The following is a 57,671-nucleotide window of genomic DNA, read 5'->3' as shown; positions in this document are numbered from 1 at the left end:
AGTTTAGATGATTGTAATTAAAATATTCACTGGGTGATTAAGTATCAAATAGGATAATTAATCCTTTTTGTTTTATGTTGATTAGCTCCCGCGGACTGGATGGGTTGATAGTATTTTATTATTAGCCAATTGCACGTTTTTTACACTCGCAACTATTGTTTACTATAGAGCCAAAGATTCTAAAATGATGTTATTGCCCATCATGATATATATAATATTCATTGCTTATAAATGTTTTCAATAATAATAGAAATTGAAGCAATAAGCTCTTGAGTAGTTTCTCTATTCTGTCAAAGCGTTAATGTTTCTCCACTTAATTTATATTGACCTGTAAAAACCAAATAAAACTCATGGTACAACACTTAAAGATACTGACATTCGCCAAGTTTTGTTTGTGCGATTTTTGTTACTAAATTCAGACACTTAGAGATTTAATTTCGAAATTAATTATTAATAATTGGCATGAGAAATATCCAAAACATATTAAAAAAGACTGTTTTATCGTTATTTGTACTAAGTGTTATATCAATTATACTGTTTTTCTGGCTCAATGATAAACACCCAAAACAGGCTAGTTATATAAACATATTCGCATCTATAATCACCATTTCTTGCATTATAACTTCATACGTATGGTTATTAACTATAGATTATAACCAACATACAGTTTTTAGGTTTAAAATTATATTTTACTCTTCGGTCGCACTCTACATAGGATTTATAATATATGGGTTCATTGAGCCGGCCTATGGTAGTATCGGTAGTTATATTTTCTACACTTTATTTTTCCTAATTGTCCATACATTACTCATGTTTTTTTATAAAACAAAATATGCTCCAAACAAGAAAACTATTTATGAGAATATAATATTTGGACTTTGTATGATACCTTTAATTTTAACGGTAGCCATAAAAATTATTTAAAGAAATACAGCACCTGTATCTCTCACAATCAACCTACCATAGTAGCGCCATACCATCAATTTGACATAAAACCATTTTATTATTAGTTGCTGTGGGATAAATTTACTGGAATCAAACCTCCTTTTGGAATAGAGCTTATTCCTTTGATAAACTGACAGCCTAAGAGGAATATCTACTGTTGAAAAAATGGAGCATCAACACTTTATTGCTATGACCTGACCATTTTATTCTGATTAAACTTGAGCTTCAAATCGATAAAGACTTTAAATTCGACCAGAAACGGATAGAAAACTGGCGCTTATTTTTCCCAAATTCCATACTTCTACAAAACTGCTCAAAATATTTTGATCTGATTTTTTTGGCTTTTTTGTAAAGGTTGTTCCTATGAGGCTTTTGTACCTTTCAGTTTCAGAAATCTCTATGGCTTTATTTCAACGTGATCCCTGGATCATCGATGTATTCCGCACTTATAGCGGCGAGGATCATCTCTATGTACGCGGTCGAGCGCTGGAGGATCAACCCCTCAAACTGTATGAGCAACAGACTTTTTATCAAACGATAAGAAACACCTGGCGTGCATTTTCTACGGATGAAATACGCCATATTCCCGTACGATTGACGCTTCCCAATGGCGATCATTTTGAAAATGAAACAGATAGCGAAGGCTATTTCTTGTTTGACATCAACACAAAAGCCGACTTGCAAGACCTCGCAGATGAGAAAGGATATTTACAGTTGAGTGTTTCATTTGGTGAGGAGAATTCCGCTTTCGCGAAAGCGAAATCCCAACATAGAATATCGATCAATAAATTTACTGGAGAAACACTTGTACCTCCTAACACGTCTGGCTACGGTGTGATTAGTGATATTGATGATACTATTATGAAAACCGGTGTCACCAGTTTCCTCAAATTGCGGGTGGCGTTCAATACATTTTTCCGCAACTATGACCAGCGATCGCCCTTTAAAGATGCCGCCAGCTTTTACCAATTATTACATCGAGGTGCCAGCGGTAAGGATCAAAACCCGCTATTTTATTTGAGCAACAGCCCTTGGAATTTGTACCGCTATCTAGAAAAATTTGTAGACTTCCACGGTTTTCCCAAAGGACCTATTCTCTTGCGCGATTTTCCAACGCCATGGGATCGCACAGAAAGGCTGGAACGTCCCCATAAGGAGCACGAACTCATCAATATTCTGAGGCATTACCCAGACCGTAAATTTATTTTGATAGGAGATGCTGGCGAGCATGACACCGCCTATTACACCAGTGCCGCCAAAGAGTATCCAGAACGGATAAAAGCGATTTATATACGAGCTGTAAATCATTCAAAAAAAATGGCCGCCATAAAGGAGATGGCAGAAGCTTTTGAGGTTTGCCCAGTATTGATTGTAAAAGAATCCAGCGAGGCGATAAAGCATGCGCGGGAGATGGGATGGATTGTTTAGATTGCAACGGCACGAGCCAGAGGCTCGCACTAAATTTCGTAATAACTAAGTTGGATTTCTTGGAATCGATAAATAAGTTGGCGCAGGCCTCTGGGCTCGTGGCCAGAAGATTTAAGTACTTTCTAGCAACTCGACTTATCCAACTAATCCTCTCCATTACTTTTTACTATATAGTCGTAACATTCGAATTTAATATAGAATCTGTGATAACTTGTGGTTTCTACATTTGAGTTTACAGAGAACTCAGTGGTGGTGAAAGTGGCAATCACTCTGTCCTTATAAGTATCAGAAGATTTTATTACTAGGTTTAATGTGTCTGTGTCGTTAATAAAAACAAGAGAGCCAAGTTCATCCTCATAAAAATCATCAAGCTTTTCCTGATCCATTAAGTAACAATCATCATTACCGAATTGTGTACTAATATATTCAACCGCCTCTCCTGATAATTTTTTACTCTTGCCGCCTTTTGGCATAAGGACTATTTCGTTTATGCTGGCAAAGTCAAACTCTGGAAAGCGCTGAGAAGATTTTAAACCTAAATCAATACAAGAAATAAACAAACAGGCAACTAAAGTACATTTGAAGAATTTCATCAGTTTTTAAGTTTGATTTTTTTAGCACGAGCCAGAGGCTCGCATTTACGTTCGTAATAATTAGGAAAATTTACTTTGAATTTGACCGTTACAATCTAACACGCCCGTATCCGTACTTTTATTTACCAAAGAAAGAAATAGATTAATCCAACCCTAATTTACCACCAGCAAATTGCACCCGTTTACCCAACTCCTCCAGCCATTGTTCCCTACTATTAACCACAAAATCATATTCTATTTCATCAACAGTCCTAATGCGGATTCCATTATTTACGATAAAACCAGTTTTCCGTTCTTGAATTTCTTCAATATCAGTATAAAGAATATTAGTTTGACCCTTCTGGATATTCAATTTATGAGAGTTAAAAATCACCTTTTTATTCGTAAGAAATAATTTTCCTCCTACGCCTTCCATTCCTCTAAAAAGATTTGCCGGCCCTTCTATTTGTATTGCTTCATCTGGTTCCAGTTCTGGATTTGCAAAATCTTTTTTACCAAAACCCATCCATTTGCTCATGTGCTTATTGCTATAAACCATTGCTATTCCCATGAAAAAGCCGAAAAACACACCTTGAAATACATAACCATAGACACTTTGTAATTCATCTGAAAAGATCCAATCAAATGCAAGCATCAAGACAGCAAACATCACCCCAGAAAGTAGACCGTATAAAACCCTCACTTTCCAACTAAGTTTTGTCACCGTTCCTATTTCCATAATTTTTAATTCTAGGCAAAAAGTCCAGTCAACTCTGCATCAATTTTATTGATAACCTCTCCCATATCTTCTGGATTATTCACAAAGTCGATGTTGTCCACATCAATAATAAGAAGATTGCCTTTATCATAACCGTGCACCCAGGCTTCATAGCGCTCGTTTAGGCGGCTTAAATATTCAATGGATATTGTGTTCTCATAATCCCTACCACGTTTGTGGATCTGGTTGACAAGATTAGGAATAGAGCTGCGCAGGTAGATCAATAGGTCTGGTGCACCTACCAGTTTTTCCATAAGGTTGAAGAGTCTTGTGTAATTGTCAAAATCACGCTGGGACATCAATCCCATGGCATGAAGGTTAGGAGCAAAAATGCTGGCATCTTCATAGATTGTTCGATCCTGAATAATTTTTTTACCGCTCTCCCGTATTTCTAGAACCTGACTAAATCTGCTGTTCAAAAAAAACACCTGTAGGTTGAATGACCAGCGCTCCATATCCTGGTAGAAGTCTTCCAAGTAAGGATTCTCTAGAACATCCTCAAACTGTGGTGTCCATTTATAATGTTTGGCAAGCATCTGGGTTAATGTAGTTTTCCCTGCTCCTATATTTCCTGCTACGGCGATATGCATGTTAGTTCTTATTCTGGTTAATCTCTAAAACGCTCCCGCGAGCGCGGCGGTAAAGATAGAGTTTTCCGTTCTTTAGGTACATCGATTCTGGAGTCTCTTCTTCGTAAGCCCTCCACTTGATTTCCGCCTTTTCAAAACGGTATTCCTTATTAAATTTATAACCGTTCAACAATCCTCCCTGAAGCAAGACGAGCTCTTCAAAATCATAATCTGCTGCAGAGAAATCGGTAATTTTTAAAGTTGCGGTCTTACTTCCATAATTATTATAGCTTTCAATTCCCTCGTCTGTGATAAGATGGCAATAATTATAATCTGTAAGCATGCAATGGACATTATCCTGTATTGCCGGAGAACTAAAAATAAGCACTTCATTACTATAATCTAAAAGTTCTAATCTTTGCATATCCATATTATACAGCCATAACCTGCGTTCACCAGCGAGTGCGGCAAACTCAAAATAACGGTATGGTTTTATCTGGGACAGGACAATTCGCAAGCTTTCATTCAATCGATTATCCAGCAGGACAATGGTTTGAGTGTCGCGATAAAACAACAGGATCTTTAACGGGTTTATCAAGTCAACACTTGTCAGGTCTCCTAATTGAAGGTCGTAAAACTGTTGGTTTTGACGAGTCGTTTCATCTGCAGGCGTCGTTTTGTAGAACACATTGTTCTTAGCATGGTACAAATTATTAAAATCATCAACTCCGTAAAAGGTGTCTGCATTGATAATGGTTTGAGCTGTAGCAGGGGATTGAAGAGATTGCGCTTTCGCGAAAGCGGAAACGAAACAGCACCAAAACAAAAACAGAATCCATTTCATTATATGACTATATTTGCCGCGGATAAAGCAGCATGTTAAAAATACGACTTCCTTGAGGTCTATGCGATTCCTGGCAATGTAAATAAACTGTGTAAAAGTTTTTACTACTGCTTGTCAATCAAATTTTTAATATTACATTTGCAGCCCGATTTTAGTTAGTAAAATCGTACAAGAAATTAAAACTATTTCATAGTGAATACTTTAAGTTACAAAACCGTATCAGCGAATAGCGCTACAGTAAACAAGGAATGGGTACTGATAGATGCTGCTGGCCACCCGTTAGGCCGCATGGCTTCCATCGCTGCAAAATTCTTGAGAGGAAAATACAAGACAAACTACACGCCGCACGTCGACTGTGGTGATAACGTTGTTATCATCAATGCCTCAGGCATCGAATTGAGCGGTAATAAGTGGGATGATAAAAGTTACATACGCCACACAGGTTATCCTGGTGGTCAGCGCAGTCTTACTGCAAGAGAGTTGTATACTAAAGATCCTGCTCGTGTTGTAGAAAATGCCGTAAAGGGAATGTTGCCTAAGAATAAATTAGGTGCTGCTATTTACCGCAATCTAAAAGTATATGCTGGTGCTGAGCATGAGCATGGTGCTCAACAGCCTAAAACTATTAATCTTAACGAGGTAAAGTAACCTATGGAGACATTACACAAAATAGGTAGAAGAAAGACTGCCGTAGCCCGTATCTACATGACTGAAGGTAAAGGCGAAATCACGATCAACAACAAACCATTAGATAGCTATTTTACTACTGGTACGTTACAATATAAAGTAAAGCAACCTTTTATGCTTACTGACAACGTCGATGGATATGATGTTAAGGTAAACGTTTTCGGTGGTGGAATTACAGGACAGGCAGAAGCTATACGTCTTGCAATTTCAAGAGCTCTTGTTGAGATCGATGCAGAACACAGACTTGCTCTTAAACCAGAAGGTCTTATGACTCGTGATCCTAGAATGGTCGAGCGTAAGAAATTTGGTCAAAAGAAAGCGAGAAAGAAATTCCAATTCTCCAAGCGTTAATACACAATACACATTCCCGTTTGATATCTATCAAACGGGATTTGTTCTTTATTTATTTTTTAATTTGCTGTCAACTCGATTGCCCTCGAGTTCTAGTTTAGCATCTAAATGTTTAAGGCGACTTCCATCGTGGAACGACCACTTGATCATTGCTATCTGACAGAACGTAAACTATTTAACAATGGCAAATACAATTGAAGTCAAGGATTTACTTGACGCTGGTGTCCACTTTGGTCACCTTACCCGCAAATGGGATCCTAACATGGCACCGTATATCTATATGGAACGCAATGGAATCCACATTATCAACCTTTACAAGACTACTGCAAAGCTAGACGAAGCAAGAGACGCATTGCGTAGCATTGCTGCATCTGGACGTAAGATTCTTTTTGTTGCTACTAAGAAGCAAGCAAAAGATATCGTTGCACAACATGCTGGAGATGCAGACATGCCTTACATCACTGAAAGATGGCCTGGTGGAATGCTAACTAACTTTGTAACAATCCGTAAGGCAGTTAAAAAGATGGCTCTTGTAGACCGTATGAAAAAGGATGGTCGCTATGAAACTCTTTCTAAGAAAGAACGTCTTCAAGTAGATCGTATGCGTGCAAAATTAGAGAAGAATTTAGGTTCTATTTCTGAAATGACACGTATGCCAGCAGCTCTATTTATTGTTGATACTGTTCGTGAACACATCGCAGTTGCTGAAGCTTTGAAATTAGGTATTCCTATTTTTGCAATGGTAGATACAAATGCTAACCCACGTGATATCAATTATGTAATCCCATCTAACGATGATGCTTCTAAGTCCATTGAGATTATTGTGAAAGCTGCTACTGATGCAGTTAAAGAAGGCTTGGCAGACCGTAAGAGCGACGGTGGATCTGATAACGATCAACCTAAGGAGAAAAAAGAGAAGAAAGCTAAAAAAGCTGACGACTCTGCAGACAAAAAAGAGAAGAAAGAGAAAAAAGCTGTAGCCGCTTCATCTGAAGAGGAAGAATAACAACAACTCTTATAACCCTAAAATAAAACGTACAAAATGGCAAAAATAACCGCCGCTGAAGTAGGTAAACTAAGAAACACGACCGGTGCTGGTATGATGGACTGTAAAAACGCCCTTGTAGAAGCAGACGGAGATTTTGACAAAGCAATCGACATCCTTAGAAAAAAAGGACAAAAAGTTGCAGCAAAAAGAGCAGACCGCGATTCTTCTGAAGGTGTGGTAGTAGCAAAAATCAATGATGAAAATACCAGAGGTATACTTTTATCATTGAACTGTGAAACTGATTTTGTTGCAAAAAACGATTCTTATCTTGAGCTAGCTGAAAAGGTAGCAAATGCAGCTTTTAGCTGTAACACTGAAGAAGAAGTTCTTGCCGCTGATCTTGACGGGATGACCGTAGGAGAAAAGTTGATTGAGCAGACTGGTGTTATAGGTGAGAAACTAGAAATAGGAGGCTTTGAAGTATTTGAGGCCCCATTTGTAGGTGCTTATGTGCATGGTGGAAAAATCGGTGCTTTGACTGGTTTGACAACTGAAAGCGACAATAAAGAAGAGGTAGCAAAATCTGTAAGTATGCAGGTAGCTTCTATGGGAGCGACAACTTTATCTTACAAAGATTTTGATGCATCATTTGTTCAGTCTGAGACTGAAGCCCGTATCGCTGCGATTGAAAAGGATAACATCGAGAGAGGTCGTTTAGGCAAGCCGCTTAAAAACATTCCTCAATTTATCTCTAGATCACAAGTTACAGACGGTGCTCTTGCAGAAGCGAAAGCAAACTATGAAGCAGAATTGAAAGCAGAAGGAAAGCCGGAAGCGATCTGGGATAAGATTATTCCCGGAAAACTAGAACGTTTCATCTCTGACAACGTTTCTCTTGATAAAGAACTTGCTTTACTGGACCAGGATTTTATCATGGACGATAAGAAAACGGTAGCTCAATATGTGGATTCAAAAGGAGCTAATGTAGTAGGATTCAAAAGAGTTTCTATTGCATAAGTAAACCTTATCAAAAAGATTTTAAAAACCCTTTCTCTCACGAGAAAGGGTTTTTTGTTTAAGATAGGTTTTCCCTTTTATGAATCTGATTTATGGAATTGAATAGGAAATAACCACCTTATTTAAATGAAAACGGATTGTTGCTTTGAAGGTTTATTAACATGCATAAAACGTGTGTAAACTATCTTGCGGCATGACGTACCGTATTCTCCTTATAATATCTCTAGTCGCCAGTTGTGAGTCAAAGGATCCAGCGGAAATTGAGACAGACAGCGAGCCTGTTTTTGAAATTCAAAAGATTGCTGACTTGGACCCTCAATTAACAGAGTCCTCTGGAGCTTTATTTCTAAATGGAAAATTATATTCCCATAGCGATATGGGTGGCGTTGCAAATTTGTTACAACTCAATCTCGATGGCACCATCAATGAAACGATATCTTATCAAAACGCTCGTGTAAAAGACTGGGAGGATATCGCATCTGATGACAATTTTATTTACATCGCAGACATTGGAAATAATCTAGCTAACAGAAAGGATTTACAAATCTTCAAGATTGCAAAATCACAGATGAATAATCCTAAAGCGGCTATTGAAACGATCTCGTTTTCATTTAATGATCAAACTGATTTTGGGAATGGAGAATACAATAAAAACAGCTATGATGCAGAGGCCATTGCAGTGATAGAAGGTCAGATGTATGTTTTTACAAAAGACTGGGTTAAATTAGATACTAAGATCTACAGATTCAGCACTCAGGCTGGGAATTATCCATCAGATCCACTTACTACTCTAAACATAGGTGGTTTAGTCACAGGAGCTACAACTACTCCAGATGGCACCATTGTTATTTGTGGTTACAGCCCTACTCTTTCCCCATTTGTTGCTCAATTGAAAATTATAGATGGGTTGCCCACAATGCATCGCAAGGTTGACATTACTGGAATGTTGGGAACGGGATCTCAAATTGAGGGCATAACTTATGCTGGAAAAGTGGATGGCGCGTTCACCTATTATTTAACTAGTGAAAAATTTACGCGCATTATCGCTGGCCAGAACATTGAGTTTCCTGCTAACCTTTATGAATTGAAATGGAATGAATAAGGGGTGTGTTAATCCGCTTTCGCGAAAGCGAACTATTTAAAATAACCTGCTATGAAACCTAAAAGGCCATCTGTAACAACCTTTATTTGTGCATTAATCCTTGCACTTGCCATGACTAGTTGTGGCTCTACCCAGCAGGCGACTAAAGAAAAATCAGTTGAAATAGTTTCTTTTGAAGTGGTAACGGATCTAGCTTTTGAAATAACCGAAACTTCTGGTCTGGTGAAGTACAATGGTAAACTAATTGCTCATAATGATAGTGGTGCGTCTCCTACTATTTACTTTATTGACACCGCTGGAAATATAGAAGACAGCACTACTTTTTCAAATGCTGTAAACGTGGATTGGGAAGATATTACCTTAAGCTCTACGCATCTTTTTCTGGCCGATACAGGCAATAACGAAGGCAACAGAAAGGATCTTACCATTTATAAATTCCCATTAGAATCGATTAAAGACTCAGGAGTTGTTCCGGAAAAAATAAACATATCCTATAAGTGGCAACAAGATTTTACAAGCAAGTTGCAAAACAATTCCTATGATGGAGAAGCCTTAACCTATAAGGATGGAAAGCTATTGTTATTTTCTAAAAATTGGATAGATTTCACCACAGAGGTCTACAGCATTCCTGACGTTGTAGGTAGTTATGAATTGGATCATTCTCAGAGTATTATTATTAATGGTCTAGTAACAGGAGCAACAACTAATGGAAAAATCAACATAATATTATGCGGTTACAATAGTGGTCTGGAGCCATTTGTAGCGGTTTTGGGGAAAGTAATCAAAGGGTATCAATTGATTAAGCGTATAGAATTACCTATTGAAAATGGAGCACAAGTTGAGGGAATCACCTTCTTTGAAACGATAGGAGATAACGAAATCTATTACCTATCAAGTGAAGCCGTTAATCTCAAGCTAGGGGATGAAGAAGCCACTGCAAATAGTCAACTTTATAGATTAGTACTTAAAAATTGAGTGTTAAACGCCTTAAAGGAATCGCTGGCATTAAATTATATTTGCAACACACACGACTCAACACACTATGAAATACAACCGCATATTACTTAAACTTTCTGGAGAAGCCCTTATGGGAGATCGTCAATACGGTATTGATCCAGTCAGGCTTGCAGGTTATGCCAAAGAGATCAAAGATGTGGTCGATACGGGCGTTCAAGTAGCTATAGTAATAGGTGGCGGCAATATCTTTAGAGGTGTTGCAGGAGCTAGCAACGGTATGGATCGCGTTCAGGGTGATCACATGGGAATGCTTGCAACTGTCATTAATGGATTAGCATTGCAAAGCGCATGTGAGGATGCAGGAGTTCCCACTAGGTTGCAAAGTGCGATTCACATCAACGAGGTTGCAGAGCCTTTTATAAGAAGAAAGGCAATGCGACATTTAGAAAAAGGTCGTGTGGTCATATTCGGTGGTGGTACCGGGAATCCATATTTCACAACAGATAGTGCCGCAGTTTTGAGAGCTATCGAGATTGAAGCAGATGTTATTCTTAAAGGAACCCGTGTCGATGGAATTTATACAGCAGATCCTGAAAAGGATAAAAATGCGACCAAATTTGATTTTATCTCTTTTGAAGATGTATTGAGTAAAGGTCTTAAAGTTATGGACACTACCGCATTTACACTGAGTCAAGAAAATGAATTACCTATTATTGTTTTTGACATGAACACCTCTGGTAATCTATTGAAACTGATTAAAGGAGAAGCAATAGGAACTAAAGTACAATTATAAAACTGGCAAATTTTTGCCGTCTCTTAAAAAAGACAATACCATGAATGAAGAAGTAGATTTTGTTATAGACAGTGCTCAAGAAGATATGAGCAATGCCATCAAACACCTTGAGAAGTCCTTATTGAACATACGTGCTGGTAAGGCAAGTCCTGCAATGCTAGGTGGTGTAATGGTTGATTATTATGGAAGTCAGACACCCTTGACACGAGTGGCTAATGTAAATACCACAGATGCGCGCACGATTACTGTACAACCCTGGGAAAAAGGCCTGATTCCTGAAATTGAAAAAGGCATCATGATCGCTAATCTAGGCTTAAATCCCATGAATAATGGTGAAAGCGTTATTATAAACGTTCCTGTACTTACAGAAGAGCGACGTTTACAACTAGGAAAACAAGCACGTTCTGAAGGAGAAGATGCTAAAATAGGTATACGCAACGACCGTAAAAACGCCATGAATGAACTTAAGAAACTAGAGATTTCAGAAGATTTACTCAAAAATGCAGAAGGCGATGTTCAAACCCTAACCGATAAACATATTGTCAAAATTGATGAAATGATAGATGCTAAAGAAAGAGAGATCATGACAGTGTGATCTATTCTGTAGCCCATGATTATGAAGCCAGCTAACTGCTGGCTTTATTGTTTGACCCTCACAATATCTTCCTATCTATCAGGCTTGATTCCCAGTCTTTTATTAATTTTGAAAACCTTAATGTATCCTTTTTCTATGAAGCAATTCTTGACTCTGTTCTTTTTTTTGATCACTATAACTTCTTTAGCACAAAACAGGATTCCGTTTCCTGAAGATCTAATACTAATGAAAGAGATCCTGCTTAAATCTCCATCAAACGATATTGAGCAAGCACTGGATAAATTTCAATATAAGAGTTACGAGAATTTAAAAATTACGGGTGATCCAGAAGCCATCACTGGTCCTGGTTACAAAAAAACAGAGTTGCGCAAAACTCTAAAGCAGACTGATGTGTTTTTTGCAGAGAAAACCTCTACCTATTTATACACAGAAGAATACGGATTGAAGGAACAAATCACGGGTGCAGATATGCCTGGATTTGACGAACCTGTGTATCCTATTTACAACATCAATTTTCAGTCTGTTAATGCGTACCACTCCCCCTACATTATTTTTGATCGCGAGTTTATAAACCCCATCAGTGAAAAGGGAATTCGCAATTATTTTTATCAAAAGAAACAGGATTCCGTTATCGACGGAAGACCTGTAACCCGTATAGATTTTCAACCCATCAACGATCGCAATCCCTCCACATTGAATGGTAGTTTTTATGTAGATAAAGAAACTAAAGCGCTGGCAAGAGCCGTTTTTTCAAATACAGGAAAATTAGAAGTTCAAGCGATTCATAATTTTGTCTATGAGGAAGATCTGAAATTGTGGTTCCACACAGAACGTTTCCTATCCATTAAAAAAGAAAAGGATAAAAAAGAGTTAGAACTCTTCGGTGCTAGATTCCAAGTGGGAATTGAGAAAGGTAAAAAGAAAGAAAATGAGGATCTCTATGTGTTTTTGAAAGCTATCAATTACGATCTCGAGACTTCCTTAAAACAGGATTACGGCCGTCCAGGTTTGATAAAAGAGGTACTGGAAGAATCAATTACGAAGCCTGATAATTACTGGACAGAATTTAGAGTTCGTGCCGATAATACAAATGACGAATTTGCTTCCTATAAGACCATCGATAGCGTTGTAATCGCCACAAATGTTACCCAAAAACTAGAAACCTTAGACAAGTTCAAAGTGGGTTATTATCCCGTGGGCTTTTTTGATATCGACTTGAAATACCTAGTTAAATATAACAATTATGAAGCCTTCCGGTTAGGGATAGGTGGCACGACTAACGAGAAATTATTTGAAAACCTCAGGTTCGGAGGCTATGTAGCTTATGGTACCAAGGACAAAAAGCTCAAATTTAATGTCAATACAGGTTATCGTTTGAGCAAAGAGAATAATACATGGTTAAACGTTTTTTACACCGACGATATTAATGAGTTTGCAGCAGAAAGTTTCTTGACTGATGCTCGTGTTTATTCTCTATTTGAACCTAGGTTGGTAAATATTCCAACATTTTATAAGTATCGAGAAGTTGGAACCTCTTTACAACAGCGATTATTACCATCGGTTTTGAGTGAAGTTTCGCTTTCGCGAAAGCAAATTGATCAAACTACTACGTATGCATTTCAACCAGGATCAGATCCATTCGATCAGTACACTTTATCTGAGCTTAAAGTAGGTGCTCGCTGGAGTCCATATAGTGATTACATGCGCACACCGAAGGGTTATGAGGAGACCACGGCTGGATATCCTGTATTTAGCGCTCAATTAACTAAGGGATTCAAGGATGTACTCGATGCTGACTTTAATTATTTAAAAGTATCTGCTAAGGGAGCTTACACCATTGTACAGTCTGACAAATCACGGACAGAATTTTCTGTGGAAGGGCACTATGCAAGTGGCGAGGTTCCTTTAACCCATTTGTTTCATGCCTATCCTAATGCACCTAATAAAGAGACCATATTTAAACGTTTTTCAGTAGCTGGTCGTCGCAGTTTTGAGACGATGTTTTTTAATGAATTTTTCTCTGATAGAATTGCAATAGGTCAGATCAAACACGAGTTTGCACCCTTCAAAATAGCCTCGTTTTTACAGCCAGAATTAGTTTTAATTTCAAGATATGCGATTGGGAACCTAGATGACAAGCAACAGCATTTGAATGTTGATTTTCAAACTTTAGAACACGGTTATTTAGAAAGTGGTTTTGAGCTCAATAAGCTACTCTACGGTTTTGGAATTAGTGCTGCTTACCGCTATGGAGCTTACCATTTACCGACGTTTGAAGATAACATCTCCTTAAAATTTACATTTTATCTCGAGTTGTAATAGACTAATTCCAGTCCACTCATTTCAACCCGCATTTCTTTAAGCACTACATTTGTATTCTGGTCTAAAGTCAATGGGTAAATTATTCAGTTTTAATTTTTGGGATAGTGTAGCGGGATTGATACTGCGCAATAGAATCGTATTGTTGAGCGCTATTGTTTTGATCACTATTGGTTTTGCGACGCAATGGAAAAACCTCCAATTCACACATACAGAGGCAAACCTACTGCCAGATGACCATCCCGTAAATCTTGAATACAACGAGTTTCTATCAAGATTTGGTGAGGAAGGAAACTTGATTATTTTGGGTATTGAAGATAGTGAGTTACAATCTTATCAAAAATTTAATGCTTGGAACCAGCTAGCAGATAGCATCGCAACATTTGCGGAGGTTGATTTGGTGCTTTCTACCGCTAATCTTCCAGAGCTGATCAAATCAGAAGATGGAACTAAGTTTGAAACTAAAAAGCTGGTTCAAGAACCGCTCACTTCAAATCAGGAATTAAGAAACGTAAAAAAGGAGCTTTACAGCAATCTACCATTCTATAAAAATCTTATTTTTTCTGAAAAGGACAGTGTTCTACGTACAGCGATATATCTTAAAAAGGATATCGTAAATACGGAAGTCCGCCAGGTTTTTGTCCTTAATGATTTGCAGCCATTGATTGAGCGATTTAGTACCAATGCAGACATTGACATAAAGGTGTCCGGGATGCCATACATACGCACTCTTAATGCTAAAAATATCGTAGATGAAATAGGTCTGTTTTTACTTGCTGCCCTACTAATCACTTCTGGGATTTTCTTCTTTTTCTTCAGGTCATGGCGAGCCACTTTTATTTCAATCATTACCGTTGTGATAGGCGTCATGTGGGCTTTTGGAATTTTAGGATTACTGCGCTATGAGATCACTGTACTGACCGCCTTAATTCCCCCATTAATTATCGTTATAGGAATACCCAACTGTATCTTCTTAATTAATAAATACCAGCAGGAGATAAAAAAACACGGCAACCAGGCCAAATCTCTGCAACGCGTTATTACTAAAGTGGGAAATGCTACTTTAATGACTAACCTAACCACAGCAAGTGGTTTTGCGACTTTTATTTTTACAGAAAGTACGCTTTTAAAAGAATTTGGTGTCGTAGCGTCCATTTGTATCGTGTGTATTTTCTTGATCAGTTTGATGATCATTCCTATTACTTACAGCTATTTAAAGGTTCCTAAAAAACGCCATTTAGAACATCTCAGGAAACGATGGATAGGTGCGTTTGTAAGTTGGATGGAGCAAATGGTGCGAAATCGCAGAATCACCATTTATATTTCCAGTGTGATTATTTTGATCATAAGCATGATAGGAATAGCACAGATACGTGTTTCTGGAAGTCTTATTGAGGATATGCCTAAAGGCGAGCAATTTTATAAGGACATTAAATTCTTTGAAAATAGTTTTGATGGGATCATGCCGGTTGAAATTGTCATTGACACTAAGAAAAAGGAAGGCGTTACCTCTTCAAAAAACTTAAAGAAATTGGACCGACTGGAAGAACACATTCTTGAAACTCCAGAATTGTCCCGACCACTGTCTGTTGTCAGTCTCGTTAAATATTCAAAACAGGCCTTTTATGGCGGTGATGCCGAATTCTATGATTTACCTACAGGAAATGAGCGTCTTTTTATGGCGCCTTTAATGGAAGGTAGCGGCACAGACATAGGATTAATGTCCAGCTATGTAGATAGTACTGGTAGGTATGCGCGCATTACTACCTTTATGAAAGACATGGGAACAGATCGCATGGAACGTGTGGAGGAAAATCTCCTTACAGAAATCAACAACGTTTTTCCGCCAGAAAAATATAATACACTGCTAACAGGAAAGGCCTTAGTCTTTCAAAAAGGAACAAATTATTTGATCAATAATTTGATTATTTCCCTATCCCTTGCAATTCTATTGATCGCGTTATTTATGGCCTGGATGTTCAAATCATTTAAAATGATTTTAGTATCCTTAGTTCCCAATTTATTACCGCTAATCATTACCGCAGGACTCATGGGCTATCTAGGCGTGCCCATAAAGCCTTCCACCATTCTTGTCTTTTCTATTGCCTTTGGTATTTCTGTAGATGATACCATTCACTTTCTAGCCAAATACCGTCAAGAGCTTATTGCAAACAACTGGAAGATTAAGAAATCTGTTTTCGGTGCGCTGCGAGAGGCTGGCGTGAGTATGTTTTATACCTCCATTGTGTTATTTTTCGGTTTTAGTACGTTCACGATTTCTAGTTTTGGAGGAACCGTAGCTCTGGGAGCATTAGTTAGTGCCACGCTCCTATTTGCAATGCTTGCTAACTTATTACTACTTCCTAGTATGTTGCTTTCTTTAGAACGATTGATTGCAAACAAAGAAACCATCAAAAAACCTGCAATTCCGATTATCGCAAAAGATCTGGATGAAGATGAATAAAAGGAGGTAAATATCAAATATTGATCAGAGAATGTTGAAATAGGTCTTTCTCGTTGCTTGTTCGGCTTAAGTCGCTGGATGCTGGAGGCTGGAGGCTGGAGGCTGGAAAATAAATTTTTTAATCATAATTCTCCATTAAAATTCAGGTCACTATAAGTAGCAGTTTATGGAGTTTTTGAATCTCAAATCATTGTGAGACCGATAAGGGCTATTCATTTAAATATCAGATAAAACATCTTTCCTTGTATTTTGATTTCCTTTTTTGAAGGTTAATGATAGATTAATAGCTTGTGGTCGCTAATAGAAACTTTCAGTCCCTGATCAAAAAACGTTTATTTGACCATGTTAAATTGCATTTGCAGCCTGCTAGGTTGAATATACTAGTCATTAAAATTATATTTGCTCGATTAGAATATAACCACCATAATGAAAAGAATAGCAGCACTTCTTCAATCAGATCCATCACTCCATGAGATTACCGTAAAAGGATGGGTACGCAGTTTTAGAAACGACCGATTTATTGCCTTAAATGACGGCTCTTGTTTAGGAAACCTTCAATGCGTGATTGAACCAGAGAATTTTGACCGAGCTGTTCTGGATCAAATTAACATCGCTGCAGCAATATCTGTTACAGGAACACTGGTAGAGAGTTCTGGTAGCGGTCAGCGTGTAGAGTTGCAAGCTGTGAATGTAAAGTTACTAGCTACTGCAGACCCTGAAGATGTCAAGAAAACAGTACTGTCCCCTAAAAGACACAACCTGGAAACCTTGCGGGAGCAAGCGCACTTAAGAGTGCGTACGAATACCTTTGGTGCAGTGATGCGCGTTAGAGCAGCCTTATCGTTTGCGGTTCATAGGTACTTTCAAGAAAAAGGGTTCTATCAAGCACACACTCCTATTTTAACCGGTAGCGATGCGGAAGGCGCTGGAGAAATGTTTAGAGTTAGCACCCTTGACCCTAAAAACACGCCACTCACAGAAGATGGTGAGGTTGATTATAAAAAAGACTTTTTCGGCAAAGAATCTAACCTGACTGTTTCTGGACAGCTGGAAGCTGAAACTTATGCGATGGGACTGGGTCAAGTTTATACCTTCGGCCCTACATTCCGTGCAGAAAATTCAAACACTTCACGGCATCTAGCAGAGTTCTGGATGATTGAGCCAGAAGTTGCCTTCAACGATTTACAGGATAACATGGATCTTGCGGAAGATTTCATTAAAGATGTGATTGACTATGCCATGAAAAATTGTGCAGAAGATATCGACTTCCTTGAAAACCGATTGATCGAGGAAGAAAAATCAAAGCCAGAGGCAGATCGAAGCCCGATGCCTCTAAAGGAAAAGTTGGATTTCGTTTCTAAAAACAACTTCAAGCGTGTTTCCTATACAGAAGCGATTGATATTTTAAGATCTTCCAAGCCTAACAAAAAGAAAAAATTCAACTACATCATTGAAGAATGGGGTGCTGATTTACAGTCAGAGCACGAGCGTTTCCTAGTAGAAAAGCACTTTAAATGTCCTGTGATCCTATTTGATTATCCTGCAAAAATTAAGGCGTTCTATATGCGTTTGAATGAAAAGGATCAAGAAGGACGCGAGACCGTTCGCGCCATGGATATTCTATTCCCAGGAATTGGTGAGATTGTAGGTGGATCGCAGCGGGAAGAACGTTATGACGTATTGAAGCAAAAAATGGAAACCATGGGAATTCCAGAAGAAGAACTTTGGTGGTATTTAGAGATGCGCAAATTTGGCAGTGTTACTCATAGTGGATTCGGTCTTGGTTTTGAAAGATTAGTCCTGTTTGTTACTGGTATGACTAACATTAGAGATGTCATACCATTCCCACGAACGCCTGGAAATGCTGCTTTTTAAGATATATAATAACTAAAAAGTCCCGTTTTAAACGGGACTTTTTTATGATCCATTACTTTGATTGCTGTTGCATTTGCGTTAGGGATGGAAGTGTAAATCCTTTTACCACCAGAGGCTTTTTGCCTTTGGTGGTAAAAGATTGTAACAAACAGCCCGCCCGCAGGGAACGCCCGAAAAACTGATTTCATAATCCTTAATCCATACTTTGTAAATACAAATCAGGAAACTCTAAAGCCTTAATCAGCAAGTCGAACCTTAATTACGTTTTTTATAATTTCAATGGCATATAAACTACTGGCTTTTTCTATTTTTACTAGTCAAGTAAACCACCATGCTTAAACAGTCCTTAAATTTCAAGCTTTCGCAGAAGCTATCGCCGCAACAGATCCAGTTGATGAAACTGATCCAGTTGCCCACGCAAGCATTTGAACAACGCGTGAAATCAGAATTAGAGGAAAACCCTGCACTGGATAACGGTAAGGAAAAGAGTGATGATGAATACGATGAGTTTTCAAACGAGGATGAATATGACGATGCTCCAGAGCCAGATATTAATGTTGATGATTACTTAAGTGACGACGAGACTCCCGATTATCGTACAAGAGCCAACAATTACAGCGCAGATGATGAGGAAACGAGCATTCCATATGCCTCTGGTAAGTCCTTTACACAAACCCTAACAGATCAACTCAACACAAGACGATTGAGTGAGCAGGATCGCGGGATCGCAGAATTCCTCGTGGGAAGTATTGATAGTAGCGGTTATATACGCCGCAGTATGGAAGACATCACTGATGATCTTGCATTTACCATGAATATCTACACAGAAGTCTCTGAGGTTGAAAAAGTCTTAAAAATTGTACATCAATTAGATCCTGCTGGCGTGGGTGCTAGAGACTTGCGTGAATGTCTAGTGATTCAGCTTTCGCGAAAGCGGAACAACCCATCAACGATATTGGCACTTAATATTATACGTGATTCCTTTGATGCATTCAGCAAGAAGCATTATCAGAAACTCATAGGGAAATATGACATTACAGAGGATCAATTAAGAGAGGCAATCGATGAGATTAGTCATTTGAATCCTAAACCTGGAAGTTCTTATGCGGGTGGAAGTACTAGAATTGTGGAGCAAGTAGTTCCAGATTTTACGATTAGAATCAAAGACGGTGACCTAGAGCTGACCCTAAACGGCCGCAATACCCCAGAATTGCACGTGAGTCGAGATTACTCGAACATGCTAAAAGGTTATAAAGAAGCGAAAGAAAAAACCAAGTCCCAAAAAGATGCGGTCATGTTTATCAAACAAAAATTAGATGGTGCTAAATGGTTTATTGAAGCTATTAAACAACGTCAAGAAACTTTGTTTATGACCATGTCGAGCATCATGAACTATCAGAAAAAATATTTTCTAACTGGTGACGAGCGCAACCTGCGTCCCATGATTTTAAAAGATATTGCAGATGAGATTCAAATGGATGTTTCTACGGTATCAAGAGTTGCAAACTCTAAATATGTAGATACACCTTATGGAACGAAGCTCATAAAAGTATTCTTCTCTGAATCTATGACCAATACGGATGGTGAGGAAGTTTCTACCCGTGAGATCAAAAAGATTCTTGAAACCGTAATCAAGGAAGAAAGTAAAAAAAGACCCCTTACTGATCAAAAACTTGCTGAAATTCTAAAAGAAAAAGGATATCCCATAGCCAGACGGACCGTTGCTAAATACAGGGAACAGTTAGATATTCCCGTAGCGCGTTTACGCAAACAAATCTAATCGCGCATGAAGTGGTTCCTGCGGTTCTGGAGTTATATTTCAAGCCCATTATTGATACCGCTATTGGTTTCCGTGTGGTTTCTAAGCTATTCTGAAGGAATAGGAAATCCTAATGTTCCTTTGAAGCTCTACATCATAGGTATTACAACGACAGCGATCCCTCTTGTGATCTATACCGTATTGAAGATTTTGAAACTAGCTGATAGTGTTCATCTTTCAAGTACAAAAGAACGACTGATCCCGCTGGTTATTTATGCTATATTAATTATCATCCTATTGCGTGGTGTCTTCCAGGACAGCATTTACGGACCCCTATATTACTTTTTCATAGGTTTGTTGATGTCAACTATAGTGGCGCTAGTTTTGGCCATATTTCAGTTTAAAATCAGCCTTCATATGATGGGGATTGCTGGGGCATTAGGTTTTGTTATAGCAATAAGTCTATTAATAGGAATACCATTGCTTTATTCCATCATAGGATTGAGTGTTGCAACAGGATTGACCGCTTCCTCCCGCCTCTCTATGAAAGCACATACTGTGGCTGAGTTGGTTTGCGGCACAATTGCCGGACTGCTGATTCAAATAAGTCTGGCTGCTTATTATATTCTTTAAAACAGATAAAATTCTACCCCAAACTTTATAGGTTGTAGACCGACTTTACTTCCAGAAGAAGTTACGGCTTCGTTATCAAATAATGTGTTCAAATTGTAATGAACAAATGCATTAAAACTACCATTACCTATAGCTAAAGTTGCCACGTAACGCAGTTTGTTCAACTCTGGAACATCTGTTTGTCGTAATGTGATGTCGTTCTGTCTGAACGTTGATTTGAACGCAAAGATATATCCCAATTTCATTCCTGGATATATACGCCAGAAATTGGTTGCAGTAGCAGTAGAAGTACGCCATCTAAACTGGATGGGAACCTCAATAAGGTTTGTGTTAAAGCGGTTTGACCTAAAGTCAATTTCATTATCATCTAACACCTTAAATATGGACTGACCGTCTTCAGATTCACCTATAAAAAGATTTGAGTTGAAGGTATTGGTTGAAAAACCTAAACCTACTCCTATCGCAACGTTGCGTCGTTTATTTATAGGCATATCACGTATAAACCCTAAATGAATACCTCCTGAAAATCCGTTTTGAGAGAATTTCGGTGGTTCATTTATGAGTAAGTTAAATGATAGACCTAGATAAAACTGATCTTCTCTGTAGAGGCTATCCACGACCTCTGGAATTGCATTCTCTTCTCTAGTCACGCCTCGATCTTGAGCGACAGAGAGCAAACTATAGAACAAGCAGAGAGCGATGAGAAATTTTTTCATAAATTAAAGATACGTATTCAGTGTAATGTTTAGGAACAAAAAAACCACCTCAAATGAGATGGTTTTTAAAATAAATTAAACTGTCCTATTGTTTTACATTACGCATAGGATCGCCTTTCTTAGCCGTATAATTAATCTTTAAAGCCATAGCATCCCGCAACTCCTGCTTCACATCTGTAAGTGGACCTACCTTAGAATTACTATCAACCTTTAATGAAACCATCATCTCATCCTGTATATCCTCAGGCATGTCGTTACGTTTCGAATTTACATAGGTTTGGACTTCAGATACACTTGATATCTTATCCCCTAACTGGATCACATCAGTAACTCCGTAGATTTTCTGATACTGTGCGCTAGGTTTTCCTATATAAATATAGATCAACTTATTTTTACTCTCGAGTTTTTCTACCTGATTTGCATTAGGCAATCGATTCTCAATCATTAATTCATCTTCTCTCATCACGGTAGCAACCATGAAGAAGAAAAGAAGCATAAAAACGATGTCGGGAAGCGATGCTGTTGATATAGCGGGTAATTCACCACTCTTTTGTTTCTTAAACTTTGACATAATTATCCTTGTTGTGGTTCAGCTTCAGAAAGTTTCAATGGATACAAATCTCGTATCTCATCTACTTGCTTTCCTAGTTTTTCATACTCAGGAGTTTCCTTTTCAGTTTCAGGCCAGTCTTTATATCTTGAGTACATATTTTCATAAGTCTCATTATAACGACGTTCAGATTCACGATTACGTAAAATAGTGTATGCTCTAACTAACTCATTATAAACAGTAACGTACATTTTATAACTAGCTTGTCTGTCATTTACTAGAGAGATAACAGCTTTGTCTGGGTTATCAGAGCTTTCAGGATCACGTTCTCCCTCGCAATAATTACAAGCAGCAGGACCTTCTCCACCACCGTTATCTAAAAAAGCAACGGCCGCTTCTGTCAATTCTGAAATCTCCATACTCTCATCCTCCACTTGTAATTGATCATACTGATTTACAAGAACTTGGAATATATTCTTTTGCTTGATCGGTGGTGGCGGCGTATTATCTGGAATAGGCGGTGGTAACTTACTTTGTATACCACTATCTACTTCAATGGTTGTAGTCACCAAGAAAAATATCAAGAGAAGAAATGCGATATCTGCCATAGATCCAGCATTAACTTCAGGTGCAGATCTTTTAGCCATAATTATTTTTTAATAAGTTTAGTTACACCTGCCCAAAGAATGGAACAGATCGATAGGATTCCGATAATGTAGAATGTCCATAATCCAGCACCAATCCATTGGGAATCTCCCGCAGTTAATGGCTCTCCATCATCTAACATTACTTGTTTGCCAGTAGCAGGATCTAAAACGCCATTATCAGCAAACACAAAGTATGCTAGTAATATAATAACAAGCATTATGCCAACTGAAACTGCAGCGCTTTTCAAAGCTCCTGGTTTTGTAGCTAGGTTGATAACTACAAATACTGCTACTAACACTAATATAATGAGCATAGTTAAATAAGCTATGTACATCATAGGCACTACAGTCATAGACTGAACGCCATTTTCATCCATTTGTATAGGTTCATCACCCACGCTCAAAGCATAGATAAAGAAAATAGCTGCGATGAGGCAAAGCGCCATCGAAAAATATTTTAATACTTTATGTGCAATCATGATTAAGTATTTATTAAAGGTTAATTACAGCTTACCACTCTTGTAGTCTACAAGAATATCGATAAGAGTAATAGATGCATCTTCCATGTCGTTCACGATACTATCGATTTTGGCTACAATATAATTGTAGAAAACCTGAAGTATAATCGCAACGATCAAACCAAATACGGTAGTTAGAAGTGCTACTTTAATACCAGTTGCAACTAGAGCTGGTTCCATGGTACCTGCTTCTGCAATACTATCAAAAGATTTGATCATCCCGATTACAGTACCCATAAACCCAAGCATAGGAGCTAGAGCGATAAATAAAGAAACCCATGATACATTCTTTTCTAATTGTCCCATTTGAACACCACCGTAAGCGACAACCGCTTTCTCAGCAGCCTCAACACTTTCATCTGCTCTATCAAGACCTTGATAATAGATGGAAGCAACTGGACCTTTAGTATTACGACATACGTCTTTTGCAGCCTCAATACCACCACTCTTAAGAGCTTCTTCTACATCTGCAGCAAGCTTTTTAGAATTTGTAGTAGAAAGATTTAGATAGATAATTCTTTCTATCGCGATCGCAAGACCTAATATTAAACATACCAGAACGATGGACATAAAGAGTGGTCCACCCTCTATAAAACGTTTTTTAAGTTCTTGGTGAAAGCTTACAGTAGTTTCTACTTTAGGCTCGTCCTGATCTTGCGCAGTTACTATGGAAGCAACCGCCGCGTTAGTTGTAGTTGTTGTTGCTGTCGCAGTAGAAGACATACCTAATATCATTACAACTGCCATGAACAAAATTGAAAGTGATCGTTTCATTTTTAGATTTATTGATTTATTGATTTTTCTAATGAAGGGCTAAATATATAATTTATTGAGTTAAAAGCGAACTTATCACCACTTTCTATATGTTTTTAGTTAAGATAATTTATTGTATATCAACCTCAATTAAATCATTGCAGATTCATATCTGTTTAATTAAACAGAGCCCTATAGGTGATAACAACGGCGCCATGAGGAGCTTATTATTATTTGCAGTAATTTTTACTAAGTTAATTGCTTTTTAAGGAGTTACGCTTTCGCGAAAGCGCAATCCTACACATAAATCCTGCTAAAATTCAAATAAGTCACTGCTATTGCGACATATTTTATGTGCTGTTATTTTAAAATAGCAGTTTAACTATAGCGCTTTGATAAAAACAGCATCATTATTGGTATCAATCGCTTTATTCCTATAAAATCAGGATTAATCAGTAAAAAATTATTGACTAATCCTTCAGAACCGCTTTTTAAATCTTTTGATCTGCTACTAAACGCCTACTTTCCTAACCACACCGTTCCGGAATCTGACCATTACTGCTAGGATTTATTTGTTGTTCTGTTATTTAATGCCATCGTCGCCCTATTAAAAACTAATCAATCCACATCAACCTGAATTTACTTGCCATGTTTGACTAGGCTGCATTTTTTCCAGAATCCGGTTAATGGCTGTCAGTATTGGTTCCACTAATTGTAAAAGCTAGATTTTGTGAAGAGAATTTACTTACATCCATCAGATAACTTTAAATAGGAGTTCTTGTCTGTATTTGACAACTATGGATTACATGTTTTTATTAAAACCTTAATTCTCGGAAGATTTGGAGTTGCTTAGCTAGCAGGAACTCCTTAAGAAATTCTTTGAAAAAAATCTACCCTTCCTCAGCGATGCAGATACTATTCAAGATGAATTTGAATTTTTCCAGCATGAAGAGAAGATCCTGACGTTGTCTAAAAAAAAAGTGTGTGGTAGAAAGCCTAGATCAAAAACAATTCAAAGCGTTGATAGAAAACTACACCATTTACGAGCGGGAACCATTGCGTAATGGTTTTTTAAATCTTTAAACAGAAGACCGAGTATTTTATGTACTAGAGAAATAGGTGAACGTATTCTTGCCAACAGGAAAGAGTTTGTTCAAGTGTTTGTGCAAGGGATGACTGGTTAAAATAAAACTGTAAGAACGCAAGAATTTATAAAATACGCGCAACCCTTTGAATTACACCTTGAAAATAAAAAAAGCCCGATTTCCTACCGGAAATCAGGCTTTGCATTAGTGCAGAGAGGAAGGGATTCGAACCCTCGAAACGTTGCCGTTTACACGCTTTCCAGGCGTGCGCCTTCGACCGCTCGGCCACCTCTCTAAAATCGATTGCAAGATTACAACTTTAACTTGCTTTCTGCAAATCAGAAATCATTCCGTTACCTCTCCTCGGATTGATTTCTCAAAATAATGCTTAAAATCGGCTAAGGACGTGGTGTAATTTAAAAGGTACATCATTTTGGCAAGTGCAGACTCTGTAGTCATGTCCTTTCCAGACACCATTCCTATTTCCTTAAGCTGTACGCTAGTTTCGTATTTTCCCATATCTACGGCACCACCGCGACACTGGGTAACATTGACGATATAAACCCCTCGATTAAGCGTTTTTTTCATACAGTCTATAAACCATTTTTCAGTAGGTGCATTACCGCTACCATAGGTTTCTAAAACAATACCTTTTAATTGCGGGATATTACAAATCGCTGCAACTACAGGTTCTGTAATACCTGGAAAGAGTTTTAAAATCACCACATCATTGATAAATTCTGGCCTGTAAACCATCATCTGCTCTTCAGGTAAGCTTTCTTGAAGCTCAGGAGTTTCACCGATATTTGGGTTTGTGCGAACTTCCGCGTCAGGTTTTTTCTTAAATGCAAAAGCATCAAATGTACCCTGCCACAACAAACTCTGATCAATATTCAAATACACACCGCTAATGGCAAGCGGCGGATAATTAGGGGACGTAAACGCCTCAAAATGATCTGCACTAATTTTTGCGGTTCGGTTAGCCCGGTATAATTGATACTCAAAATAAATACAAACCTCCTTTACTATAGGTTGATCATTTTCTGTTTGAGATGCGAGCTGTATGGTCGTAATTAAATTTTCCTTGGCATCTGTTCTCAAATCCCCTATCGGCAGTTGGGAACCGGTAAGAATAATGGGTTTAGTTAAGTTTTCAAACATAAAACTAAGCGCACTTCCGGTATAAGCCATTGTATCACTACCATGCAGAACGACAAAACCATCATGATCATCATAACGATCATTGATAACGTCACCCAATTGCTGCCAGTGTTGCAGGTTCATGTCTGAAGAATCAATAGGATCCTTAAAGGAGACCGTGCTGATTTTACAATCCAGTTGCCGTAATTCTGGAATATGAAGCAGCAATTCCTCAAAATTGAAGGATTTTAAAGCCCATGTTTCTGGATCTTTCATCATTCCTATCGTACCACCTGTATATATAAGGAGTATACTAGGCTTCATAAGCAGGCTTCAATTGTTCTTTATTTATTACGGGACGTGCATACATGCACAAGAAACTTTTAACCGCCTCTTTATCTTTCATATCTACCCGCATGCGCAGTCTGCGTTCAAACTGCTGGTGGTCTTTTTCAGTATATTCTTCTATGTAATCCTGAGAATCATGCAGTAGATCAAAAGCGACATAATTTGTAGGCCATAATTTATAATTAAGCTGGATCGTTTGATCTAAAGTATTTACCACTTGTTGTAGCAATTGGTTTGTTGCCACCTCACTTGTGACATCTAACTCTATAGGGTCTGCAGCGTGAATGTGAATGTGTTTTTTCTGTCCTAGCGCTCCTTTGAGAATACTATTGAAATCCTCATTTTCAGACTTTATATATTCTGTTTGCGCTTTTTTAGCAAGCAGTTCTGGAACTTTTAAAATATCGGTGGGATCATATTCGTAAGAAATTGATATGGGAACAATTCGCAGCGAATTCAAATATTCTGAAACTGATCTTTTCCCGGCTGCCAAAGCAATCATCTTCAACACGCCTTGTTCTGTAACGTCATTACCATCTTTAGTACGTCCTTGACGTTGTGCAATCCAGACGCTACGTGTTTTATCCTTTAATAAATATTCAACGTATTCACTCAACTTTTTACTACTCAATAAGGTTTCCCGTGGTGTACCACCTCGCTTGACTGTGAAATTACGAGTCAGTTTGCTCAATGCGTTTACAAATGGTCTTTGAACCAGATTATCACCTATCGCATTTGCAGTGCGAATAAGCTGATATTTATAAAGTGTAAGATTGATTAAACAAGTGTCGAGCACAATATCACGATGATTTGATATGTACAAATAGGATAATGAGGGGTCAAGCTTGTCAAAACCTGTCGTGGTCAACCCGGCAGATGTCTCGTCAAGAATACGCTGCATGGTAACAGATATAATATCCCGCTGGAAATCATTGATACTTTTACACGCAAGCACCACCTCTTTAATCTCTTCATCTGTTTTACCAGGGAACGTGTATTCAAACAGCGTTTTAATCATGGGATGTCGCACGGCACTTTTCAGCGCGATGCTTACCTCTTCTTCATTAAAGAACCGTATGTCGTCGTATTGCTCCAAAAACTTAATTTTAAGGCTCAAAAATACGTATCTTATAGCCTAGACTTTGAATACTTCACGAGAATTTAATGTGGTTATGCGAGCAATCTCCTCTATATCCAGACCATAAATTTCAGCTATTTTCTGAGCAACCTTGCTTAGATATGCACTTTCATTGCGTTTACCGCGATAGGGAGCTGGCGCGAGGTAAGGAGAATCTGTCTCAAGAACAATGTGCGACAGATCGATCTCGTGAAGGAATTGGTCGATTTTTCCATTTTTAAAGGTGACGACTCCTCCTATTCCCAGCTTCATTCCATATTTGATAGCGAGTTGCGCTTGTTCTAGCGTTCCAGTAAAACAATGAAAAATCCCTTTTAGTCCTTTTTCTTGATGTGCTGCCAGCACTTCAAAAACCTCGTCAAAAGCATCCCGACAATGAATAGCAATAGGTAAATCATACTCTAACGCCCATTCAATTTGCTGATGGAAAGCGTTCATTTGTAGATCTCTGGTAGATTTATCCCAGTATAAATCTACCCCTATCTCACCTACCGCTATGTAATTTCCCGTGGCCAGTTGCTCCTTTACGTGCAGCAGTTCTTCCGCATGATTTTCCTTAACATGCGTGGGATGCAGACCTGTCATTAAAAATACACGGTCAGGATAGTTCCTCTTCAACTCCTGCATACCAGCGGTGTACGTAGAATCGATAGCAGGAATAAAAAACCGCTCTATCCCAGCATCAACGGCGCGCTGGATCATTACCTCCCGATCCTCATCAAATTGTTCACTGTATAAATGCGTGTGTGTATCTGTTAAAATCATAATACAAAGGTACTGATGCGATCTTGTTTACTAAAAATAAATCAACTTCCCTACTTCTTCAACTGGAGTAACATCTTGAAATTAAGTCCGCTTTCGCGAAAGCGGAATCATCACAATTTTAATAGACACCCAGTAATTTACGGTTATTATTAATGAGTGCAAAAGCCAACTTATCTTTGACCGCAGAACATTTCCCATGGCATCGATTAAAAAAGTAGTACTAGAACAAGGTTATACAGCCCACCGCATAAGAATTGCAAAAAAAAGCAGTCATATTGTTGCAAAAGCCAGTCTCAACGGGCATGAAGGTCGTTTTATAATTGATACCGGTGCCAGTGCAACTTGCGTGGATCAAGCGATGTATAAGGAATTCCAACTCACAACGGAATTCATGGAAAAACAGATAGGTACTGCTAGTGGCTCGTTGCGACCACGAGTATCCTATAAAAACACGCTAGAACTGGGCGACTGGAGCGATGAAGACGTTACCGTGCTTTGTATGGACATGAGTTTTGTCAACAACGCTCTTAAATCTGAAGGCATGCATTCCATTCAAGGGCTGCTAGGTGCTGATTTCTTGATTGCCAGCAGCGCGATTATTGATTATCGTGGGAAGTGGATTTTCTTGAAGTTATAAAGTAATATTAAATTCTCCTCCAGAAAGAATCACGTTGCCTGGTGGACCGGTTTTGAAATCGAAATAAGCCTCATACTGTCGAGAAACATCATTAAATTCTCTGATATTAAACCCTCCTTCGATTGCCCTAAATGTATTCCCATCACTTGTATAAGTTCCTATAACCCTAGTGGTATTGAAAGAGTCACTGTAATTAGCAGTGGGAATTGGAAAGCTGACTGTCACCACCTGACCGCCGATACTTGCGGTTACCAGAATTCTACCGGACTCCTCCACAGCAGTAATTGCGGTTGGCCTGAACCGTTCACCATTTATTACAGCCTTAAATGTGTTGATATTATCAGATCCTGTCTCTGTTCCAAAAGGCACTTGATAGATGACCCCTTTACGCATAACGAGTGTATCTGTTGCGTTAGTCGTATAGCTAACAAAACTAAAGTTTCCAGTAACTGTCCCTTCCGGTGAGCCAGGGTTTAAAGAAACTATTCCTTTACCTTCCCCAATGCTCGTGCTGAATAGCTGCTCATTATTAAAAGTATAAATAGCTTCGTTAAGAGAACCTTGACCCAGTTCATAAACACCAGGATCAGCAGAAGTCAACTTGAGCTGCAAGGTTTCTAGCGGGTTTTCTCCTCCTATAGTTATAGTTCCGTCAGGGTTGTTAGTAACGGTCGTTACAGTCGATCCGAAAAATTCACCATTACGGGAAGCCTGCAACGCAGGAACATTCAACTTGTCCAGGTTTTCTTCACAGCTTGTCAGTAGCACGAGGACTAATGAGAATAAAATTCCTAGTTTCTTCATAATAACCACTATACAAAGTGAAATTCAAAAATAAATAAAATACTGCGACCCGTTGCTGATTATCAAATTAATAGTATTTTTGCAACCTCAAATTAATAATCAGGGTCGGGAACCCACAAATTTAATGTTATGCCAGTAAAAATCAGATTACAAAGACACGGTAAAAAAGGAAAACCTTTCTACTGGATCGTTGCAGCAGATGCGCGTTCTAAAAGAGATGGTAAATATCTTGAAAAGATAGGAACTTATAACCCTAACACAAACCCTGCAACTATCAATTTAAATGTTGATGGTGCGGTACAGTGGTTAGAAAATGGTGCACAACCTACAGATACAGCGAGAGCCATCCTAGGATATAAAGGCGCGATGTTGAAAAAGCACCTTAAAGGTGGTGTAAGAAAAGGAGCCATTACTGAAGAGCAAATGGAAGAGAAATTCAACACATGGTTGGAAGAGAAAGAAGGTAAGATCTCTAATAAAGCATCTGGTCTTCAAGATCAAGATAGTAAAAAAGCTGCTGAAGCTCTAGCTGCTGAAAAAGCAGTAAATGAAGCTCGTATCGCTGCAAACACTCCAGAACCAGAAGTTACTGAAGAGCCTGCTGTTGAGGAAGCTCCAGTTGAAGAAGCTACTGACGCTCCTGCAGAGGAAGCTCCAGCTGCTGACGCTGAAACTCCTAAAGAAGAAAAATAAACAATTTGCCTTATGCGTAAAAATGAATGTTTCTACGTAGGTACGATTGTCAATAAATTTAGTTTTAAGGGCGAACTTCTAGTTAAACTAGACACAGACGAACCTGAACTTTTTCTAGAAATGGAATCAGTTTTTATCGAAATCGGTAAAAACTTGGTTCCATTTTTTATTGAACGCAGTCAACTACACAAATCGTTGTTATTGCGGGTTAAATTTGAAGATGTAGACGATGAGCCCATGGCAGATAGTTTGATGAAACGCGAGCTCTACATGCCACTTTCTGCTCTCCCAGAATTAGAGGGTAATAAATTCTATTACCACGAGATAAAAGGGTTTGAGATGATCGATACAGAATATGGTAGCGTGGGAACAATTACAGGCGTCAACGATACCACTTCACAGGCCTTATTTGAGGTAGATCACGATGGGGATGAGGTCTTGATTCCCATTCACGATGAATTTATTGTCAAAGTGGATCGTGAGAATAAAACGATTACCGTGAACACGCCAGAAGGTTTAATAGAACTTTATATTTCATAAAGGTAAAAGATAACGCTTCTATAGAAGTTGCGATTTAGAAGGATATCCTGCTTTCTGAATCTTTTATTTTACCAGCATTTAATCTAATCAGAATAAATATTAATCCTCTTTTCTATCAATGTGAAGAATTATATTTAATAATCTGCAATCTCTCTAATCACATTTTACTATGAGCACCTTTAAATTCAAACAGTTTGAAGTCGCTCAAGGTCAATGTGCCCAAAAAATCGGTACTGATGCTGTATTGTTAGGAGCCTGGGCAAATCCATTGGAGAAGCCATACACCATTCTTGATGTTGGTACTGGAACTGGAGTGATTGCTCTAATGATGGCGCAGCGATATTCTAGAGCTCAAATTGATGCTTTAGAAATCGATGATACCGCTTTTGAACAGGCGACTACTAATTTTGAGAACAGTCCCTATGGAGACAGACTTTCCTGCTTCCATGCCTCATTTCAGGAGTTTTATGAAGAAGTGGAAGAGCGTTTTGATCTTATCATTAGCAATCCCCCATTTTTTGATGGCAAACTAGAGCGCGATGATCAAATTATTGATGAAAAACGACAACAAGCTAGGTTTGACGATGCATTACCTTTTGAAGAATTAATCTACGGTGTCTATAAATTACTAGAAACTGAAGGTACTTTCGCCTGCATCATCCCATCAGACCGTGAAGCAGAATTTTTAAAGATCACCACTCATTTTCAATTGTTTGCCACTCGCAAAACATACGTTCGTGGTACAAAAGATGCCGCTGTTAAAAGGGTTTTGATGGAATTTCGCTTTCGCGAAAGCGAACTTATAACCACATATCTAACTATTGAGAATTCCCGCCATAACTACACTGACGATTACACAAATCTCACTCAGGATTTTTATCTGAAAATGTAATTAAGTTCGGCTAAGTATTTCGACTTAATAATAAAGAATTCATCTTTAGGATTCTTATTTTTACTGTATTGCAATTGTCGTTATAAGATGCGGCAACGATTGAAAATTTGATAGATCATTTGAACTTTACCTATGAAACCAGACTTATTTGAAGCACCAGATTATTACCAACTGGACGATTTATTGACAGAGGAGCATAAAATGATACGTGACGCAGCGCGCGCCTGGGTGAAAAGAGACGTCTCTCCTATAATCGAGCAGGCGGCCCAAGACGCCGTCTTCCCTAAAAGTATTATCCCTGGACTCGCATCAGTAGGAGCTTTCGGCCCCTATATCCCAGAAGAATATGGTGGCTCAGGAATGGATCAAATCTCCTATGGATTGATCATGCAAGAATTAGAACGTGGCGATAGTGGTGTGCGCTCCACCGCATCTGTGCAATCTTCTCTAGTTATGTACCCTATCTGGAAATACGGTAGCGAGGAGCAAAAAAAGAAGTTCCTGCCTAAGCTGGCCAGTGGTGAGTTTATGGGATCTTTTGGATTAACAGAGCCAGATTCTGGATCTGACCCAGGAAGTATGATTACCCGTTTCAAAGATGCTGGTGACCATGTGATTTTAAACGGAGCTAAATTGTGGATATCAAATAGTCCATTTTGTGATGTCGCAGTAGTTTGGGCAAAAGATGAGAATGATCGCATTCATGGAGTAATCGTAGAACGTGGGATGGAAGGTTTTACCACTCCAGAGACACATAACAAGTGGTCATTGCGCGCCAGCGCCACGGGTGAGTTGATTTTTCAGGATGTAAAAGTTCCTAAAGCAAATATTTTACCGGGCCGCACGGGACTGGGCGCTCCTTTGAGTTGTTTGGACAGCGCTCGTTTTGGTATCGCTTGGGGAGCAATAGGTGCAGCTATGGATTGTTATGATACTGCCTTAAGATATGCTAAGGAGAGAAAACAATTCGGTAAGCCCATTGCTGGCTTCCAACTCCAACAAAAGAAACTGGCTGAGATGATTACTGAAATCACCAAGGCACAATTACTCGCCTGGAGATTAGGGGTTTTGCGTGAGGAAGGAAAAGCAACCAGCGCACAGATCTCAATGGCTAAAAGAAACAATGTTGAAATTGCTATCAACATTGCTCGAGAAGCACGACAGATATTAGGTGGTATGGGGATTACAGGTGAATACAGCATTATGCGTCACAGCATGAATCTTGAGAGCGTTATCACTTATGAGGGAACTCATGACATCCATTTGTTGATTACGGGACTTGATATCACTGGAGAGAATGCGTTTGTTTAAACTATAAGAGCTAGCCTTAGTAGCATACTTATTTTCTAAATCAAATAATCGTGTATTTGTAATAAACGAAATCTCATGAAATTTATTCAGACTGTAATTTTGATAATTCTTTCGCTATTTATCACCTCTTGTACTGAGGAAGATGATGATGGTGGTACTACAGACCCTAATGTATTGACTAGCGAGAATCTTGTTGGAATTTACAATGTCACTGCATTTAATGCTTTCTCAACCGAGTCTGACACGTCTGGCAACAGTCAAGACATTAGCACATCCACTATTGTAGGTAGCGGTTTTAACAACGTAACTTTTACATTTACCGATACTGGAAGAGTCACAACTGCAGGAACTTTCAACTTTAACGCTACGATTTCTGAAGACGGAACTGTTTACACAGAGACTGAAACCACCGATATTGATCTAGGTGGAACGTACACACTGTCTAGAAATTCATTGATTCTTTCTAATAGCGATGGTGCTAATGTTACCGTTCAAAATTTTTCTGCTGATGGTTTACAATTATTTCTGGAACAAACTGTGGTTGAACCAGGGTATACATTTGAGGCTGAAGGGACTTATACGCTGGTAAGACAATAGTTAACATTAGGAAAACCGCCAAAAAAACCTAAAGCAGACACAGAATCCTTAATTTTTTATGTGTTATTTTGCTCGTATTACCTGAACTTACTGTCACAAATCTCCAACATGAAATTATTAATTACTCTAGCCTCAGCACTGTTGCTGTGTACAATTTGTTTTGCTCAAACTCAAGATCAACTTCGTTCTAAAAGCGATTTTTCTAACGAAACCATTTATAGATTGAATCTATTATATCCAAGTTTTGAAATTGAAAAAGACGTTTCTGAGAATATTTCGATTCTTGGAAATGCAGGTTTTGGAGTTGTTTATTATAATCAGAGTGGATTTTTTGGTGATGCTGAAGGGCTTATACTACCCTTACAATTTGAACTTTCAGGAAGGTATTATACTAATTTCAACCGTAGATTAGACAAGGGAAAAACAATTGCAAATAATAGTGGGAATTATATTGCGTTAAGCTTTGTCAACGTTTTAGAAGCAGAAAATGACGAAGTTATTGTTGAGAGCACTTCTGCACTGATGGCGGCTTATGGAATACAACGTACGTATTGGAAACACTTTAATCTTAATTTTCAAACGGGACTAGGTTATGACTTCCAACAGAGTGAAGCTGCTGGACAACTTATATTGAAATTGGGCTACACTTTTTAATCTTGCGGTAGTAGATCTTCTTAAATGAACGTTTGTTTCTTGTCACTCTGTTTAAAGTTACTTGCAAATTAGATAATTGAATTTGTAGATGATCGTCTATTTATCAAGCTTATTTTGATTTAGGCAAAATGCAGGAGCGGCACTCCATAGAGTAATGTGTAATGAGGTTGAAAGCATTTTTACAATTCCACTTTTATCCTTCCCAGAAAAAAGAGAATATGACTTGGAAATAAATTTACACTAATCCCCTACTTTTATCTTCTCAACTTAAAAGGGCTAATTAGGATCGCCCAATTGATGCAAAAATAGCATCTACTCTAGTTATATGTTAAACTCTACTGGATGAAAGAATACAAAAATGTTTTAGAATTTAAAGTATCCGATTCTGCCGTCCTAAACGATAAGCTGAATCTATATTTTGGGACGTATAATTTTAAGCAAGCAACCCGTAAAAATGATAGTCTGGTCTACGTTAAAAGAGGATCTTTTTTGGACGGTTGGAAGTTCAACCCATTGAAATGGGAATCCAAAATTGAGATCAATTTATCAGAAAGCGATAAGGTTTTGATCCATCATTATGTTTACAATAACGGCGCTTTAACTCCGATAGCATTTTCAGCATTATTTAATTCATTCTTAACTAACCTTGAACGCTTTGTAAATCACAACGCAGATTTTCAGAAGGAAAATACTAAGTATATCAACCCAGCACGGATAAAAGTTTTAAAATGTTATAGCTTGATTTTAATAGGGGTTTTGATAGGGCTATTTTTTGGAAATATTCTCTCTGAATTAATTGGGACGAGATTATTCGGTTATTTAGGTATTGTGATTGGAGCTGTTACTGCAAGAAAATTTGTAAACGAATATTGGATAAAAAAATATACGCCACAACTCCGGTAATAATTTATCCCTTTAAAAAATTCATTATTAAGATCTAAATCTGTTTATAACTCGGCATGTGGATGTAATTAACTGTAAAAGAATCGTTTATAAATTCATTCTCTATTTATTATGAGAATCTAAATGATCTCGATAGTTTTCTTTCTCAATAATTCCTGAGATATCTATCACAGTCTTGATTTGAGGAGCATGCTTTTTAACGGTAAGTTCCACTCCTGATTTGAGAGTCATCTGATTAACGTGGCAACCTACGCATGTTCCCAACAGACGAACCTTAACATCTGTACCGTTTTCAATGGAAACAAGTTCAATATCACCATTGTCACGTTGAAGGAATGGTCGTATTTCATCCAGCCCGGCTTGTACAGCTGCTTTTAGTTCTAAGTCGTTCATCATCTATTTCTTATTTACAGGACTGCATCCAGCCATTGTGGTAATTTTAACCGCCTGAGTCGGAGGTATTTGGTCGTTACGTCGCACTGTTTCTGTCACTACGTTACGAGTAATATCAATAAAGGCCTTCTCGATGTCAGTTCCCTCTTGCATTGCAGCTGGACGACCTACATCACCAGCTTCACGTATACTCTGAATCAATGGCAACTCTCCCAAAAACGGAATATCAAGATCTTCCGCTAGATTTCTAGCACCATGCTCACCGAAGATATGATATTTCTTCTCTGGGGATTCCGGAGGTGTGAAATAAGCCATGTTTTCTATAATTCCCAATACAGGAACATTAATGCTTTCTTGCTGGAACATCGCTACTCCCTTACGGGCATCTGCTAGAGCTACATTTTGTGGTGTACTTACCACCACAGCGCCAGTTAATGGTAATGCTTGCATGATGCTTAAATGGATGTCACCGGTTCCTGGTGGAAGATCTACTAAAAGAAAATCGAGTTTGCCCCAGTCTGCATCAAAAATCATTTGATTTAAAGCCTTAGAAGCCATTGGACCTCTCCATACTACAGCTTGATCTAGTTTTGTGAAGAATCCGATAGATAGGATCTTGACCCCATAACTTTCCACGGGTTTCATTTTTGACTTTCCATCAATGTTGACCGAAAGTGGTCTTTCATTAACTACATCAAACATAATCGTTGAAGATGGCCCGTAGATATCAGCATCTAAAAGCCCCACTTTGAATCCCATTTTTGAGAGTGTCACGGCAAGATTTGCGGTAACGGTAGACTTTCCAACTCCTCCTTTTCCAGAGGCGATTGCTACAATATTGTCAATTCCAGGAATAGGTTTCCCCTTAATTTCTGGAGCGTTATTTTCTTTTACAGGCGCTTCTACTTTCAAGTTCACCTTGATCTGAGCCTTTTCATAAACTTCTTTATGAATAGCCTGTAGAATAGAAACTTCTGTCTTCTTCTTAGCTTGTAATGCAGGATTTGTAATAGTGATGTCTACGATCACTTCATCTCCAAATACAAGAACGTTTTTTACCGCTCCACTTTCTACCATATTTTGCCCTTCTCCAGGAACTGATATGGTTTCTAACGCCTTAAGGACGTCTTTCTTTTCTATCTTCATGTCTCTTGCTATTACTACAAAGATAAGGTCTAGCCCTATGTATTAAAAATGATTCTAAACAATAAAGTACCCCAATCTAATATATTCTTAACCTAGCTGTTAACGTTAATATTTAATTGGATTATTATTTATAGCCGTAATTAAATAAGAAATTCTTAAATTCAAGGTTCATTTTTTATAAACTAGCTATGGGTATCAAAAGTTTTATGGGACGAAGGTCCGAGGCCAAAGAAGACAAGAGAGAAGCAATACGTGTAAAGGATTATATGAAACGCAAACTCATTACTTTCACGCCAGAACAGAACATCAACGAGGTGATGGAAACAATCCTTAAGCAACGCATTACAGGAGGCCCAGTCGTTGATAAACATCATAATTTGATAGGCATTATTAGTGACACAGATCTAATGCAAGTTATAGGCGATAGCAGGTACCATAATATGCCAGTGGGCGATCGCACGGTGGCAGATTACATGAGTTCTCAAGTTTCTACCATTGATGCAGAAGCTGATATTTTTGATGCTGCTTCTAGGTTTCTTAAAACAGGACACCGACGTTTTCCCGTAATCGAAAATGGAAAATTGATAGGTCAGATTTCACGTATGGATGTAATTATTGCAGCAACTAACCTCAAAAAGAATCACTGGAGATAATTAGTAGCTTATTGACAGGATCTTGAGTTCTCGAGTTTCGCTGCCTAATTTGAAAGTAACTACCTCATCTTTTTTTGAACCTGCGAGCGCTCTTGCTATAGGTGTAGTAAATGCAATTTTACGCTTTGCAACATCTGCCTCGTCTACTCCTACAATTGATAATTCTTGAACTGAGTTTACCGTGAGGTTTTTAAACTTCACCAAAGCTCCAAATCTAACTTCATCTTGTGCTTGATCTTCTGGATTCAACACTCTGGCAGATGCTAACCGCTCCTTGAGTAGTTTTATTTTACCATGGATTAAGGTTTGAGATCTGCGTAAATCGGTTTCGTTTTCATTCTTCAGATCAGACAATTCTTTCTCGAGGTCTGTTAATTCTTCCTGAAGCTCCAGTTTCCCAACGGGTGTTACATAATTAATCGCGGCATCAGGCAATATCGCTCTAGGCGGTATTACTACCGGCTCCTCCTGATCACCTTCCCTTACAAATCCACGACTCATAGCGCATAGGTTTTTAGAACGTTTATGTTTGTATATTCTAATGCTTTTTGATCAGTGGCTGCGAGATCAACGTACGGTGCAACACCAGCTTTTTCTGCTTCTATCCACCGATTAATGCATAAACACCATTTATCCCCAGGTTCTAATCCTGGAAAGTGAAATTCTGGAATAGGTGTGGAAAGATCATTGCCGCGTGATTTTGTATAATCCAAAAACTCTCTCGTCATGACAGCACATACGACATGTGTCCCTAGGTCTTCTGCAGATGTTCTACAATATCCATCCCGATAAAAACCGGTCATGGGATCACTGCAACAACCTATCAATCGTTCTCCTAAAATATTTTTCTTACCGTTCATAATGGGTCGTGTTTGAACAGATTTCGAACCGTATATTAATCTAGACAAAGTTTAGAATTAGAAATACAATCGGAATCTAAGGTTCATTTTACTCAAGTAAATAAAGATAAGAACCACACCTCTTAAAACCCTAGCTGTTCTTTAAACTTTAAGGTTTGCCTTCTTGAAACCTCAACAGCAACTTCATTCTTTAAAATGATCTAAATTAATAATCTGCTGCCGGTTTGCCCTGAAGTATTTCGATTCATCCAGCTTTTCTGCAATCTGGTTGAGTGATTTATAGATCATGGGTTTATTGTTCCCCCAAAAGACTTTAGTGTAATTACCGTCTACTTCAAAAATAGAGATCTCGCTTAGTTTTACGATCCAGCAGTTGTCGCCATCTTTAATAAACAGCTGACTTTCTGGTGTTAATTGATGGGAATTAGACTTGGCTTTCCCTTCTAAATGGGGAGTTACTTTTTCTATAGCTTTGGCAAATCGTTCCTTGCTAATTGGTTTCAACAAATAGTCGAAGGCGTTGTATTCAAAGGATTTAATGGCATACTCGTCATAAGCAGTTGTGAAAATAACAATTGGAACATCGTCGAGCATTTCTAACAATTCAAAGCCATTTTTTTCTGGCATATTGATATCTAGGAAAATAAGATCCGGTTTCATTTCTATAATCAATTGAAAAGCTTGTTCTACATTTTCTGATTCGCCCAGAAGCTGGATATGTTGGCGCGGTTTCAAAAGTTCTTTGAGCTCGTTGCGGGCGAGTCTTGAATCCCCTACAATTATTGCGGTAATTGTCTTCATCACACCGGTATTTGAACGGTCGCTATTACCCCAGTCTCATTTTGTGTCAGGGTAAAACTGGCCTCGTGATTGTACAAGAGCTTCAAGCGCTGTTGAATATTATGGATTCCTATTTTCGTACTCGCTTTGTTTCCAGTCAAACTTCCATCGTTAGTTATCTGGATGATTAATTGACCCTCCTTTTTTTCTATTTCCAGCGTGACTTTACCACCAGCCTTCATCGTGTTTATTCCATGTTTGATCGCGTTTTCAATCAGCATCTGGATCAACATGGGTGGCACTTCTATAGAGAGTGTTCCTGGAGCTATTATTTCCTCATACTGGAGTCTCTCTTCCAGCTGTATTTTTGACAATGCAATGTAGTTGCGTACCACGGCAACCTCTTCTCTTAGTGGGACGTAATCATCATCCTTCCGCGAAAGCGAAAACCGCAACATCTCAGAAAGCTGTGTCAACATATCTCTCGCCTTATCCACATCTTCCAGCATGAGACCTCGTATGTTGTTGAGGCTGTTGAACATAAAATGCGGATTTATCTGCCCTTTTAATATGTTCAGCTGGCTTTCCTTAGCGATATTCTCCAGTTTTAATCGCTCCATTTTTATCTGTTGGCTACTTAAAATAAAGTTGATTAACAGATATAAAGTGAGCCAAAAAAGTAAGTAGATGAAGCTATTTGCATAAGAAATAAAGTAGTCCATTGACGATCTTTCCAAAGCTTCACCTTTCAATAATTGATACCAAAATGAGCAGAAGACTTCTACTAAAACGGACATGATTGTTGCGCAAAACAATAGAAGGATCGCAGTTAGGAAAAACTTGGTCCAGCTCCACTCTTTCCATTTTATGCAATATTTAAAAACATACCTAAAAAAGTGTGAGACTGCAATCCCAATAAACATGATACTAGCGGTCTCAAAAAATATATAGCTTGTGGAAAGCGCAAAATCGCCTACAAATAATTTGGCAAATGCGTTAAGTAGGAATGGTATACCCCAGCCTATAATTTGTAACAACCAGTAAAGATAGTTCTTGGATAATTTCATAAAAAGAGCCTCGATATTTTTAAATCGAGGCTTGAGTTTAAAATGAATTAAAACCTTTCATTGATCCAGCTGGAGATTAAGTTTAATGTCTGTGGGTCAAAAGTTTCCTCGATCTGCTGATATTCTCCACCGCCTCCCGTTATCGCGTTTTGAAACAAATGGTTTAATCCTGGTAATATTTTTATGGTAACATCTGTGTTTTTAGCTTTCTCGAAAGCGGACTTTATGCCAGGCAAGTTTAGCTCTGGAATCACCTGGTAATCTAATGATCCATTTAACGCCAATACAGGAATTTTAACTTTCTGCAGGTTTTCTGCCGGATCGTAAGTCATAAAATACCGAAACCACGCTCCACCAAATTGCTTTGCTAAATTAGTAGCATATTCCTGTGTGTAAGTGGTCTTCAGATTTTCTGGCGCGATTGCAGCATTTTTTTGAACAATGGCAATAATTTTGGTTTGGAGATCTTCTTCCGTAGCGTCAGTTGAGGCAACAATCTCATCAATGATTTCTTTTATCATCATCATTTCAAAATCAATATCACTTGGATCAGAACCTTGCAGTTCTGCATTTCTTCTCATCTGTGGTAATAGCACTTTATCACCCCTGATACCTGTACCTGCAAGAGATATAAAAAATGCAACATCCGCAGGGTTGTTTGAGATGACAATGGGAGCTATTAAACCGCCCTCGCTATGCCCTATCAAGCCTATTTCCTTTTTATTAATATCGTTGCGCGTTTTTAAATAAGCTATGGCAGCTTCTACGTCTGTAGCAAAATCTGCGCTTGTGGCATTATCTTGAGTACCTTCAGATTGCGCGACACCACGATCATCATATCTCAAAACGGCGATTCCATTCTTAGTCAAATGATCTGCTATCACCATAAATGGTTTGTGATCAAATAATTCTTCATTACGGTCCTGTGGTCCAGAGCCAGAAATCATGATAGCAACTGTCGGATTCTTTTCATTACCTGGCAGTGTCAATGTTCCCGCCAGTTTGATATTGTTTGCTTTAGGATTTTCAAAACTTACTTCTTCTACAAGATAAGGAAAAGGCGCCTTAGGCTCTTGAGGCCTATTAACTTGCTTCTCAACATAGGCTTTATTTTCTAAGTTCAATTCTCCAGACCCACCTCCCTGGGTAAAAGATCCCATGATCATCCCATCCTGCAACTTACCTGTATATGATATTTTGTAGGCATTTAGTGTTAGTGTTATACCATCCTCTTTTACTACGACGGTATCCATAGGTAGGAACGTTTTGGACTGCGTAGGACTTTGCATTTTTGCGGTATAGCCTGCATCCGTTTGAGTGATTTCAAATACGAGTGGCATGTTTTGAATGGATCCCGTCCATGAACCTTCATATTCTTGAGCATTTAAAAGAAACGAGAATAAAAGAATCACGATCCAAACCGCAATATTGAGTGTCGTTTTCATGATTGTTAGTGTTTTATGTTTACTCAAATCTACAAGAGTTCTCGCATTGAGAAAGGCAAATTATGATGAACGGTAATCAAACAGGACAAACGGTCTTCATCGGCTTTTAAATGAATTCTAGGCCCTCTCTATTCTAGATTTTAATTCACTTAAAGGCTGTACACCGCCGCCACGCCAAATCTGTTTTCCATCCTTAAAAATCAGAAATGCTGGGACACCGCGTACATTAAATTTTGTAGCTAATGGTTTATTCTTATCAACATCCACTTTGATGATTTTTACATTGTCACCCATTTCTTTTTTTAATTGTTCTAGGACGGGCATCATGGTTTGACATGGACCACACCAGGTTGCGTAAAAATCAACTAACACTGGGACCTCATCTGCAATAATCTCACTAAATTTTGACATGAATTCGGTTTTATGAACCAATTTACAAAATGTATTGCCATTCAAATAACCGATGGGAATTGTTTTTGAAAGCGAGTATATTCTGTCATCTACTTTTACGATAAATGGTAAAAATTGAGTGACAATTTGACGTCCAATTAAGATTTCTTTCTGCGGTCTAGCCTGTAAAATTGTTACCTTTACCCTGCTATGGAAGTACCACCACTAGAGGTTCAGATTCAAACACTGCCCTTATCTCCAGGAGTTTATTTATACTTTGACAAAAGTGAGAGACTTCTCTATGTAGGAAAAGCGAAACAGCTCAAAAAGAGAGTCTCCTCCTATTTCAACAAAAATCATGACAGCTATCGCATTTCTACGATGGTCAAAAAGATTGTGCGTATTGAACACATTGTGGTTCAAACAGAGACCGATGCGCTGCTACTGGAAAACAGTCTTATTAAATCCAGAAATCCTAAGTATAATATCATGCTCAGGGATGATAAAACGTATCCCTGGTTATGTATAAAAAACGAGCGTTTTCCTCGTGTTTTCCTAACCCGCAGGATGATCAAGGATGGCAGTGAATACTTTGGACCCTATACCAGTGTTAGGACGGTACGCACCTTACTGGAGCTTGTTAAAACCTTATATCCCATCAGAACTTGTAAATATGATTTGCAAGAAGAAAAAATCCAAGCTGGTAAATATAAATTGTGTCTGGAATATCATATTGGCAACTGTAAAGGTCCCTGTGTAGCACTTCAAACAGAAGTTGCTTATAACAGGAATATTGAGGCGATCCGGAATATTGTTAAAGGAGATTTTAAAGACGCAGTACAGCACTTTCATAACCTAATGAAAGAACTAGCGGTAAATATGGAGTTTGAAGAAGCGCAAATTATCAAGGATAAATTAGATATCCTTACCAGATACCAAGCAAAATCAACCATTGTAAACCCTAATATTTCTAATGTCGATATTTTCACAGTAGTAAGCGATGAGGCAGCTGGTTATGTCAATTATATCCAGATCAATCACGGCGCGATTACCAGAGCACACACCATGGAATTAAAAAAACAACTGGATGAAAGCGATGCTAGCTTGCTGCAACTAGCCATCATAGAATTGAGAAATAGATTTGATTCTCAAAGCACTGAAATTTATACTCAATTCCCGGTAGATCTAGGAGAACACATTAAAGTTACCGTTCCAAAGCTGGGCGATAAAAAACGTCTGGTAGAATTGTCAGAACGCAATGCTAAATTCTTTCGTCAGGAGCAATTCAAAACTATTAAAATCGTTGATCCAGACCGACACGTTAATCGTCTCATGATCCAGATGAAAGCAGATCTACGTCTGGATGAAGAACCGCGTCACATGGAATGTTTTGATAACTCAAACATTCAAGGCACTAATCCAGTGGCCGCTTGTGTTGTTTTCAAAAATGGAAAACCCAGCAAAAGCGATTACCGGCATTTCAATATTAAAACTGTCGAGGGGCCTGATGATTTTGCCAGTATGGAAGAAGTGGTTTATAGAAGATACCGCAGATTGCTGGAAGAGGACGAACCGCTGCCGCAACTTGTTATTGTTGATGGAGGAAAAGGTCAACTTTCCAGCGGTGTAACCGCTCTAGAAAGACTAGGTTTGAGAGGTAAAATCCCTATCATAGGAATTGCAAAAAGACTTGAAGAGTTATTTTACCCTAATGATCCCGTACCTTTATATTTAGATAAAAGGTCTGAAACATTGAAGGTTATCCAGCAAATGCGTAATGAAGCGCACCGTTTTGGTATCTCACATCACAGAAATAAGCGCAGCAAACAGTCGATCGAGACAGAATTAGATGAAATTCCAGGAATAGGTGAAAAAACAACCGTTGAACTGTTGCGCCATTTTAGATCTGTAAAAAGAATAAAGCAGGCCACAAAGCAGGAACTAATCCTTGTGGTAGGAAATAGTAGAGCACAAAAAATAGTAGACTTTTATAAAGAGCATAGTGAATAGAATCGGTGTTTTTCTTTTGATTGTTATGTTCGGACAGATGTGCACCGCGCAGGACGCTCGTTTGAAAGACTCCTTAATCACGTTTGATGGCAGCCAGAAAATCGGGCTGGTTCTTTCTGGCGGTGGTGCAAAAGGTCTCGCGCATATAGGAACCTTGAAAGTCATAGATTCCTTAGGAATTAAAATCGATTATATCGCTGGAACGAGTATGGGTGCCATTGTTGGATCTCTATATGCTTCTGGATATACTGGGAAGCAAATCGACTCCATATTTGTTAAAACGAATTTTAATAACATTATCTCAGACGAGATCCCGCGTAGTGCAAAGACGTCCTATGAACGTCGTGAGAATGAAAGATATGCGGTAACCTTACCTTTTGAAGATTTTAAGGTTAAGCTTCCTAACTCTTTAAGTAAAGGTCAGAACGTTTATAATTTGCTATCACAATTACTTTCTCACGTTAATGATATCTCAGAATTTGACAAATTACCCATCCCTTTTTTCTGTATCGCAACCGATATTGAGACCGGACAAGAAATTATTTTAGATTCTGGCTATTTACCTAGAGCTGTTAATGCTAGCGGAGCATTACCGTCGCTATTTGCGCCAGTTCAAATTGATAATCGCATGCTTATTGATGGCGGTGTTACAGATAACTATCCCATTGAAAAATTAAGAGCCAAAGGAATGGATATCATAGTAGGTGTAGATGTTCAAGACGATTTTAAATCACTTGATGAGCTTAATGATGCTTTTAGCATACTGACTCAAATCAATAATTTTAGGACGATTAACGATATGAAAATCAAAGGTCCTAAGACAGACATCTATATTGCTCCCAACATTAAGGACTTCAGCGTTATTTCTTTTGATCAGGGCGCAGCCATTATTGAAAAAGGAGAAATTGCTGCCCAACTCAAAATTTACCAACTTGCCAGAATCGCCACGCCTGGTTATTCAAAGCCCGAACTTAAAACATCCTCCAGCGACAGAATCTATTTAAGCAACATTGTGGTTAACGGCAACGAGCGCTATACTCGATCTTATGTCGTCGGGAAATTCAAGTTAAATACGCCCGACTTTACTACCTATGAGGATATAAAAAATGGAGTCAACAACCTGCAAGCGACAAATAATTTTTCCAAGATAAATTACGAACTCATCCCGCATGCGCAAGGAACAGAATTGCGAGTAACCGTTGAGGAATCCTCAGTACGCAACTATTTGCGATTGAGTCTTCATTATGATGAGCTGTTGCGCAGTGCTGCCCTTGTTAACCTAACGCGTAAGAACGTTTTATTTGATAATGATGTGGTTTCTGTTGATGCTATCCTAGGAGATAATGTACGCTACGTTGCAGACTATTATATTGATAAAGGGGATTACTGGTCAGTAGGATTGCACAGTGAATTTACACAGTTTGAGAAAGATATTCCAGCAGATTTTGCAGGTTCCATAACAGGAAGCTTACCCATTAGTGGCGTTAACAGTATTGATGTAGAATATCATGACTGGACGCAGCAGTTTTTTCTACAAACCAGGCTGGATCAAGGTTTCAACGTGATTCTAGGTGCAGAGCTCAAAACGCTTGATATATATACCAATACTTTACTCACGGGCAACGCCATGAACACTCGTACAGATTTTCAAAATAGCACAACAGCAAGTATTTATGGAAAAGCATTGTACGACACCTATGATAATAGTTTCTTTCCATCGTCTGGTTTTAAAGTAGATGCAGATTTCCATTTATATCTATTAAATGACATATTAAAAGAAGATTTTAGTGAGTATTCTATCGCCCAGCTGCAGATAGGATACGCCTATGCATTGGGAAAATTTAGCTTGAGAGGCACAGGTCATGTAGGTATAACTATAGGTAATCAGGAGGATTCCTCGCTGGACTTCTTTTTAGGAGGCTATGGAGCGCGTCGCATCAACAATATCATTCCGTTTTATGGGTATGATTTTTTAAGTTTAGGAGGCAACACGATGATCCGTACCTTGTTTGAGATTGATTATGAATTATTTAGGAAGAACCACCTTGTGGCCAGTGCAAATTTTGCCAGTGTGGACGACGATCTTTTTGAAATGAACGACTGGTACCGTAAAACGCAGTATTCAGGGTTTGCCCTTGGTTATGGTATTGAGACATTTTTGGGTCCCCTAGAGCTTAAATATAGTTTCAGCCCACAGCAGAGCGATGATGAGTTTTACGTGAGACTGGGGTTTAATTTCTAAAGATTTGAGAATTTCGCTTTCGCGAAAGCAAAATAATTCTCTTCTCAACTGCTACGTTTTAATTAAAAAAAGTATGCGAAAACGCTCTAAATAAAATTATTTAGCATCATTTACAAGTAATTAACAGCCATTGCCTATGGAATGGTCTGAAGAATTTACGAGATTTACACTAACTAGAAAAAAGAATATGCCTTTTTATCACAAACTGGGAAAAATACCGCACAAGCGCCACACGGTTTTCAGAAAACCAGATGGGTCGTTGTATTATGAACAGCTTTTTGGAACGATTGGTTTTGACGGGATGTACACAAACTCCTACCATGAACATCGACCTACAATGGTTAAGGAAATACGTGGCAGTTATAGTGTGAAGCCAGAAATTGCCCTGGAAAACCATTTGAAATCGTACCGATTAAAAGGATTTCAAGTGCCGCCACAACCTGATTATTTAGATAGCCGCACCACCGTTTTAGTCAACAGTGATGTCGCCATAGTTCTAGCCGCGCCACAAGAGTCACTGCGAGATTACTTCTATAAAAATGCCGATTCAGACGAGCTATTATTCATTCATCAAGGCTCTGGGACATTGCGAACGCATCTTGGAAATCTAGATTTTAAGTATGGTGATTATTTATTGATCCCGCGAGGCATTATTTATCAAATCGATTTTGATACGGAAGTAAACCGGCTATTTATAGTGGAAAGTCGCCGTCCTATCTATACACCTAAAAGATATCGCAACCATTTTGGTCAGCTTTTAGAGCAATCTCCATTTTGTGAGCGCGATTTGCGCCGCCCAGAGCAGCTGGAAACCCACGATGAAAAAGGCGAATTTCTGATCAAGATTAAAAAACAAGATGAGATATTTGAAATGGTTTATGCTTCTCACCCATTTGATGTAGTGGGATATGATGGATACAATTATCCGTACGCTTTTTCAATTCATGATTTTGAACCTATAACTGGAAGAATCCATCAACCACCACCCGTTCATCAGACTTTTGAAACAGATGCTTTTGTAGTCTGCAGTTTTGTGCCGCGTAAGTATGATTACCATCCAGACAGTATTCCTGCCCCATATAACCACAGTAATATTGACAGTGATGAGGTTCTCTATTATGTAGATGGCGATTTTATGAGTCGCAACGATATTGAAAAAGGACATATCTCGCTGCACCCAGGAGGGATTCCTCACGGGCCACACCCAGGAGCCGTGGAACGCAGTATAGGTCAAACAGAAACTGAAGAGCTCGCCGTGATGGTGGACACTTTCAAACCATTAAAAGTTACTAAAGCTGGACTCGCTATTGCAGATGACACTTACCATAAAAGCTGGCTAGACCATGACTAACTAACCTAAAAATGCGAAACTTTGAACGAAATTAAAAATAAATTACCAGCAGACCCTGGAGCCTTAGTCATCGGCATCATAGCAATTGTCATTATTTTGACAGGATGTTGTTGCGGAATTCTCTCTATTCCTACATTAATAGCTACGATTATAGGATGGGTTTGGGCTGCTAAAAGTAAAAAAGCTTATTTACAGAATCCAGAACAATATGTTGCTAAAAGTTATTCTAACGTGAATACTGGTTTGATTATGAATATGATTGCCACTATTTTAATAGCATTGTTATTAGCCGTAGGACTCGTTTTTCAAGGATTGAGCTTATTCAATCCAGAGAATTATTTTGACCAACTAGAAAATAGTGGTTTTGAATTGAACGATGATGTTGATACTAATGAAGATGTAGAAGAAATAGACACTTGGGAATACGAGGATTCTATAGACAGTACGGAAACGGAGGTACGTCCCGTAGAAGTAAAAGAGATGACAGATAGTATCGATAACAACTAAAACCTATGGTTGTCTGAAAAAATAGAGCCTTGCAAATAGGTTGTATTCAGTGATCAATCTCAATGAAAGACGCCTATTAGATGATGTGCAGTAAATCATTTAATGATAAGATTATCTCTCATACTGCGTTAGGAGTTGTAGTAGGAATACTTATTAAGGATTTTGGCTTAAAAAAGAATGTAGCGCAAGGCCAGACCACCAGAACCTAGCGATAGCTGAGTTGTTGGGAACGCCTCAAAAATAAGCGCAGGTTGCGCGTTAGGGAAAGAAGTGGAAATCCTTTTTATTTTAAGGTGCATGGAATGCCTCATAAAATGAAAAGATTGCAACGGATTGCCTGGCCGCAGGCAACGCCCAAAACATAAATATAATATTTACACCGATTTTAAATTAAGAAATAAAGCAAATTCATCATAACCATATAAAGTTAACGTCATGCCCGCAGAAATTAAAAAACTCAAAGATTTAAAGAATACAGAATACAGCCTCAAGAAATTATTCAAAGAGGCGGAGGACTTCCTACCATTACTAGGAACTGATTATGTGGAACTCTATGTAGGGAATGCAAAGCAAGCCGCGCATTTTTATAAAACGGCATTTGGTTTTCAATCGCTCGCCTATGCTGGACTAGAAACAGGCGTGAAAGATCGTGTCTCCTATGTATTGCAACAAGATAAGATCAGACTCGTTCTAACCACACCATTGCAAAAAGGTGGTGAGATTAACAGACACATTGATGAGCATGGTGACGGTGTTAAAGTAGTTGCTTTGTGGGTAGAAGATGCTACAAAAGCTTTTGAAGAAACCACTAAACGTGGTGCAAAACCCTATCAAAAACCCACTACAGAGACTGATGCACATGGAGAGGTAACCCGTTCTGGGATCTACACCTATGGCGAGACCGTTCACATGTTTGTAGAGCGTAACGATTATGACGGTGTATTTCTACCAGGGTTTAAAAAATGGGAATCACATTACAATCCAGAGCCAGTAGGTTTGAAGTTTATCGATCATATGGTGGGTAATGTAGGGTGGAATGAAATGAATACCTGGTGTAAATTCTACGGAGAAGTAATGGGATTTGCCCAGATTATTTCTTTTGCAGATAACGATATAGCGACAGATTACACTGCATTGATGAGCAAGGTTATGAGTAACGGTAACGGCCGCGTCAAGTTCCCGATCAACGAACCTGCTAAAGGAAAGAAAAAATCACAAATTGAAGAATATCTAGATTTCTATAACGGTCCAGGAGTACAGCATATCGCCGTTGCCACAGACGACATTGTAAAAACGGTAAGCGCGATGAGAGATCGTGGTGTTGAGTTTTTATATGTACCAGATGAATACTATGATGATTTGTTAGATCGCGTGGGCGAAATAGATGAAGATGTAGAGGTATTAAAAAAGCATGGTATTCTTATCGACCGCGATGAAGAAGGGTATTTACTACAGCTTTTTACTAAAACAATTGTAGATCGACCTACTATGTTTTTTGAGGTCATACAGCGTAAGGGCGCACAGTCATTTGGTGTTGGTAATTTCAAGGCTCTATTTGAAGCGATTGAAAGAGAACAAGCCTTGCGCGGTACACTTTAGAAAGTTTGGAATAGGTTTTGTATTCCTTATATTGTAGCAACTAAAAGGAGCTGCATTAAAACCATGAAAAAAAACATACTCTTATTACTTGCTTTATGTACCATAACCGTGGGTTTTTCACCTGCTTATGATACAGAGCCATCTCAAGCATTCAATAATGGTGAGTGGTTCAAATTCCGTATTCATTATGGGATTTTTAATGCGAGTTATGCAACCTTAGAAGTGAAGGACACTAAACTTAACGGTAAGAACGTCTTTCATCTTAAAGGGAAGGGGAAATCTACTGGTTTGATGCACCTCTTTTTTGAAGTCGATGACCGCTATGAAAGCTACATTGATCAAAAAACAGGTGCTCCTTATCGGTTTATTAGGGATATTGATGAGGGTGGACATACTAAAGATATTCAGATCGATTTTGACCATGATGCAAAAATTGCTACGGTAAATAATAAAAAACACAAGGAAATTACTAAAATGAGTATCAAACCTGGAACCCAGGATATGATCTCTGCCTTTTATCATTTGCGTAATGCAGTTGATGTAAAAACAGTCACACCTGGCGATGAATTTGTATTACCTATGTTTTTTGATAATGAAAATTATGACTTTAAGATGAAATTCTTAGAGCGGGATGTAGTGCGAACAAAATTTGGTAAGATCAATGCTTTGAAATTTAGACCTTATGTACAATCCGGTCGTGTTTTTCAAGAAGAAGAGAGTTTAACGGTATGGATCAGTGATGATGACAATAAAATCCCGTTGAAAATTCAGGCAAAACTAACAGTGGGTTCTCTTACTGCAGATCTGGATGCTTTTAAAGGATTGAGCCATTCGTTTAAAAAGATTGTGGATTAGGTTTTTTCATTATTCTATTGAGAATAGCGGTAAAATTCTATGTAATATGTAATAAGTAGCAGCTTTGGGAATTACCTTCCGCTTTATTTTAATCGATGCTTATTTTGAACTTAAATCGATCTGTAAATTACGGTCTTCTTGCGCTAGAATTCCTCTCACAAGCAAGCATTAACTTTCACACTTAGGGAGTATCGAACCAATATTTATCCAGTCTTTCAGACTGTTTTGTGCCACTTTTTTACTTAAGGTGGATAAGTGGTAACGATACCATTCAATAATATGTATTTTTGCGATCTATCAACATTATTCCATGGCAGACTCGATATCACCAGAAATTGCGGAACGCATCTTATTGCTTGAGGAAAAATTCAAGAATTCTGGTCAGGATATGTTGTCCTATCTAGATGGGCTTCTATACGATAGATACACCACTTACTGGGATTACATTAGGTTAGACACCTTGTTGAGCCTTCAGGTTCCTTCCACGTCATTCCCAGACGAGATGGTTTTCATATGTTACCATCAAATTACGGAGCTGCACTTTAAACTCGCCATTCATGAGCAGATGCAGATCATTCAAAATGACGAACTGACTGGAAGTTTTTTTGCAGAAAAAATACGCCGCATCAATCGCTATTTTAATGTAATGATCAACAGTTTTGAGATCATGATTAAAGGAATGGAGCGAGAGCAATTTTTAAAATTCCGCATGTCGTTGTTGCCAGCGAGTGGGTTTCAGAGTGCACAATTCCGCATGATAGAATTCTATGCTACCGACATTGTGAATCTTGTTTATCTGGCAGATAGAAATCGCTTTCGCGAAAGCGAACAAACCACAGACACTGCTACACTGTTTGACAATATCTACTGGAAACGTGGTGGCATTGATAAAGCTACCGGAGAAAAAACCCTCACACTAAAACAGTTTGAAAAGCGTTATACTCCTAGATTTTTAAGAATAGCCGAAGAGGTGAAACATACCAATATCTACCAGCGTTATCTAGCTTTACCAGCAGAAGAGCAGACTCCAGAACTACAGGAGGAACTGCGCCGCATGGATCAAAATGTCAACGTTAACTGGCTATTGATGCACATGGGTGCTGCACACAGATACCTGCGTAAAGATGGTGGAACTGTTAAAGCCACAGGTGGCACGAACTGGAAAGAATTTTTACCGCCCAGCTTTCAAAAGATTTCCTTTTTCCCCAGTCTATGGAACGACGAGGAGCATAAGGAATGGGGAAAGCAATGGGTGGAACATTTATTAAATACCCCATAACAGAATGAAGAAATTGATTGCGATAGCTTTTGCCGCAGGTCTAGTCTTAACTTCTTGTGAACAGAAGTCCCAGAATTTTGATCTTGCAGATGCAAAACAAATAAAAGTAGCACCCGTACTCATATATGGTTATGATCTCAATAATTATAATGTTGTAGAAGATACAGTTAGGTCTGGGGACATTTTTAATGATCTGATTGGCTCGCACCTAGTTCAAGGTCAGAGCTCTTATGATGCAGCCGTTACCATGGATTCCGTTTACTCATTACGTAAAATCCAGGCGGGAAAACCTTATAAAATCATTAAGCATAAAGATGTTGCAGGAACACCAGCAGCATTTGTTTACGAGTCCAGCCGCACTGATTATGTGCTTTTGAAACTTACCGGTAAAATGGAGGCGACAACCCATCAACACCCCATTACCATAAAGCGTAAAACCGCTACTGGCGTTATACGCAGCACTTTATCTGAGGCGATGGAAGAAGAAGGTCTGGGTTTGAGTGCCATTTATGAATTGAGCGATATCTACAAATGGACTATTGATTTCTTTAAGCTTCAAGAAGGTGATAAATTTAAAATGATCTATCAGGAACGCTATATAAACGACAGCATTTATGCTGGCGTTGAAGCGATCGACGTGGCCATTTTTGAAACTGGAGGAAAACCTTATTATGCTTTTGGCTACGTAACAGATAGCATCGCGGGAAAACGCGATTACTATGATGATCAAGGAAAAACATTGAGAAATTTCTTTCTAAAAGCTCCCGTGAATTATACGCGTATTTCTAGCCGTTACAGTGGCAATCGATTTCATCCCGTACAAAAAAGATGGAAGGCGCACAGAGGAACAGATTATGCCGCAGGTTATGGAACCCCTATAGTTTCTACTGCAAATGGTGTGATTACAAAGTCTGGGTTTACACGTGGGAACGGGAACTATGTCAAGGTGAGACACAGCGCCACTTATGAAACACAATATCTTCACATGACTAAAAGACTGGTAAAAGTCGGACAGCGTGTTAAGCAAGGTGAAACTATAGGGACTGTAGGAAGTACAGGTCTGGCAACTGGACCGCATGTCTGTTATAGATTCTGGGTAAACGGCGTTCAAGTGGATCCCTACAAACAAAACTTACCTAGCGCAGAGCCTTTACCTAAGGATCAACTAGTCGTATTCAAAAATTATATCGAACCTTTGAGAAAGGAGATCGACGACTTGCCCTATAAAGATTCCGACGCTATACTATGAAAAACATCGACCCAACCGAAACAAATTCTTGGCAGGTTCTAAAGGAACATTATAACAATCTCAAGAAATTTGATTTGAAAGAGGCTTTTGAAACTAATGATTCCAGAGCTTCGAATTTCACACTGGTTGAAGATGATTTTTACGTAGACCTGTCAAAGAACCTATTGACTACCGCGACAAGAGATGCCCTAGTAGATCTCGCGGAGGAATGTGATCTTAATGGTGCTATAGACTCCTATTTCAATGGAAGTCCCATCAATGTCACAGAAGGCAGGAAGGTGATGCATACAGCATTGCGTACACCACTGCATAAAGCAAACGACCACAATAGTACTTATATCAAGCAGGCTCTAGAGAGCAAGCGCAAAATGTTTGAATATGTGGATAAAATCCACGACGGTACCCTAACCACTTATGGTGGAAATAAATTTGATACCGTTGTCAACATTGGAATAGGCGGCAGCGATCTGGGACCTAACATGATTTATGACGCATTAGAAGCGTATCATAACAACATAAAAGTCCACTTTATCTCTAACGTTGAAGGGGATCATGTAGAAGAAATCTTAAGGAAGCTAAATCCAGAAACGACCCTTTTTGTGATTGTTTCAAAATCTTTTGGGACGCAAGAAACCCTTACCAATGCGACGACCGTTAGAAATTGGTTTACTGACAGAGTAAATCCAGCAGCGGTGGGTAAACACTTCATTGCGGTGAGTAGTAATGTGGATAGCGCAACTGCATTTGGCATTGATAAAGAAAATATATTCCAGATGTTTGATTGGGTAGGCGGCAGGTTTTCGCTATGGAGTACGGTGGGTATAAGTGTAGCCTTAGGCGTGGGAACGCAGAATTTCCAAGAGCTGTTAGAAGGTGGACACAGTATGGATATCCACTTTCAAGAGACCAGATTTAAAAACAACATCCCGGTACAACTTGCCTTATTGACCATCTGGTATAACAATTTTTTCAAGGCTCAAAGCGAGGCCATCCTCCCCTACACGCAATACCTTCAAAAACTACCTTCCTATTTGCAACAAGCGATCATGGAGAGTAATGGGAAAAGCGTGGATAGAAATGGGAATCCCGTGGATTATCAAACAGGTAATATCGTATGGGGAGAACCGGGAACCAATGCACAGCACGCCTTTTTCCAATTAATGCATCAGGGAACAAAATTGATTCCTGCTCATTTTATCGCTTTCGCGAAAGCGAAATACCACCATCCAGACCATCACAATAAGTTAATGGCAAACTTCTTTGCACAGACAGAGGCGTTAATGAATGGTAAAACCGAAGCGTCAGTAATAGCAGATCTTGAGAAGACCTCTTTATCGAGTGAGCAAAAAAACAAACTGCGACCGTTCAAGGTTTTTAAAGGTAATAAACCTACAACGACAATATTGATCGATGAATTAACTCCTAAGAGCCTAGGAAAACTCATAGCCATGTATGAGCACAAAATCTTTGTAGAGGGAGTGATATGGAATATTTATAGTTATGATCAATGGGGTGTGGAATTAGGTAAGAATCTAGCAGATACCGTTTTAAATGACATTGAAAGTCAAAAATCTGACGGTCATGATGCCTCAACAACGGCACTTCTTATGCAGTTTTATTCTAAATTATCTTAAATATCAGGTTATCAACAGCTTAAAGTTGAAAAGTTCCTAGTTAATTAATGTTAGCTTAATGTTGGAGTTTTGTTAAACGTCTTATTTTTGCACTAACCAAATTTAAATCGTTTCACAAATGAACAAAGCATTACAAATTTTCCTTTTTTTAGGATTAATTCTGAGCTCGATGGCTGTGATGGGACAGGGGGTAACTACCTCTTCCATTAACGGTCGCGTACTAGAGGGCGTTGATCAACCTCTTTTAGGCGCCACAATCATTGCTGTCCACACTCCTACTGGAACTACTTATGGATCTGTAACTGATATTGAAGGCTATTACCGCATCAACAATATGCGTGTAGGTGGACCTTACAACGTGACAATTACTTATGTAGGTAAACAAGACCTTGCGCTGACTAACATCAATCTTCAATTAGGTGAGTCAGAACAGATCAACGCAACTCTTGCTGAATCTACTAATGCATTAGACCAAATTGTCATCCAAGCGCGTCGCAACGGAATTTTTGACAGTGGAAAAACAGGACCAGAGACTAACATCTCTACACGCGAGATTGAAACTCTTCCAACGGTAACTCGTGATATTCAAGATTTACTTAGAAAAACACCTCAGGCATCTGTGTCAGAAGGTGGTGGTATTACTCTAGGTGGGGTAAACAATCGTTATAATTCATTTTATATTGATGGTGCGGTAAGTAATGACGTTTTCGGCCTTTCTTCTACTGGTACGAATGGTGGTCAAATAGGTGTTAACCCTATCTCCCTAGATGCTATTGAATCTTTTTCTGTAAACCTTGCTCCTTTTGACGTTCGTCAATCAGGATTTGCTGGTGGAGCGATCAATGCGATAACTCGTTCGGGTACTAACAAATGGTCTGGATCTGCTTACGGCTATTACAGAAATGAAGATCTTGCTGGAAAAACTCCAGGAGGATTTGACGCTGAAAACAGAGAAAAATTAGATGAATTTACAGCAACAAGAATCGGTGCAAGAATCGGTGGTCCAATCATAGAGAACAAATTGTTCTTCTTCCTCAATTATGAAAGACAGGATGAAGACACTCCACGTTTCTTTGATGCTGCTAGCTACAACGGTGACTCATCAGTTGCGCAAATTCAAACCTTACAAGACAATCTGACTAATGTTTTTGGGTATAATCCAGGTGGATTTGAAGATGGAGAAAACTCTTTAATCTCAGATTCTTTTACCATTCGTTTAGACTATAATTTAAACGACAAGAACACATTTACTTTAAAACATAATTACGTAAGTGGAGAGTCAAATTCTCCTAGTTTTAGTAACTCTAATAACATCAACTTTGCTAACGCTGGTGTTCTTTTCCTTTCTGAGACTAATAGTTCTACATTTGAATGGAGTACCACTAATGGTTCTAACCTGTCTAACAACTTAGTGATTGGGTATTCTACAGTCAATGATGATAGAGATCCTATAGGAAACAACTTCCCTAGAATTCAAATAAACGATGGTAACAATGGAAGAATCACTTTTGGTTCTGAAGCTTTTTCTACTGGAAATATCCTAGACCAGAAATTGTTTAATGTAACTAACAACTTTGAAATCCAGTCTGGAGCTCATAACATCACCTTGGGTGCAAACTTTGAGTACTTTGACGTAAGAAACGTTTTTGTAAGACAAAATTTTGGTCAATACCAGTTTTTGAACTTGGCTGATTTCAATACTTATTTTGATAATGATGCTACCAATGATGTAGCCGCTGATGGTTACGACTATAGCTACTCCTTACTAGATCCAGTAGGTACAGTAGGTGATGATATTCAAGCAGCAGCAGCCGCATTTAAATATAGCCAGTTAGGTTTCTATGCTCAAGATGCCTGGAATATGACTGATAACTTCCGTTTGACTTATGGTGTTCGTGTTGACGTACCTTTCTTTGAGGATGGAACAGTTAATGACGATTTCAATAATAGAACCGTTGGCTTGCTAGAAGCAGCAGGAAAAGATCTTGAAGGAGCTAGAGTTGGAAAACCTATTAAAAGTCAATTGCACGTTGCTCCTAGATTGGGAATCAACTGGGATGTATTTAATGACAACAGCACACAGGTGCGCGGTGGTATAGGAGTCTTTACTTCCCGTATTCCATTAGTATGGCCAGGTGGTGCATATAACAACAATGGTGTTTCTGTAGGATCTGTAGATGAAAGAGACTTTACTAACAGAGAAGTATTCTTCAATCCTGACCCTAACAATCAACCTATCGGTAATGGTGCTGCTCCTGGAAGTGGACAATTAGGAGGTCAGATAGATCTTTTCTCTCCAGATTTCAAATTACCTTCTGTGTTGAAATACAACATAGGTGTAGATCAAGAATTAGGAGTATGGGGATTGATTGCATCAGCTGATTTTCTTTACAATGATGTGTTGCAAAACGTTACTTATCAAAACTTAAATACTGTAGGTCCTGTAGGAACTTTAAATGGCGCTGACAATCGTTTTTACTACGGTAGAAATAGAGTTGACAATACGTACAGCAATATCTATCTAGGAACTAACACTAACGAAGGGTACTCTTACAACGCAACTTTCACTTTAACTAAGCCAGTTCAAAATGGATTTGGCGCACAAGTAGCTTATACCTACGGTGATGGTGAGTATGTATTTGAAGGTACTTCATCACAAAACAGTAGTCAGTGGAGAAATGTTCTTACCGTGAATGGTAAAAATACTGCAACATTACAGAGATCCCAATTTGCCACAGGACATCAGATTATTGCAAATGCAACTTATGACCTAGAGTGGAACGACAATATTTCAACAACGTTCGGAATATTCTACACAGGTCAAGAAGGGGGACGTATTTCATA

55 protein-coding genes and 1 tRNA gene (1 of these 56 running past the window's edge) are annotated in these 57,671 nt (G+C 38.6%); 33 read left to right on the top strand and 23 right to left on the bottom strand.

Annotated elements, in window-relative coordinates:
- Positions 1-1,308: 1,308 nt before the first annotated feature.
- Entirely contained in the window at positions 1,309-2,373 is a 1,065-nt protein-coding gene (locus IQ282_RS10745) for an App1 family protein (RefSeq protein ID WP_228547292.1), read from the top strand.
- Positions 2,374-2,516: 143 nt separating this feature from the next.
- Here the strand turns inward: IQ282_RS10745 and IQ282_RS10740 are convergent, their stop codons facing one another.
- The 4 genes from IQ282_RS10740 to IQ282_RS10725 all read right to left on the bottom strand — a co-directional run bounded on the left by IQ282_RS10740 (position 2,517) and on the right by IQ282_RS10725 (position 5,136).
- A complete protein-coding gene (locus IQ282_RS10740) occupies positions 2,517-2,966 on the bottom strand; it encodes a hypothetical protein (protein ID WP_194851854.1) in 450 nt (149 codons plus the stop codon).
- 142 nt (positions 2,967-3,108) lie between these two features.
- A complete protein-coding gene (locus IQ282_RS10735) occupies positions 3,109-3,684 on the bottom strand; it encodes a GRAM domain-containing protein (protein WP_194851853.1) in 576 nt (191 codons plus the stop codon).
- Positions 3,685-3,695: 11 nt separating this feature from the next.
- Positions 3,696-4,313, bottom strand: a complete 618-nt coding sequence (locus tag IQ282_RS10730; RefSeq protein WP_194851852.1) for a deoxynucleoside kinase — start codon at positions 4,311-4,313, stop codon at positions 3,696-3,698.
- Between the two features lies 1 nt (position 4,314).
- Entirely contained in the window at positions 4,315-5,136 is an 822-nt protein-coding gene (locus IQ282_RS10725; RefSeq protein ID WP_194851851.1) for a hypothetical protein, read from the bottom strand.
- Between the two features lie 192 nt (positions 5,137-5,328).
- Between IQ282_RS10725 and rplM the strand changes: the two genes are divergently transcribed.
- The 11 genes from rplM to asnS all read left to right on the top strand — a co-directional run bounded on the left by rplM (position 5,329) and on the right by asnS (position 18,284).
- Complete coding sequence (gene rplM / locus IQ282_RS10720; RefSeq protein ID WP_194851850.1) at positions 5,329-5,784, top strand: 50S ribosomal protein L13; 456 nt, start codon at positions 5,329-5,331, stop codon at positions 5,782-5,784.
- Positions 5,785-5,787: 3 nt separating this feature from the next.
- Positions 5,788-6,174: a 30S ribosomal protein S9 gene (gene rpsI, locus IQ282_RS10715; protein WP_194851849.1), complete on the top strand. Its 387-nt coding sequence runs from the start codon at positions 5,788-5,790 to the stop codon at positions 6,172-6,174.
- 181 nt (positions 6,175-6,355) lie between these two features.
- Entirely contained in the window at positions 6,356-7,180 is an 825-nt protein-coding gene (gene rpsB, locus IQ282_RS10710) for a 30S ribosomal protein S2 (protein WP_194851848.1), read from the top strand.
- A gap of 36 nt (positions 7,181-7,216) precedes the next feature.
- Positions 7,217-8,179, top strand: coding sequence for a translation elongation factor Ts (gene tsf, locus IQ282_RS10705; RefSeq protein ID WP_194851847.1), 963 nt, complete (start codon positions 7,217-7,219; stop codon positions 8,177-8,179).
- A 193-nt stretch (positions 8,180-8,372) separates the two neighbouring features.
- A complete protein-coding gene (locus tag IQ282_RS10700) occupies positions 8,373-9,281 on the top strand; it encodes a hypothetical protein (RefSeq protein WP_194851846.1) in 909 nt (302 codons plus the stop codon).
- A 51-nt stretch (positions 9,282-9,332) separates the two neighbouring features.
- The gene (locus tag IQ282_RS10695) at positions 9,333-10,256 is read left to right on the top strand and encodes a hypothetical protein (protein WP_194851845.1); all 924 of its coding nucleotides are present in this window, start codon (positions 9,333-9,335) and stop codon (positions 10,254-10,256) included.
- Positions 10,257-10,323: 67 nt separating this feature from the next.
- Positions 10,324-11,031, top strand: coding sequence for a UMP kinase (gene pyrH, locus IQ282_RS10690; protein WP_194851844.1), 708 nt, complete (start codon positions 10,324-10,326; stop codon positions 11,029-11,031).
- 40 nt (positions 11,032-11,071) lie between these two features.
- Positions 11,072-11,626, top strand: coding sequence for a ribosome recycling factor (gene frr, locus IQ282_RS10685; RefSeq protein WP_194851843.1), 555 nt, complete (start codon positions 11,072-11,074; stop codon positions 11,624-11,626).
- Between the two features lie 225 nt (positions 11,627-11,851).
- Entirely contained in the window at positions 11,852-13,945 is a 2,094-nt protein-coding gene (locus IQ282_RS10680; RefSeq protein WP_228547291.1) for a DUF5686 family protein, read from the top strand.
- A 73-nt stretch (positions 13,946-14,018) separates the two neighbouring features.
- Positions 14,019-16,409: an efflux RND transporter permease subunit gene (locus IQ282_RS10675; RefSeq protein WP_194851841.1), complete on the top strand. Its 2,391-nt coding sequence runs from the start codon at positions 14,019-14,021 to the stop codon at positions 16,407-16,409.
- Positions 16,410-16,835: 426 nt separating this feature from the next.
- On the top strand, positions 16,836-18,284 hold the full coding sequence (asnS, locus tag IQ282_RS10670) for an asparagine--tRNA ligase (protein WP_194851840.1): 1,449 nt from the start codon (positions 16,836-16,838) through the stop codon (positions 18,282-18,284).
- Here asnS and IQ282_RS10665 read toward each other — a convergent pair.
- Positions 18,281-18,472: a hypothetical protein gene (locus IQ282_RS10665; RefSeq protein WP_194851839.1), complete on the bottom strand. Its 192-nt coding sequence runs from the start codon at positions 18,470-18,472 to the stop codon at positions 18,281-18,283. The genes asnS and IQ282_RS10665 overlap by 4 nt on opposite strands.
- A gap of 143 nt (positions 18,473-18,615) precedes the next feature.
- Between IQ282_RS10665 and rpoN the strand changes: the two genes are divergently transcribed.
- Together rpoN and IQ282_RS10655 are read left to right on the top strand one after the other, a co-directional pair.
- Positions 18,616-20,064: an RNA polymerase factor sigma-54 gene (gene rpoN, locus IQ282_RS10660; protein WP_194851838.1), complete on the top strand. Its 1,449-nt coding sequence runs from the start codon at positions 18,616-18,618 to the stop codon at positions 20,062-20,064.
- A gap of 6 nt (positions 20,065-20,070) precedes the next feature.
- On the top strand, positions 20,071-20,676 hold the full coding sequence (locus IQ282_RS10655; protein WP_194851837.1) for a hypothetical protein: 606 nt from the start codon (positions 20,071-20,073) through the stop codon (positions 20,674-20,676).
- Here the strand turns inward: IQ282_RS10655 and IQ282_RS10650 are convergent.
- From IQ282_RS10650 to IQ282_RS10610, 9 genes are all read right to left on the bottom strand, one after another.
- A complete protein-coding gene (locus IQ282_RS10650) occupies positions 20,673-21,392 on the bottom strand; it encodes a porin family protein (RefSeq protein WP_194851836.1) in 720 nt (239 codons plus the stop codon). The genes IQ282_RS10655 and IQ282_RS10650 overlap by 4 nt on opposite strands.
- Before the next feature lie 85 nt (positions 21,393-21,477).
- Positions 21,478-21,963 (bottom strand): ExbD/TolR family protein, encoded by a 486-nt coding sequence (locus tag IQ282_RS10645; RefSeq protein WP_194851835.1) that lies wholly within the window; start codon positions 21,961-21,963, stop codon positions 21,478-21,480.
- A gap of 2 nt (positions 21,964-21,965) precedes the next feature.
- The gene (locus IQ282_RS10640; protein ID WP_194851834.1) at positions 21,966-22,589 is read right to left on the bottom strand and encodes an ExbD/TolR family protein; all 624 of its coding nucleotides are present in this window, start codon (positions 22,587-22,589) and stop codon (positions 21,966-21,968) included.
- A gap of 2 nt (positions 22,590-22,591) precedes the next feature.
- Positions 22,592-23,035 (bottom strand): hypothetical protein, encoded by a 444-nt coding sequence (locus IQ282_RS10635; protein ID WP_194851833.1) that lies wholly within the window; start codon positions 23,033-23,035, stop codon positions 22,592-22,594.
- A gap of 57 nt (positions 23,036-23,092) precedes the next feature.
- A complete protein-coding gene (locus tag IQ282_RS10630) occupies positions 23,093-23,881 on the bottom strand; it encodes a MotA/TolQ/ExbB proton channel family protein (RefSeq protein ID WP_194851832.1) in 789 nt (262 codons plus the stop codon).
- A gap of 1,274 nt (positions 23,882-25,155) precedes the next feature.
- A tRNA-Ser gene (locus IQ282_RS10625) sits at positions 25,156-25,240 on the bottom strand.
- A gap of 50 nt (positions 25,241-25,290) precedes the next feature.
- The gene (locus IQ282_RS10620) at positions 25,291-26,409 is read right to left on the bottom strand and encodes an asparaginase (RefSeq protein WP_194851831.1); all 1,119 of its coding nucleotides are present in this window, start codon (positions 26,407-26,409) and stop codon (positions 25,291-25,293) included.
- On the bottom strand, positions 26,399-27,529 hold the full coding sequence (locus IQ282_RS10615; protein WP_194851830.1) for a 1-acyl-sn-glycerol-3-phosphate acyltransferase: 1,131 nt from the start codon (positions 27,527-27,529) through the stop codon (positions 26,399-26,401). The genes IQ282_RS10620 and IQ282_RS10615 overlap by 11 nt, the downstream gene beginning before the upstream one ends.
- Positions 27,530-27,568: 39 nt before the next feature.
- Positions 27,569-28,336 carry a TatD family hydrolase gene (locus IQ282_RS10610; protein WP_194851829.1) on the bottom strand — a complete coding sequence of 256 codons (768 nt, stop codon included), beginning with the start codon at positions 28,334-28,336 and terminating at the stop codon, positions 27,569-27,571.
- Positions 28,337-28,532: 196 nt separating this feature from the next.
- On the opposite strand from IQ282_RS10610, the gene IQ282_RS10605 reads away from it, so the two are divergent.
- Positions 28,533-28,973 (top strand): retropepsin-like aspartic protease family protein, encoded by a 441-nt coding sequence (locus IQ282_RS10605; protein ID WP_194851828.1) that lies wholly within the window; start codon positions 28,533-28,535, stop codon positions 28,971-28,973.
- On the opposite strand, the gene IQ282_RS10600 is transcribed toward IQ282_RS10605, so the two are convergent.
- The gene (locus IQ282_RS10600) at positions 28,968-29,777 is read right to left on the bottom strand and encodes a DUF6252 family protein (protein WP_194851827.1); all 810 of its coding nucleotides are present in this window, start codon (positions 29,775-29,777) and stop codon (positions 28,968-28,970) included. The two genes, IQ282_RS10605 and IQ282_RS10600, sit on opposite strands and share 6 nt — an antisense overlap.
- 129 nt (positions 29,778-29,906) lie before the next feature.
- Between IQ282_RS10600 and IQ282_RS10595 the strand changes: the two genes are divergently transcribed.
- The 7 genes from IQ282_RS10595 (at position 29,907) to IQ282_RS10565 (ending at position 35,367) form a co-directional block, all read left to right on the top strand.
- The gene (locus IQ282_RS10595) at positions 29,907-30,470 is read left to right on the top strand and encodes a 30S ribosomal protein S16 (protein ID WP_194851826.1); all 564 of its coding nucleotides are present in this window, start codon (positions 29,907-29,909) and stop codon (positions 30,468-30,470) included.
- 12 nt (positions 30,471-30,482) lie between these two features.
- On the top strand, positions 30,483-31,010 hold the full coding sequence (gene rimM, locus IQ282_RS10590; protein WP_194851825.1) for a ribosome maturation factor RimM: 528 nt from the start codon (positions 30,483-30,485) through the stop codon (positions 31,008-31,010).
- A gap of 169 nt (positions 31,011-31,179) precedes the next feature.
- Complete coding sequence (locus IQ282_RS10585; RefSeq protein WP_194851824.1) at positions 31,180-31,902, top strand: tRNA1(Val) (adenine(37)-N6)-methyltransferase; 723 nt, start codon at positions 31,180-31,182, stop codon at positions 31,900-31,902.
- Positions 31,903-32,034: 132 nt separating this feature from the next.
- Positions 32,035-33,213, top strand: coding sequence for an acyl-CoA dehydrogenase family protein (locus tag IQ282_RS10580; RefSeq protein WP_194851823.1), 1,179 nt, complete (start codon positions 32,035-32,037; stop codon positions 33,211-33,213).
- 75 nt (positions 33,214-33,288) lie between these two features.
- On the top strand, positions 33,289-33,810 hold the full coding sequence (locus IQ282_RS10575) for a hypothetical protein (RefSeq protein ID WP_194851822.1): 522 nt from the start codon (positions 33,289-33,291) through the stop codon (positions 33,808-33,810).
- Positions 33,811-33,918: 108 nt separating this feature from the next.
- Positions 33,919-34,464 (top strand): hypothetical protein, encoded by a 546-nt coding sequence (locus IQ282_RS10570; RefSeq protein ID WP_194851821.1) that lies wholly within the window; start codon positions 33,919-33,921, stop codon positions 34,462-34,464.
- Between the two features lie 342 nt (positions 34,465-34,806).
- Positions 34,807-35,367 carry a hypothetical protein gene (locus tag IQ282_RS10565; RefSeq protein ID WP_194851820.1) on the top strand — a complete coding sequence of 187 codons (561 nt, stop codon included), beginning with the start codon at positions 34,807-34,809 and terminating at the stop codon, positions 35,365-35,367.
- A gap of 102 nt (positions 35,368-35,469) precedes the next feature.
- Here IQ282_RS10565 and IQ282_RS10560 read toward each other — a convergent pair whose 3' ends face one another.
- Both IQ282_RS10560 and IQ282_RS10555 read right to left on the bottom strand, forming a co-directional pair.
- Positions 35,470-35,760 (bottom strand): NifU family protein, encoded by a 291-nt coding sequence (locus IQ282_RS10560; protein ID WP_194851954.1) that lies wholly within the window; start codon positions 35,758-35,760, stop codon positions 35,470-35,472.
- 3 nt (positions 35,761-35,763) lie between these two features.
- Positions 35,764-36,906 (bottom strand): Mrp/NBP35 family ATP-binding protein, encoded by a 1,143-nt coding sequence (locus IQ282_RS10555; RefSeq protein WP_194851819.1) that lies wholly within the window; start codon positions 36,904-36,906, stop codon positions 35,764-35,766.
- Positions 36,907-37,112: 206 nt separating this feature from the next.
- Between IQ282_RS10555 and IQ282_RS10550 the strand changes: the two genes are divergently transcribed.
- Positions 37,113-37,559, top strand: a complete 447-nt coding sequence (locus IQ282_RS10550) for a CBS domain-containing protein (RefSeq protein ID WP_317174199.1) — start codon at positions 37,113-37,115, stop codon at positions 37,557-37,559.
- Here the strand turns inward: IQ282_RS10550 and IQ282_RS10545 are convergent, their stop codons facing one another.
- The 6 genes from IQ282_RS10545 to trxA form a co-directional block, all read right to left on the bottom strand.
- A complete protein-coding gene (locus IQ282_RS10545; RefSeq protein WP_194851817.1) occupies positions 37,560-38,060 on the bottom strand; it encodes a GreA/GreB family elongation factor in 501 nt (166 codons plus the stop codon).
- Positions 38,057-38,419, bottom strand: a complete 363-nt coding sequence (locus IQ282_RS10540) for a DUF2237 family protein (protein WP_194851816.1) — start codon at positions 38,417-38,419, stop codon at positions 38,057-38,059. Before IQ282_RS10540 ends, IQ282_RS10545 begins: the two co-directional genes overlap by 4 nt.
- A 183-nt stretch (positions 38,420-38,602) precedes the next feature.
- Positions 38,603-39,220: a LytR/AlgR family response regulator transcription factor gene (locus tag IQ282_RS10535; RefSeq protein ID WP_317174198.1), complete on the bottom strand. Its 618-nt coding sequence runs from the start codon at positions 39,218-39,220 to the stop codon at positions 38,603-38,605.
- The gene (locus tag IQ282_RS10530; protein WP_194851815.1) at positions 39,220-40,266 is read right to left on the bottom strand and encodes a sensor histidine kinase; all 1,047 of its coding nucleotides are present in this window, start codon (positions 40,264-40,266) and stop codon (positions 39,220-39,222) included. The genes IQ282_RS10535 and IQ282_RS10530 overlap by 1 nt, the downstream gene beginning before the upstream one ends.
- A gap of 47 nt (positions 40,267-40,313) precedes the next feature.
- Positions 40,314-41,711, bottom strand: a complete 1,398-nt coding sequence (locus IQ282_RS10525; protein ID WP_194851814.1) for an alpha/beta hydrolase family protein — start codon at positions 41,709-41,711, stop codon at positions 40,314-40,316.
- Between the two features lie 117 nt (positions 41,712-41,828).
- Positions 41,829-42,122, bottom strand: coding sequence for a thioredoxin (trxA, locus tag IQ282_RS10520; protein WP_194851813.1), 294 nt, complete (start codon positions 42,120-42,122; stop codon positions 41,829-41,831).
- Between the two features lie 189 nt (positions 42,123-42,311).
- Here trxA and uvrC point away from each other — a divergent pair, with 189 nt between their 5' ends.
- The 10 genes from uvrC to IQ282_RS10470 form a co-directional block, all read left to right on the top strand.
- On the top strand, positions 42,312-44,111 hold the full coding sequence (gene uvrC / locus IQ282_RS10515) for an excinuclease ABC subunit UvrC (RefSeq protein WP_194851812.1): 1,800 nt from the start codon (positions 42,312-42,314) through the stop codon (positions 44,109-44,111).
- Positions 44,104-46,353, top strand: coding sequence for a patatin-like phospholipase family protein (locus tag IQ282_RS10510; RefSeq protein ID WP_317174197.1), 2,250 nt, complete (start codon positions 44,104-44,106; stop codon positions 46,351-46,353). The genes uvrC and IQ282_RS10510 overlap by 8 nt, the downstream gene beginning before the upstream one ends.
- A gap of 187 nt (positions 46,354-46,540) precedes the next feature.
- Positions 46,541-47,704, top strand: coding sequence for a homogentisate 1,2-dioxygenase (locus IQ282_RS10505; RefSeq protein WP_194851952.1), 1,164 nt, complete (start codon positions 46,541-46,543; stop codon positions 47,702-47,704).
- A 21-nt stretch (positions 47,705-47,725) separates the two neighbouring features.
- A complete protein-coding gene (locus IQ282_RS10500) occupies positions 47,726-48,211 on the top strand; it encodes a hypothetical protein (protein WP_194851811.1) in 486 nt (161 codons plus the stop codon).
- 435 nt (positions 48,212-48,646) lie between these two features.
- Positions 48,647-49,810, top strand: a complete 1,164-nt coding sequence (gene hppD, locus IQ282_RS10495; RefSeq protein ID WP_194851810.1) for a 4-hydroxyphenylpyruvate dioxygenase — start codon at positions 48,647-48,649, stop codon at positions 49,808-49,810.
- Between the two features lie 63 nt (positions 49,811-49,873).
- Positions 49,874-50,665 (top strand): DUF3108 domain-containing protein, encoded by a 792-nt coding sequence (locus tag IQ282_RS10490; RefSeq protein WP_194851809.1) that lies wholly within the window; start codon positions 49,874-49,876, stop codon positions 50,663-50,665.
- A gap of 310 nt (positions 50,666-50,975) precedes the next feature.
- A complete protein-coding gene (locus IQ282_RS10485; protein ID WP_194851808.1) occupies positions 50,976-51,944 on the top strand; it encodes a tryptophan 2,3-dioxygenase family protein in 969 nt (322 codons plus the stop codon).
- 4 nt (positions 51,945-51,948) lie between these two features.
- Positions 51,949-53,193 carry a M23 family metallopeptidase gene (locus tag IQ282_RS10480; protein ID WP_194851807.1) on the top strand — a complete coding sequence of 415 codons (1,245 nt, stop codon included), beginning with the start codon at positions 51,949-51,951 and terminating at the stop codon, positions 53,191-53,193.
- Positions 53,190-54,827, top strand: coding sequence for a glucose-6-phosphate isomerase (gene pgi / locus IQ282_RS10475; RefSeq protein WP_194851806.1), 1,638 nt, complete (start codon positions 53,190-53,192; stop codon positions 54,825-54,827). Before IQ282_RS10480 ends, pgi begins: the two co-directional genes overlap by 4 nt.
- A gap of 118 nt (positions 54,828-54,945) precedes the next feature.
- A protein-coding gene (locus IQ282_RS10470) for a TonB-dependent receptor (protein WP_228547290.1) crosses the window boundary here: on the top strand, positions 54,946-57,671 show its 5' portion. Its footprint extends 544 nt past the window's final position; only the first 2,726 of its 3,270 coding nucleotides appear in the window; its start codon is at positions 54,946-54,948; the stop codon falls past the right edge of the window.

The organism is Nonlabens antarcticus, from assembly GCF_015356755.1.
Taxonomy (GTDB): domain Bacteria; phylum Bacteroidota; class Bacteroidia; order Flavobacteriales; family Flavobacteriaceae; genus Nonlabens; species Nonlabens antarcticus.
Note: the sequence above shows the minus strand (reverse complement) of the source record. Positions and strands in the feature narration are given on the sequence as shown.

What these genes read in the sequence shown, in the direction of transcription:
- IQ282_RS10745 (WP_228547292.1), top strand. Translation starts at nt 1,309, where the DNA reads ATGAGGCTTTTGTACCTTTCAGTTTCAGAAATCTCTATGGCTTTATTT.
- IQ282_RS10740 (WP_194851854.1), bottom strand. Translation starts at nt 2,966, where the DNA reads ATGAAATTCTTCAAATGTACTTTAGTTGCCTGTTTGTTTATTTCTTGT.
- IQ282_RS10735 (WP_194851853.1), bottom strand. Translation starts at nt 3,684, where the DNA reads ATGGAAATAGGAACGGTGACAAAACTTAGTTGGAAAGTGAGGGTTTTA.
- IQ282_RS10730 (WP_194851852.1), bottom strand. Translation starts at nt 4,313, where the DNA reads ATGCATATCGCCGTAGCAGGAAATATAGGAGCAGGGAAAACTACATTA.
- IQ282_RS10725 (WP_194851851.1), bottom strand. Translation starts at nt 5,136, where the DNA reads ATGAAATGGATTCTGTTTTTGTTTTGGTGCTGTTTCGTTTCCGCTTTC.
- rpsI (WP_194851849.1), top strand. Translation starts at nt 5,788, where the DNA reads ATGGAGACATTACACAAAATAGGTAGAAGAAAGACTGCCGTAGCCCGT.
- rpsB (WP_194851848.1), top strand. Translation starts at nt 6,356, where the DNA reads ATGGCAAATACAATTGAAGTCAAGGATTTACTTGACGCTGGTGTCCAC.
- tsf (WP_194851847.1), top strand. Translation starts at nt 7,217, where the DNA reads ATGGCAAAAATAACCGCCGCTGAAGTAGGTAAACTAAGAAACACGACC.
- IQ282_RS10700 (WP_194851846.1), top strand. Translation starts at nt 8,373, where the DNA reads ATGACGTACCGTATTCTCCTTATAATATCTCTAGTCGCCAGTTGTGAG.
- IQ282_RS10695 (WP_194851845.1), top strand. Translation starts at nt 9,333, where the DNA reads ATGAAACCTAAAAGGCCATCTGTAACAACCTTTATTTGTGCATTAATC.
- pyrH (WP_194851844.1), top strand. Translation starts at nt 10,324, where the DNA reads ATGAAATACAACCGCATATTACTTAAACTTTCTGGAGAAGCCCTTATG.
- frr (WP_194851843.1), top strand. Translation starts at nt 11,072, where the DNA reads ATGAATGAAGAAGTAGATTTTGTTATAGACAGTGCTCAAGAAGATATG.
- IQ282_RS10680 (WP_228547291.1), top strand. Translation starts at nt 11,852, where the DNA reads ATGAAAGAGATCCTGCTTAAATCTCCATCAAACGATATTGAGCAAGCA.
- IQ282_RS10675 (WP_194851841.1), top strand. Translation starts at nt 14,019, where the DNA reads ATGGGTAAATTATTCAGTTTTAATTTTTGGGATAGTGTAGCGGGATTG.
- asnS (WP_194851840.1), top strand. Translation starts at nt 16,836, where the DNA reads ATGAAAAGAATAGCAGCACTTCTTCAATCAGATCCATCACTCCATGAG.
- IQ282_RS10665 (WP_194851839.1), bottom strand. Translation starts at nt 18,472, where the DNA reads ATGAAATCAGTTTTTCGGGCGTTCCCTGCGGGCGGGCTGTTTGTTACA.
- rpoN (WP_194851838.1), top strand. Translation starts at nt 18,616, where the DNA reads ATGCTTAAACAGTCCTTAAATTTCAAGCTTTCGCAGAAGCTATCGCCG.
- IQ282_RS10655 (WP_194851837.1), top strand. Translation starts at nt 20,071, where the DNA reads ATGAAGTGGTTCCTGCGGTTCTGGAGTTATATTTCAAGCCCATTATTG.
- IQ282_RS10650 (WP_194851836.1), bottom strand. Translation starts at nt 21,392, where the DNA reads ATGAAAAAATTTCTCATCGCTCTCTGCTTGTTCTATAGTTTGCTCTCT.
- IQ282_RS10645 (WP_194851835.1), bottom strand. Translation starts at nt 21,963, where the DNA reads ATGTCAAAGTTTAAGAAACAAAAGAGTGGTGAATTACCCGCTATATCA.
- IQ282_RS10640 (WP_194851834.1), bottom strand. Translation starts at nt 22,589, where the DNA reads ATGGCTAAAAGATCTGCACCTGAAGTTAATGCTGGATCTATGGCAGAT.
- IQ282_RS10635 (WP_194851833.1), bottom strand. Translation starts at nt 23,035, where the DNA reads ATGGCGCTTTGCCTCATCGCAGCTATTTTCTTTATCTATGCTTTGAGC.
- IQ282_RS10630 (WP_194851832.1), bottom strand. Translation starts at nt 23,881, where the DNA reads ATGAAACGATCACTTTCAATTTTGTTCATGGCAGTTGTAATGATATTA.
- IQ282_RS10620 (WP_194851831.1), bottom strand. Translation starts at nt 26,409, where the DNA reads ATGAAGCCTAGTATACTCCTTATATATACAGGTGGTACGATAGGAATG.
- IQ282_RS10610 (WP_194851829.1), bottom strand. Translation starts at nt 28,336, where the DNA reads ATGATTTTAACAGATACACACACGCATTTATACAGTGAACAATTTGAT.
- IQ282_RS10605 (WP_194851828.1), top strand. Translation starts at nt 28,533, where the DNA reads ATGGCATCGATTAAAAAAGTAGTACTAGAACAAGGTTATACAGCCCAC.
- IQ282_RS10600 (WP_194851827.1), bottom strand. Translation starts at nt 29,777, where the DNA reads ATGAAGAAACTAGGAATTTTATTCTCATTAGTCCTCGTGCTACTGACA.
- IQ282_RS10595 (WP_194851826.1), top strand. Translation starts at nt 29,907, where the DNA reads ATGCCAGTAAAAATCAGATTACAAAGACACGGTAAAAAAGGAAAACCT.
- rimM (WP_194851825.1), top strand. Translation starts at nt 30,483, where the DNA reads ATGCGTAAAAATGAATGTTTCTACGTAGGTACGATTGTCAATAAATTT.
- IQ282_RS10585 (WP_194851824.1), top strand. Translation starts at nt 31,180, where the DNA reads ATGAGCACCTTTAAATTCAAACAGTTTGAAGTCGCTCAAGGTCAATGT.
- IQ282_RS10580 (WP_194851823.1), top strand. Translation starts at nt 32,035, where the DNA reads ATGAAACCAGACTTATTTGAAGCACCAGATTATTACCAACTGGACGAT.
- IQ282_RS10575 (WP_194851822.1), top strand. Translation starts at nt 33,289, where the DNA reads ATGAAATTTATTCAGACTGTAATTTTGATAATTCTTTCGCTATTTATC.
- IQ282_RS10570 (WP_194851821.1), top strand. Translation starts at nt 33,919, where the DNA reads ATGAAATTATTAATTACTCTAGCCTCAGCACTGTTGCTGTGTACAATT.
- IQ282_RS10565 (WP_194851820.1), top strand. Translation starts at nt 34,807, where the DNA reads ATGAAAGAATACAAAAATGTTTTAGAATTTAAAGTATCCGATTCTGCC.
- IQ282_RS10560 (WP_194851954.1), bottom strand. Translation starts at nt 35,760, where the DNA reads ATGAACGACTTAGAACTAAAAGCAGCTGTACAAGCCGGGCTGGATGAA.
- IQ282_RS10555 (WP_194851819.1), bottom strand. Translation starts at nt 36,906, where the DNA reads ATGAAGATAGAAAAGAAAGACGTCCTTAAGGCGTTAGAAACCATATCA.
- IQ282_RS10550 (WP_317174199.1), top strand. Translation starts at nt 37,113, where the DNA reads ATGGGACGAAGGTCCGAGGCCAAAGAAGACAAGAGAGAAGCAATACGT.
- IQ282_RS10545 (WP_194851817.1), bottom strand. Translation starts at nt 38,060, where the DNA reads ATGAGTCGTGGATTTGTAAGGGAAGGTGATCAGGAGGAGCCGGTAGTA.
- IQ282_RS10540 (WP_194851816.1), bottom strand. Translation starts at nt 38,419, where the DNA reads ATGAACGGTAAGAAAAATATTTTAGGAGAACGATTGATAGGTTGTTGC.
- IQ282_RS10535 (WP_317174198.1), bottom strand. Translation starts at nt 39,220, where the DNA reads ATGAAGACAATTACCGCAATAATTGTAGGGGATTCAAGACTCGCCCGC.
- IQ282_RS10530 (WP_194851815.1), bottom strand. Translation starts at nt 40,266, where the DNA reads ATGAAATTATCCAAGAACTATCTTTACTGGTTGTTACAAATTATAGGC.
- IQ282_RS10525 (WP_194851814.1), bottom strand. Translation starts at nt 41,711, where the DNA reads ATGAAAACGACACTCAATATTGCGGTTTGGATCGTGATTCTTTTATTC.
- trxA (WP_194851813.1), bottom strand. Translation starts at nt 42,122, where the DNA reads ATGTCAAAATTTAGTGAGATTATTGCAGATGAGGTCCCAGTGTTAGTT.
- uvrC (WP_194851812.1), top strand. Translation starts at nt 42,312, where the DNA reads ATGGAAGTACCACCACTAGAGGTTCAGATTCAAACACTGCCCTTATCT.
- IQ282_RS10505 (WP_194851952.1), top strand. Translation starts at nt 46,541, where the DNA reads ATGCCTTTTTATCACAAACTGGGAAAAATACCGCACAAGCGCCACACG.
- hppD (WP_194851810.1), top strand. Translation starts at nt 48,647, where the DNA reads ATGCCCGCAGAAATTAAAAAACTCAAAGATTTAAAGAATACAGAATAC.
- IQ282_RS10490 (WP_194851809.1), top strand. Translation starts at nt 49,874, where the DNA reads ATGAAAAAAAACATACTCTTATTACTTGCTTTATGTACCATAACCGTG.
- IQ282_RS10485 (WP_194851808.1), top strand. Translation starts at nt 50,976, where the DNA reads ATGGCAGACTCGATATCACCAGAAATTGCGGAACGCATCTTATTGCTT.
- IQ282_RS10480 (WP_194851807.1), top strand. Translation starts at nt 51,949, where the DNA reads ATGAAGAAATTGATTGCGATAGCTTTTGCCGCAGGTCTAGTCTTAACT.
- pgi (WP_194851806.1), top strand. Translation starts at nt 53,190, where the DNA reads ATGAAAAACATCGACCCAACCGAAACAAATTCTTGGCAGGTTCTAAAG.